Below are 56,123 nucleotides of genomic sequence, written 5' to 3' on the forward strand. Positions count from 1 at the left end.
GGTTTTCCGGCGTGACGATGCGCGGGTGGCTGCCCTGGAAGCCGGTGAGGGTTTCGCGCAGGGGCGTGTGGACCACCCGCGCCGAGTCGTAGGTGCCGGTGAGCAGGAGCACGGCGCACTCGTTGCAGAAATCGGAGAGGGTAGCAGCGGCCGGGGCCTGGCGCAGGTAGGCCTGCAGCCACTGCCGAATCAGGGGCAGCTGGGCGGCGGGCTGGTCCTGCAGGCCTGTTACCGACTGCTGGAACAGCTCCGTGGCCTGGCGCTCCTGCAGCTGCTTCTGGAACTGCTGGTACAGCTCGGCGGCTTCGGCGGCAATGATGAAGGTGCCCGTGTGGGTCAGCTCGTAGAAAAGGTAGTCGCCGGCTTCCGCTACCTGGCCTAGGGTGAAGAGGCCGGTTTGCTGGGCGAAGGTTTCCACGGCGGCTTGCAGCTCAGTTTTCAGCTCATCGAACTCCTGCGAATCGGGGAACACTTGCAGCAGCACCCCGATGCCCTGGAGCTGCCGCTCCCAGTGGGCGCGCTGGTCGGGGGCAGCAAAGCGCAGCCAGTAGAGGGCCGCAGCGGCGCGGGTGTCGGCGGGGTAGCGGAGTAGGTCGGCGGTCCGGGTGAGGCGCACCAGGGCCGTGAGCAGCAGGGTGGCGTCATGGTCGTGCACGCCTTTGAGGTAGCCTTCCTGGTAGCGCGCGGCCATAAACTGCTGCACGTAGGCCAGTAGCTCGGCGGCGCTGAGGTGGCCTAGCTCGGATATAGACAGCACGGCCGGGCGGCCCGCTTCCGCGTCGGCGGGCGTGGGGTGCTGGGCGGCCTGCAGAATGCGCCAAGCCAGAAACTCGGCCCGGTACACGTCCTGGTTTTCCGACACCACGGTTTGTTCCCACACTGGCCTAGCGGCCAGCAGGGCGGGGTCGGTTATCTTCTGGAAGAAGTTGGTGCCGGTGAGGTGGTAGTGCAGGGCGTCGTCGCGCAGCACCACGGTCAGCTCTAGCGGCTGGGTGTTCACGGTGAAGGCGTGGGGGCCGAACTTAAGGGTCTGGCCGCCGTCGGCGAACAGGTCGGCCCGGTCGCGGAGCTGGCGCACGGCGTCTTCGCGCAGGGTTTTGAGGCGGCTCTGCACATCGTCGGCCTTCACCGAGTCGCCGAGACCTAGCAATTCCTGGGCGGTCTGGCGCACTTTCTCCACCATCACGTCGGCAGCAAAGTACCCGTTGATATCCGCCACCGATTCCAGACGGGTGAGGCGGCTCTGCACCGCCTTCAGCAGCCGCTCGGCGCTTTGCAGCAAGGCCGTGGCGCGCTGGTTGCGGGCGGCTACCAGGGCCGTTTTCTTCGATTCGAAGGCTTCTACCACCTGCTCGCGGCGGGTGGTGAGCTGCTCGATAAACTGGTCGAAGTCGGGAAACTTGCCTTCCAGCTCCTCTAGTTGCACCATGAGCTTGGTCAGGTACTCGTCGCACTTGGCGGGCGTGTCGGCCAGGTCGAGGTAGTTGGTCAGGGCCTGTTCCAGCAGCTTGAGCTGGGCGGTAAACTCGGCCTGGGCCTCGGTGCCGGCCAGGGCCTGCCGCCGCCGCTTCAGGGCCGCCCGAATCTGGTTGAAGCGGGCGTACACCGTCGAGATGTTGTCGATGATGGCCGTAGTCTGGGTGGGGTCGGGGATGGGCAGGTTGCTCACTACCTCAATCAGCAGCTCCAACTCCTGGGCCACGGCGGTGGCTTCCTGCTCGCGCTGGTCGGCCTCGATGGTTTTCTGCACCTGCTCTACGCCGTCGGCAATGGCCTGCACGCGCTGAGAGTAGGGCGTGAGGGCATCGGGCTTGAGCAGGAAGTCCACGGTTTGGGTGGCTACTTCCTTGCTCAGCTCCTCTAGGCCAATGGCGCGCTGTTCCACGGCCGGCAGCTCCACGTAGCGCAGCTCCTTCAGGGAAATCACCTCGCCCCGCACCCCGCGCAATTCGCCCAGCAGCTGCACAAATTCCGTCACGGTGTCGGGCGCCGAGCGGCGGATGCGGCCCACCAGCTCGTCGGCCTTCTGAAAAACGGTTTGGGTTTGCTGGGCGGTGTTCTTGCGGATGCTCTGCACCTTCTCAAACTCCTCCACGGCGGCCGTAGCCGTCTGCCGGATTTCACCCAGGGGCTCAGCCAGGGCCTGGGCGGCGGGCTCGCGCAGCCAGTGGTAGGCGTCGGTCAGGGCGGTGGTCTGGCGAATCAGGTCGAGGTAGAGGCCGGCGTAGGAGTCGTCCTTGGTGGTCAGGGTCAGGACCTCCTGCACCTCGCTCATGGCCCGCACAATCTCCTTATTGCCCAGCTTGTAGAGGTAGGAATCGGAGGTGACGGGTAGCTCAAAATCCGGGGCGGTGTAGGGCGTCTGCCAGATCTGCACGGCGTGGTGCTTCTTGGGCTCGTCGTCGGCCCGGAAGTAGCACAGCTCCCCGTTCTCAAACAGAGCGTAGCCGTGGCACACAATGGGGTTATCCACGCGCTGGGCAATGCGGTTGTAGCTCAGCAGCAGGTAGGTGCCCTGGTCCTTGTTGTAGAACACGTACAGGAAATCCTCCCCGTTCGGCGACACCACCCGCTTCTCAAACAGCATCTCCCGCAGCCCATTGTCAAAGAGCTTGTTGTCGCCGGTTTGCAGGTAGAAGCCGTGCGGAAAAATCAGGCCCTGCCCGTCGGGCAGCAGCACGCAGGCATCGGCCAGGGCATCGAGGCGCTGGGCCGTTTTGAGCTTGAAGTTGAAGATGAAGTAGCGGTACTGCTGCTCCTGGTAGGGTCGGATCTTGAGCAGAATCAGGTTGCCCACCACCGCAAAGTAGATTTCCGAGTCGTCCAGGGTCTGGTCCTTGTCGTCCACCGGCTCGCTTAGAATACCCTGCCCGGTGCTGGTGTTGTCCTCGACTTTAATGGTCAAATCCCCACCAATCGTCTCCACGAACACCTTGTCCTCGATGCTGATGTGGGGGTGCTTGCCGCCGCGCTGCATGTCGCGGGTAGCGCGCTTCCACTGAAACTCGTGCTGGGGCGGGAAGGTGTACTCGTGGTCAGAGCGGTTGTCGAGGTAGGTGAGCGTGCCGCCCTGCAGGAGCCACTTAAACGTCTTCACATCCGAGGCGCTCTTGCCCACCCGAAACACCATGAACAGGTGCGCCCCCAGTACCGCAAACTTCACGAACTGGGTGTTCTTGTAGTAGCGGTACAGGTTGCGAAACTCCTCCAGAAACTGCGGGTTTTGCAGCAGCTCCAGCCCCAGCGGCCGGAAGTCGTGCTCCGCGTACTCGTACACCCCAAACACGTCGGCCAAATCTGGCTCCGCCTTCAGCCCCAGCACCACATTATACCCGAAGATGAACCGCTGCCCCACCGGCACCATGTCCCAAGGCACGCAGTTGTTTTCCGTAGTAATGCGGCCGGTGCCTAGCAGGCGCGTATCCACGGCACCAAACACCTGCTTGCGCTCCGCGTTCAGCTTGTCGAGGCGCTGGCGCAAGTCGGTGCTGCTCTTGAGCAGGCGGTTGCGCAGGATTTCGTAGGTGCCGGTTTCGAGTTGGGTAGTTTGTTCCATAAAAACAGCCCGAACATCAGCTAGAGCTAAGGCTAGAAACTAGTTCCCCTCCTCAGATGAGGAGGGGCTAGGGGTGGTTGATGGTGGTAGAACGGTAACTTGAAAAGCAGCTTCAATGGCCGCCAATACACTTTCTATATGTTGCGCTACTAGCTTATTCTCAAACCGCAACACTTTCAGGCTTAGACTACCCAGATAAGCGTCCCGCTCCATATCCTGCGCCTCGCCGCTAGCCGTGAAATGCCCGGCGCCATCTAGTTCCACCACCAGCTTTTCAGCCGGACAGTAGAAGTCCACGATGTACGGCCCGATGCCGTGCTGACGGCGGAACTTGCGGCCGGCTAGCTGGCTACGCTGGAGAGCTTTCCAGAGTAAGGCTTCGGCAGGAGTGAGGTTACTGCGAAGTGTCCGGCGGGTAGCTTTTTGATAGCCTAGGTTATGAATGTGGTTAGTATCGGGCATAGCTATAGAAGTCTAGAGCTAATTCCCCTCCTTAGATAAGGAGGGGCTAGGGGTGGTAGAAGCACTAGAGCTAGAAAGCTAGAACTAGTAGGATGTTCAGACGCGCTGGTCAACCACCCCCAACCCCTCCTCATCTGAGGAGGGGAGCTAGTCTCTAGTTTTAGTTTCTAGCAGGGGTAGTCACTCTTTACTTCAACTCCAGCATCTTGGCTGGCTTATCCCCAATACCCAGGGCCGTGGCGGTGCCAGCTAGTTGCGTGATGGTGGCACGCGTGGCGTCGTCACCGGCTTGGTTCATCATCTTTAGCAGTAGGGCCGAGACGCTGAGGTTCTTCATGTCCTCACTGCTCAGGCCGAACTGGTCGACGAAGCGGCGGAGGTTGGTTTTGAAGTCGCCACCGCCGTCCATGCTGAAGAAGGCGTCTTTCACAGTGCCGAGTACCTCGCTGTTGTGCACGGCGCGGTCAATCATCTTGCCCTTGGTGATGGAGCCGACGATTTGGTCGAAGAACATCGTTTCGCCGCCCACAATGTCGATTTTGGCGGCTTTGAGGGCCTCGCCGATAACGTCGGCCTGACTCGCGGCAATGTCTTTCTGGATGCTGATCTGGGCCAGCTCCACCGACTTCTCCTTGTCGAGGCGCAGCTTGAACTCCTCGTGGTCTTTGCCCACACCGTCGAGCTTCTTCATGGCGTCGGCCTTGGCTTCGATGCCCTTGGCTTCCACCGCAAATTTCTGCTCCGATACGGCAGCTTCGGCCAGACCTTTCTTCTGATCGGCGTCGGCTTTGGCCTGAATGATGTCGGCGTCGGCTAGGCCTTTCTCGCGGTTCACTTTGGCGGCTACCAGGCCCAGTTTCTCGTCGGCTTCGGCTTGGGCACCGGCTTTGGCCTGAATGGCCTGGGCCTCGGCGGCAGCAGTGAGTTGGAGCACGGTGGCCTGGGTTTCGCCTTCTTTCTGGCGGGCGGTGGCTTTGGCCTGCATCACCTGCGCTTCGGCCAGGCCTACCGCGGCGGCTTTGCTGGCTTCGGCTTCGGCCAGGGTCCGGATGGCCTGGGCCTTAAACTCGGCGGCAGCTTTCTCGGCCTCGGCATCAATCAGGGCTTGCTTGGCGCGGAACTCAGCACCTTGCTTTTCCATTTCGGCGGTGCCCACGAAGTTAATCGTAGCCGTGTCGTTTTGCTGCTGGGCAGCGGTTACGGCTACCAGCTTTTCACGGTCGGCCTGGGCCTGGGCGCGGGTGTCTTTGATTTTCTCTTCTTCCTGCACCGTGGCCTTCTCCACCGCAATTCGCTCCCGAATGATGGTCTGGATGTTCTTTTTCTCTTCCTCCAGCGCTTTTTCCTTCTCAATCTGGGCCAGGGCTACAATCCGCTCCCGCTCGTTGGCTTCCAGGGCCTGGGCTTGGGCCACGCGCTCAGTTTCCACGGCGTCGGTGCGCTGCTTGTTGCGCTCGGCCACCAGCACCTGCCGGTCGCGGTTTTGCTCAGCGATGCGCACTTCTTCCTCGGTGGTAATGCGGGCACGCTCTGACTTCAGGCGCTCTTCCTGCTGAACCTTCTCGGTTTCGGCCAGCTCGCGGGCCCGGATGCTGGCAATTTCCCGCTTCTGCTTTTCCTGGTTCTCGGTGAGCTGCTTGTCGAGCTGCAGAATGGTTTCCTGGGCCTCTACGTCCTGCTTCTTAATAGTTTTCTGCTGCTCGCGCTGAATCAGGTTGGCCTGAATTTTCTGCTCCGAGGTGAGGGCAATAATTTTCTTGATACCCTCGGCATCCAGAATGTTATCCTGGTTGAGGGCGGCCAGCGGGGTTTGCTCCAGGTAGTCGATGGCGCAGTCGTCGAGCACGTAGCCGTTGAGGTCGGTGCCGATGATGGTCAGGATTTGCTGCTTGAACTGCTCGCGGGAGTTGTAGAGCTCAATGAAGTCAAAGTGCTTACCAACGGTTTTGAGAGCTTCCGAGAACTTCGCGTCGAAGAGGTTTTCCAGGGCGGCGGGGTCGGAGGCGCGGTGGGCGCCGATGCTTTGGGCCACGTTGATTACGTCCTGCTCGGTTTTATTGACCCGCACGAAGAAATTCACCTTTACATCGGCCCGCAGGTTGTCTTTGCAGACCAGCCCCTCGGAGCCGGCGCGGGCAATGACGATGGTTTTCAGCTTGATATCCATCACCTCCAGCTTGTGCAGGATGGGCACCACAAAGATGCCGCTGAACGACACTTTAGTGTCGCCGAGGCCAGTGCGCACCAGGGCCTCGCCCTGCACGGCCTTCTGGTACATACGGGCCACGATGGCCAGAAAACCCAATACGAGGACAGCGACGATGACAATCACCGCCAGAGAAAGTTGTTCCAACATGGAAGTAGGGAGTAGGAGTTGGGAATAAATTCGGGGGTAGTGCGCCCGCTTGGGGCGCGGGTTAAGGCAGTAGGCGGGGGTAGGAAAGGTCGGTTGGCTCTGGCACCACAGAAAGCTTGCTCACGGAAATAGCCACTCGGCCAGCCAGGCAAATAAATCGGCCAGCAACCCATCCAGCAGCAGGCTGCCCAGCCAATGCCAGAAAGCTTTTAGAGCACTCAGCAGATTAATCATGATGAATAGCAGGATGATGTGGCCGGTGATAAATCGGGCTTGGCTACGCCAGAAGTAGGGGTGGAGAAGGGCCGGACGGAATTAGTAGTAGGAAGGCAGTGCGGAGCGAAGTCAGCAGCCTGTGACGGACATAGTTAGCAGGCAGATAGGGCAGCGGAAAAATAGATATGGGTTAAAAGTAATGAAAACCGAAGCTGGTCCGTAGGCTTGAAGCTACTGCTGGGCAGGGAGCGGATATAATAGATTGATTAAGAAGGAAATTCAGTCGAAAAAGCTGATAACGATGAGTGCCAGCTTGCCTACCAGCCGCAGGCCATTCACCAGCAGCTCCAATAGCTCTACTACCCCGAAGATGCTTTCCCAATCGGTGGGGTTCCTTTTGCGGCGCATATGCTAGGTAGGCTAGGGAAGATCGTAAGGCTCAATGAGGTAGCAGCGCCGTTGCTCGTCGTAGTCAATAATCAGGGCTGAGTCGCCTTTGCGTAGCTCTGTGGCCGGGGACGCGGCCCGCACATTGAGCATCAGCGGCGCTCCGCTAAGCAACGCTACGCTGGCCTGGCCCATCTGCTCACTGCTAACCGGCAAAAGCACGGTGCATACTTTTCCAACCGGCCGCACACCGGCATCATGGTCTTTTTCCATGCTGGCAAACAGGTGTACGAAAGGCGTAGTCAGGACTTTGGCCACCAGTAGGCTGGCTAGCAGCAGCGGCACCAGCAGGACTACCCCCATCAGCCAGGAAGAAGTGCCGAGGTAGTAGTTGAGAAGAATGCTACCTACCCACCAGGGCAAAACCACCAGGCTCAGGAACACCATCAGCGGTATGCGACCCAGGTTGAAAAACGCCAGCGCGTGGTTCAGCCAGCTCACGCCTACCCCATCGGAGGCAGGCAAGTGGCCGTGGTGATGCAGGTCGGCATCGTGGTTGATGTCCAGATCCAGCGACTTAAAATCCAGCACGCCCACCATCACCGTGACCCAATACAGCAGCACGAACACCAGCAGCGCCGTGGGGAGCAGGTTGGCTGGCAGCAGCGCTGCGTGCAGTAGTTCAGTCATGGGCGAAATATGCAAACCATTGAAGGATGAATGGTCACTTCCTAGAAAGAAGCCTCCTGGCAGGAATACAGCGCTGGTTACGGCTCCTGGCCCTGCTGCAACTGCCGCTGGAGGGCAGCGTTTTCGACCTTTAGCCGCTGCGCGTAGCGAGAGTACGCCACAATGCCTAAAATAAAACCAAAGTTTGCCACCGACCTGCTATTCGTTTGGTTTAGCAGGTGGCTCACTTGCAGTATCGCTCCGCCAATAATGAGCACAATGGCTAAGGCCCTTATAATCTTTTCTTCCGTATTCATAGAGTCACATCGTTGATAGCATTATGGACTAGTGCAATCAGAGCCCCAACTTAGCTTTCAGGGCCTGCAAATCGGTAGTGGCCTGGGCGCTACCACCTTTGCCGAGCGCCTTGTCGATTTCCTGGTCAATAGACTTGCTTTCCTGGGCAATCTGGCCGTACGATTCGGCCAGGGCTTCTTCGGTGGCAATCTTTTCCTTCATGCGCTCCAGCAGCGCCACCGTCCCCGACGAATCAAGCTGGGCCAGCTGCTGGTTGATGGTTTTGGTGGCAGTGCTCACCGTTACGCGGGCTTTTAGGGTGCGCAACTCATTATCCCACTGCGAAATGGTTTGCTTGAGCTGCTGTACGCTCTCATCGAGCTGCCGGGCCGAGGCCTCAAACTTCTCTTGCTCCTGGCCGGCGCGGGCGGCGTGGGCTTCGTGCTGGGCCTTTTTGGTGAGAGCTTCGGTGGCCAAGCGGTCGGCTTCGGCAGCTTCCAGTTCCTGGCGGCTGGCCTTCTGCAGCAAAAGCACGGCCTTGTTTTCGTAGTCGAGGGCGCGGGCTCGCTCCGTTTCGGCGTCGTTGCGGCTGCGGATGGCCAGGGCTTTCACCTCGGCCAGGGCGTGCAGGGCCTTGTCGAGGTCCTGACGCAGGTCACGCAGGCCCTGCTCGGTCATCTTGATGGGGTCTTCGAGCTGATTGACGGCGGAATGCGCTTCGGCCTGACCAATCTTGAAGAGGCGGTTGAAGAGGTTCATGGCGGTAGAAGGGGTAGGGCGAAGCTCCAGCTCCGCATCGTGTGGAACATCAGGGAGGCAGGCGGCCTACCCCGGCAAAGCGCCCGAAGCTGGAGCTTCCGGCCAGCAATCAGGCTTTGGAAAAGGCAATCAGCTCATCGCTAAATTCGCTCAGCAGCAGGCCCAGGGAGTTGATAACGGCTTCCAGCTCGGGGCGGTCCAGGTGTTCAAGCTGCAGCGTATCGCGGAAGATAACCTTGCGGCCCGATTCATCGAGCACAAAGGCGCCGTGGATAATGTCGCGGTTTTTCTGCAGCAACTGCTGGTAAACCTCGCCTGAAGGCTGGGGCAAATCCAGCAGGTGCTGCTCCAGAATCAGCAGCGGCTCACCGCAGCTCAGCACCAGATGCCGGATACCCAGCTCCAGCTTGTTCACCACCAGTACATTGGCAGCGGCTTCCTCGTGGCGGATGTCGAAGCCTAGCTCCAGCAGGAACGTCTTGACGGTAGTGAAGTAGCGGTTAACCATAGAGTCAATAGAAAGTGGAGTTGAAAACTACCTGATGTAAGCAAACGTGGCTACCTGTATCCGAGCTAGTGGTTGGACTGCTCAAAAAAATAGCCGTGGGTGAGCGGGAGGGTTGGTGGTAATATGGTAGCTTTACGATGCAATGGTACTGAAGTTTCAGTATATGCTCAAAGTTTGAGCGAAAATATTTTTGCTGCCATGTCGCACGTTGGAAAAAATATCCGCAAGATCAGAACAGTTAAGAAGCTGAGTCAGGCGGCTTTTGCGGAATTATTTGGCTTGGCTCGGCCAAGCGTCGGGGCTTACGAAGAGGGTAGGTCAGAGCCGAAAATGGAGACGCTAATTCAGATTGCTCAGCATTTTGGCTTATCCGTTGACCTGCTATTAACGAAAGAACTCACCGTAAATGACCTCTATGGTTTTGAGCGGTACCAGCAGCCAGAAGCTCCGGCCACGGAACTAGCGGTGGCCGATCAGACGCAGCGGCTGACGCCCTATGTGCCGGCAGCGCGCTTGCTGGAGTACGTGGTGCGCCACCACGACGCGGGGTTTATTGACGGACTTACGGCGCTATCCTTCCCTCATGAGCTGGGGGCCACTACGCGCGCCTTTGAGATGCAAGGTGCTGATATGCAGCCTACCCTGCGCCACCAAGACGTGCTGTTGACCTGCCGGGTGGATAAGGCTACGCTTCGGCTGCGGGCGGGCCGGCTGTATGCGTTTCTGCTGCAGAACCAGCTGCTGGTGCGCCGCCTCGTAGAGCACCGCGCCGATAACGTGCTGCGCCTGCGTGCCGACAATCCCGATTACCCGGTGCAGGACTTGCCCTTTACAGATGCTTTGGAGGTGTGGGAGGTTCAGGGCGCGTTCAGTACCTACCTGCGGCCCCCTGCGCTGGTAGAAGAACGAGTGACGCGCCTGGAGCGGCAGGTAGAGGAGCTGCTGGCGCGGCTGGGGTAGGGCAAGCGCCAATATTGGGTTGCTGTTATCTGCTTTACTAGCACGAAAGCCCTGCGTTACTGGCTGCCTGCGCTTTCAGGCAGGGCCGGAATAGCGGCTGAAGCTCAGGAAAATAGCCAGTCGCTTAGCCAAGCAAACAGATCGGCCAGTAGGCCATCCAGGAAGAGCGTGCCCAGCCAGTGCCAGAATTCCTTAAGATCGTTAAGCAAGCCAATCATAACGAGGAGTAGCAGGCAAAGAGAAAGGAGCGGAAGTAGAAGAGCTGCCGGAGTAAATATGAGGAATAAATGCTTGACTGTAAAAAGGATACCGCCTAAAAATTTACAATTCAAGCAGTTTGCGCGGCCGTATTGCCAGAAGCTGGAGCCTAAGAGCAGGTTGCCCGTGCAGGAAGGGGTAGGGTTCTGGAGCTGTAAGCACTATTCATGAGTTAGAACAGCAAGATTCTCTTGGGCTTATCACTTATAGCTACGCTGCCTCACTGGTCCATTCCGCCTCCAAGCGGTACTGCTGGGCGGGGTGCTCATGACCGATCAGCCAGTCTAGGGCCTCGGTTGAGGAGTTGAAGAACTGAATGTCGTAGTGCATAAAGTGCCGCCCGGCCTGCAGCAGGCTTTCTACTACCAAGTGATTATAGGCATCAATAGGAGGCATTACCAGAGCTGCCTGCTGTACGGCCGCACCCGAAACACGAGGTAGCCAGCTAGTCGCCAGCCAGCACTGATCAGCCAGACAGACATCAGGCAAACCGTGCAAGTCGATAATGACGTCCCGGACTACCCCCTGCTCAATCAGCAAGGCCGCCGCCTCCAGGCTTTCCCGAAACCGCGCCATACTGGGTTGGCGCGCATGCCACTGCAGGCGTAAAAACGATAAATCTGGGCAGAATTGCGTCCGAAAATCGGATAATGTCAATAACATAAAGAGCACTGAGGGCTGCTGGAAAAGCAGCCATGCAAAGGTGAAATAGGGATAGAGCGAGCAAGGAGGTACGAAAGATACACGTAAACAGATGAGCTTGTCCCTTTCAGAAAAGGAATACCCTGTTTTAGTAGGATAACGCGGCGGTCCGTCGGCCGAGCCAGCACGACGCGACCAGGTATAAGCCGCCGGAATGCAGCCGGAACCCCATATTTGCCTTTCATGACGATCCCCACTGCTTCTGCCACGCCATCGGCCCCGGCCCGCTACCCCTCGCCACCTCCTGCTATCCGGCTGCTGCGCCTGAAATTCCGGGTGCTGGCTGCGCTTTCCACTGAGCTGGCTTTTGGGGCCGCCTGGCGGCTGTTCACTTCACCGCGCCGCCTACCCCCTAAAGATTGGGAACCCGCCGCTCTGGCTGAGGCCCGCCGCTTTGGGGTAGCCACGGCCCGCGGCAACGTGGCCGCCTATGAGTGGAACCCCGCTGGCCGCCGCACCGTGCTGTTGGTGCACGGCTGGGAACACCGGGCCAGCTTCTGGGGGCAGCTGGCCCGTCGACTGGTAGCCGCCGGTTTCCGGGTGGTGGCTCTCGATGCGCCGGCCCACGGAGCCTCCGATGGTACGCGCGTAACGCTGCCGGCCTACGCCCGCGCCGTGCAGGCCGTGGCCGATGAACTAGGCGAAGTGTACGGGGTAGTGGCCCATTCCCTGGGTGGGGCTGCCACAGCCGGGGTGCCGGTGCGTTTCAATCAGCGCCAGGACGGTGTGTTGCCCCGGCTGGTTCTGCTGGCAGTGCCGGGCAGCACTACGGCCGTAGCCCAGCGCTTTGCCCAGCTATTGCACCTGCCCGCGGCCGTGGTGGCGCGTATGGCCCGCTACATTCGGGAGCAGCACGGCCGCGACGCCGAGAGCTTTAGCCTGATTCATACCGGCCGTGCTTTTCCCGCGGGCCGGGCCCTGCTCTTTCATGACCAGGATGATGCCAGCATACCCTTTGCCGAAGCCCAGGAAATAGCAGCCAACTGGCCGGGGCTGGAGTTTCGGGCTACCTCGGGTCTGGGTCACAACCGCATCATGCGCGACCCGGCGGTGCTGGAGCAGGTGGTGGCATTTCTGGAAGAGCAGCGCTGAAGCAAACCAGCATATATGGCCATCCGCCGGGCTTTCCCGTAGGCATAGGCAGGCCCACTGACAGCCCAGGGCTACCCCTTACTTCCTGACAAATGAGTAACCCCGAGTATGATGCGGTAGTGGTGGGCTCCGGCCCCAATGGGTTGGCGGCGGCCATTGAGTTGCAACAGGCAGGGCTGGCGGTGCTCTTGCTGGAAGGTAGCCGGCAACTGGGCGGCGGGTTGCGCACCACCGAGCTAACGCTGCCCGATTTTCGTCATGATGTCTGCTCTGCCATTCACCCGCTGGCTGCCGGCTCGCCCTTCTTTCAAACCCTGCCCCTGGCCCAATATGGCCTAGAGTATATTACGCCGGCTGTGGCCGCGGCTCACCCATTCGATGATGGCCGGGCCGCAGCGGTTCTCACCAGCCTGCCCGAAACTGCCCGCCGCCTCGGCCCCGATGAACGGGCGTACCGGCAGTTGCTGGAGCCCTTGGTGGCCGCCTGGTCCGGCCTGGCAAACGACGTGCTGGGGCCCTTGCAACTGCCGCACCACCCTCTGGACATGGCCCGGTTCGGCCTTTCGGCCCTGCAACCGGCTACCTGGCTGACCAAGCGCTTCCAGACCAAAGAAGCCCGCGGGCTGTTTGCCGGCATGGCTGCCCACGCCATTCAGCCGCTTTCCAACCTAACTACCTCCGCCATTGGGCTGGTGCTGCTTACGGCCGCCCATCGCCAAGGCTGGCCCCTCCCTAAAGGCGGCTCCCAGGCCATTGCCGAGGCGCTGGTAGCCCACTTCCGGGCCCTGGGCGGCACCGTGGAAACAGGTACCTACGTCCGCTCCTTAAGCCAGCTACCCGCCGCCAAAGCGGTGCTTTTGGATGTGACGCCGGCCCAGCTGCTACAGATTGCCGGCCACAGTCTCTCGGCTGTGTACCAATGGCAGCTCAGGCGCTACCGTTACGGCATGGGGGTGTTCAAGATAGATTGGGCATTGGACGGACCGATTCCATTCACGGCGGAAGAATGCCGACAGGCCGGTACCGTACACCTGGGCGGCACGCTGGAGGAAATTAATACCAGCGAAAACGCCGCTTCCCAGGGCGCGCACCCCGAGCGGCCCTTCGTGCTCCTGGCCCAGCAAAGCCTGTTTGATGCTACCCGTGCCCCGGCCGGTAAGCATACCGCCTGGGCCTACTGCCACGTCCCGAATGGTTCGACTGCAGATATGACAGATGCCATTGAGCGCCAGGTAGAGCGGTTTGCCCCCGGCTTTCGGGACCGAATTATCGGGCGGCATACGTTTAATACGCGGCAGCTCGAAGCCTATAACCCTAATTACGTGGGCGGCGACATCAACGGCGGGCTGCTGGATGTAACCCAGCTTTTCACCCGGCCAGCTTTGCGGGCCTCACCCTACCGCACTTCCAAAACCGGGCTTTACCTCTGCTCCTCAGCTACCCCGCCGGGCGGGGGTGTGCACGGCATGTGCGGCTACCACGCCGCCCGCCAAGCCCTGCACGACGTTTTTCATCTAAAGCCGAGTCCGCTTTACCAAGAGGGGTAGGGGCACTAAATGGTCTCGTGGCCCTCGGCGGCCAGCTCCCGCAACACCTGGCGCAGCCCCTCCGGCTCTTGCATTAATTGCCGGATATGGGTCAGGTACTCAGCTTCGGCGCGCAGGTGGCGCTTCAGCTGGCGGATTTCCTGCTCCCGCTTCTTGCCGGTGCTCCCGAAAAAGCCGTTCTCCCCGAATTTCAGGGCGTTGAGTTGTTGCTTGAGCTCTGTTTGCTGCTGGTGTAGGGCTTGGGTGTAGCGCGTGAGTACGTCATCGTCGGTGGCCTCGGTGGGGCCGGCTTCGGAGAGCAATTGCAGGAGCGTGTACAGGTCGTTGGTTTCGTAAGCCTCCGTGATGCGCTGCATCAGGGCCGTTTTCTGCTGCTGGGTGGCTGGGTCGCGGGCTAGGTCGGGGTGATGGATGCGGGCCAGCTGGCGGTAGAGGGTTTTGGTGTTGGAAAGCAGGCGCTGCTGCTGCGCACGGGCCTCCTGGGCGGCTGCTTCCTCGGCGCGCTCGGCCTTGGATTTGCGCCGGGCGCGGGCATGGGCCGCAGCCTGCTCGTGGGGGGGTAGATTATTGGGGTCAACAGCAGGGGTAGGCACCTCCGCGGTTGGCATATCCTCCTCTTCCTCCACGCGGCGCCGGGGGGCGTACTTGCGCAGCATGTCCTCGGCATCTTCCCCAAACCGGTCCTGCAGCGCCCGCGCATTGCCCAGAATCACCTCCTGAATCTGGCGGTGCTCCAGGCGGCTGAAATAATCAAGTAGCAGGGCTTCTTCCAGCGGCCCGAACAAGGCACGGCGAGCTTCCACCACCGTAGCTGCCGCGGGGCCTACCTGCTGCCAGTAGCGGCGACGGGCTTCGGCCTGCTCCTGGCGCAACTCCCGCAGGCGCTGGCGCAAGCCTTCTACTTGCTCCACGGCGGCCCGGAAGGCCTGCTGGGCCGGGGTACTCGGTGCTTGTGCCGGGGCCGGAACAGGTAGGGAATTAGCGGCGGGTAGGTCGGTGGCGGGGTTGTGCAGGTTCATGGGGCAAAGGTAGGATCAGAGATAGTAGAACGGAGTTAGCCTTGTTGTCCTTCTGGTTCTAACCACCAAACACCTCGTAGGCTACCCTAAACGTGTTGCAGTGGGCATCTACAATGTCGCGAAGCTGCTCGGAGTAGCCGCCGCCCATGCTCACGGCTACGGGCAGCTGGTGCTGCTGGCAGAGGCGGAGCACATATTCGTCGCGGCGCCGGCAGCCGGCTTGGGTGAGGGCCAGCTTGCCCAGCTTGTCAGTAGCCAATACATCTACCCCGGCCTGGAAGAAGATAAAGTCGGGACGGGTTTGAGCCAGTAGCGGGGGTAGGGTTTCCTCGAGAATCTGGAGGTAGGTGGCATCGTCGGTGCCCAGGTCCAGAGCTATGTCCAGGTCCGATTGCTCCTTGCGCAGGGGGTAGTTGGCGCCAGCGTGCATGGAGAAGGTAAACACGCGCGGCTCATGCTGGAAAATACTGGCCGTGCCGTCGCCTTGGTGCACATCCAGGTCTACTACCAGCACCTGCCGCGCCAACTTGTGGTGCAGCAGATGGGCGGCGGCAATGGCAATATCGTTGAGCACGCAGAATCCCTCGCCCCGGTCGCGGAAAGCGTGGTGGGTGCCCCCGGCCAGGCTCAGTCCAATGCCGTGTTCCAACGCCTTGCGCGCCGACTGCACCGTGCCAGCCGAGCTGCTCAGGGAGCGGCGCACCAGCTCCGGGCTCTGGGGCAGCCCCAGGCGCCGCACTTCGGCGGGCGTCAAGTGCAGGTCGCGGACGCGGTGCCAGTAATCTTCAGAATGCACCCGTAAAATGTCCTCTTCGGCGCAGAACCCCGGGTCGTAAAAATCCTCAGGCGGCGCAATGCCTTGCCACAGCAGCTGCTCCCGAATCAGGGCGTATTTGGCAATGGGGAAGCGGTGGCCGGCGGGCAGCTGAATGCTGTAACGGTCAGAAGTAGCAAGGCAGGGCATTCGGAAAGGAGCAGTAGCGGGGAGCTTTCTGTACGAAGAGAAGCCGGAAGAAGGCGAAGGGCCGATACAAGCCTGGTTAACCCGCCTCAACCTCTCCGTTACTCTGGCTTAAATCGAGCAGCCACCGCGGCGGCTCGGCTTCCAGCGCCAAGGCTGCCAAATTAAGCCAGGCTCCCGCGCGGTCCAGTACGGCCGAGTCGGAAGTCACGACGATATCTGTGGTTTCGGCCAGCACCGTATCGGGGTTCATCACTACCTCCACCGTCCAGGGCAACCCGAGTGCGGGGCCCAGCTCGCGCAGGCGCGCCGCCAGCCGCCCGCTGTTAGACACGGGCTGATCCAGCAGCCACCGCACGGGACCGGGCGCGAGGGGTAGCAGGACAGCAGCCGCCAGCCGAATGGCCCGGTCAGTTTCCTGCACGGCCCGGTAAGTACCGTGTATGCTCGATAGGTCGCGCAGGGCGCCATCGCGGCCGCGCAGCACCACGCCCCCGCTCAGGGCCGTTTCCAGGGTAATGAGCAGGTTAAAGCCATCAATAGACACCGGACGACCATCCAGGAGAACGGGTGGGAGTAGTACGGCTTGGCGCCGCTGGTGCTGCTCGTCGGTGCAGGCGGCCCGACCCACGGCCCAGCGCTGCCGCTCGGTCAGGGCGTACCGGTCGCCGACCAGCTTGAGGGTAGCACTCGGCGGGTAGCCGCGCGTCAGGAGCCAGGAAAGCTCCCCGACGGCCTGGCGCAGCACAGGTACCCAATTGGGGGCAAACAGTTGGGTATCGGCCGGGTGGGGGCCCCGGTGGCGCGTGTCGGCAGGTCGCATAGCAGGCGTTGTGGACGGACAGATGGATAGCAAAGAAAGAACGTCATGTCGAGCTTGCCGAGACATCTCGCTTGCTGATGTTGCCTTGCTAACCTGATGTCAGCACGCGAGATGTCCCGACCAGCTCGACATGACGGACTTAATAATATTAGTTAGGAATGCTACCCATGCACACGTTGGTAAGAACTGAGGGGTAGTAAAGGCAGGATTCGCGGTAAAGCACCGGATTTCTCCGGCAACGGGCCGCCCGTCAAATTCACCATTTCACACCTCACCACCTAGTGCATGTTGCGCTCCTCAATCAGCTTGAAAAAGGCTTCCGCGTACGACTCGCCGATGGGAATGATGGCCTCGCCCATGTAGATGCGGTTTTTGCGGATGGAGTCGATGTGGGCCAGGGCCACGATGTAGGAGCGGTGCACGCGCACGAAATCCTGGGGCGGCAGGCGGTCCTCGAAGGCTTTCAGGGAGTTGAGGGTGAGAATGGGCTTGGCGCCGGCGTAAATCTTGATGTAGTCTTTGAGGCCCTCCAGGTAATGGATGTCGCGTAGGTTCAGGCGCTGGGTGTGGTAGTCGGCCTTCACGAAGATGTAGTCGTCGTGCGGGGTAGGAGCCGGGGCTGGCGCGGGGGTAGGAGCCGGGGCAGCAGCCGGCTCAGGCTGCTGATGGGTGAGGCGGTCCTGGGCTTTCTGGGCCGCTTTCACGAACCGCTCGAAGGCAATGGGCTTCACCAGGTAGTCTACGGCGTTCAGGTTGAACCCTTCCAGGGCGAACTGCTCGTAGGCGGTGGTGAAAATTACGAGGGCCTGGGGCTGCATGCTGCGCACGAATTCCACCCCCGTAAGGTCGGGCATCTGAATATCCAGAAACAGCACATCCACGGTTTCGCGCTGCAGCACGGTCATGGCTTCGAGGGCGCTACGGCAGGTGCCCACCAGCTCCAGAAACGGCACGCGTTCCACGTAGCTGGTTAGCAGGCGCAGGGCCAGGGGTTCATCATCAACGAGCAGGCACCGGAGCATGGGAAAGGGTCAGGGTTAGTTCTACCAGAAATTCAGCGTCGGTTTCCTCTACGTGCAGTTGGTGGCGGCCGTCGGGGTAGAGGAGTTGTAGGCGCTGGCGCACGTTGGGCAGCCCGATGCCGGAGTTGGGGTCGGGGGTGCCGGTGCGGGGAAAGCGCGAGTTCTGCACCGTAAACAGCAGGCGGTCTTCGCGCACAATTATATTCACGGCAATGCGCGAGAAATTTCGGGCGCTGATACCGTGCTTGAAGGCATTTTCCACGAAGGGAATCAGCAGCATGGGCTCAATCAGGTGCCCATCCAAGGGGCCGTCCACTGTAAACCGAATGTCTACTTCCTCAGGGTCGAGGCGTAGGCGCTGCAGGTCGATGTAGGTGCGCAGGTACTCCGTTTCGCGGGCCAGCGGCACCCTAGCGGCGGCCGACTCATAGAGCATGTAGCGCATGAGCTGGGAAAGCTGCATAATGGCCTCCGGCGTATCATCGGACTTGAGCTGGGCCAGGGAGTAGATATTATTAAGCGTGTTAAAAAGAAAGTGCGGGCTTACCTGCGACTTCAGAAAGGCCAGCTCGGCGGTCAGCTGCTTGTTTTCCAGCTCCCGCCGGGCCCCGTCGGCGTCAAACCACTCGCTGGTGATGCGCATGCCGCTGCTGATAATCCAGACCAGAATACCCATCAGCCACATGCCGTGCGGGGGGCGGGAGTAGCGCATGGCGCCGGGCGGCGGCCCGTGGTGCAAGGGCTGAATAATGCCGGTAATGCGGAGCAGCAAGGGCATGTATAGAAGCGCCAGTAGTCCCAGGGCTACCAGGAAATAGAGCGTGAACTTCTTCCGGGCAAAAAGGCGCGGAATCAGCACGTAGTAATTCAGATAGAAGTAACCCGCCAGCTGCAAAGGCAGCATCAGGTGCCGGGGCTGGAACGGCGGTGGATTATCTGACAACAGCCGCGGAATGGCCGCTACCCCCACCCAGGCCGCCACGTGCACAATCACGCGCAGGATCCGCTGACGGGTGGTTTTGTCTTTGTTGAACATGCAGTAGGTGGGTAACTAAAAGCCGGTAAGAATACGAAGCCCAAGTAAAACAAGGCATGTTGAACGCAGGGAAGGGCCTCCGCACCGTGGCCCGAGCAGCATAAAGCACTCGTGCACGGGTGAGGAAGCCCTTCGCAGGTTCAATGGCCAGGCAGGGGTAGGGGCAAGCTAGCGGGTGCCGCCGCCCTGAGGGCCGGGGCGGCGCATGCGCTCCTGCTTTTTAGCCTGGTACTTCTGAAACTGCTCGGGCGTGAGCACACCTTGCAGCTTGGCGTCGGTGCTTTCCTCCAGGCTACGCATTTGTTGCATGCGGGCCTGGCGGTCGGTGGTTTCGCCGCTGGCGCGCAGGCTCTTCATCTGCTGCATCTGGTCCTGCTGAATGGCAGCTACTTTGGTTTGCTGGTCGGCCGTGAGGTTCAGCTCCTTGGTCATTTCAGCCAGCATGTTGCCGCGTCCGCCACGGCCACCACCCGGACCACCGCGGCCCTCGGCAGGGGTAGTAGCTTCGGCCGTGCCTTTGGCTTTCACCTTGTCTTTTTTGGCTTTGACTTTGGTTTTGGCGGGAGCCGTCTGGGCCAGTGCGGCAGGAGCGGTAGCGCCGGCCAACAGGCCGAGCAGGAGGGAAGCTGCCAGAAACTTTTTCATGGAGTAGTACAGAGAGAAAGAAGAAGTGGAATGCCGATCTGGTTTGGTAGATCAGTGCACAAACCTACCCTGCGGCCTTCCTGACCCACGAAAAACATCTACCAACTCCGCCGTTTCCTCGACGCTACCCCCACTGGGCTGCACAAAAGGGTGAACCAAGGCGGCCTACTCCCGCTCCCAGGGCTAACAGGGGGCTAGCTTACACAAGGCTAGGCGAGTATGATAATAGGCATATGCCTGCCATCCTGAGCTACATGATAAGCTGCTGGCTTTATCAGGCGCTGATGAAGTAAATTGTCAACCGGTAAAAACTACTGCGGTATGGCTATTTGCGTTACTGCTGTATATAAATTTGAATTTAAATCGTTCTAAATAATTATTAAAAACGCCGAATGGATAATCTAAAACGATATTTACATGTATGGTTAAAAATATTTTTAAAAATTTTTGAACTCATATTGTATAGTAGAAAATAACTTTTCTACCTTTGTCACGTTCAACAGCCCAAACGCTAACGACTTTACGCCTTCATCTGTCATGCGCCGCCACTTTAATCAGTATATGCCATCACTCAGCAAGCTGGATCGGGAGATTCAGCCGGGGTTCGGCGCGCCAGCAGACAGGTAAGGTTTCTATCTTAGGACCATCCTCCGCAAAACGCCCGAATCCTACCAGGTTCGGGCGTTTTTGTTTTCTCCGTTACTCTATTCCTACTTCCTGCCATGTTATTCTTCCTACCCTCATACTCCATTCCTACTACCGTTACGTGTCACGTACTGTCAGGGGTAGCACCTTGGCAAAAGGGTAGTAAACCGGAGTAACCGCACCAGCTAACAGCTTACGTTTTCGCGCAATCAGGCGCAGTGTAAGCCCGGTTTGGTTAATTAATTTTCCTTGTTATTACATACTATTCGCTGCTGTTTTGTAGCGTAAAGGAAAATTATTGCCTCTTATTTTTAGGGTTACTGCTTAATAATTCATTGCGTGAATTATGCTGGAAAAACTATGCGCTTTTCTGAGTAATAATTACGAGTTATTAATTCCGTCTACCATCTTTCATCCACTACTCACTACCTGATTTTTTCCCATCCGATGCGTTTCAACTTACCCTTCCGTCGGCCTACCCCGGCTCCGGTGCTCAACCACGAGGGCGCACCGGCCTATACCCTCACCCCTGCGCTGGAGCTGTACGCCGCCGTGGCTACCGCCGCCCTCAGCGACCAGTTCTACGAAACGGCCGATACCCGTCTGGTGCGCCTGCGCGAGCTGGTAGCCCGCAACGACCCCGAGTTTGTGGCCCGCCTGGCCGTGTACGCCCGCGAAAAGCTGCATCTGCGCTCTGTGCCGCTGGTGCTGGCCGTGGAGCTGGCCCGCCGGCACCAGGGCACCAACCTGGTTAGCCGCCTGGTAGCCCGCGTGGTACAGCGCCCCGATGAAATTACGGAGCTGCTGGCCTACTACGCCCAGGCCAACGGCCGCACCGGCCTCAAAACCCTCAACCGCCTCTCCAAGCAGGTGCAGAAAGGGCTGGCCCAGGCCTTCAACCGCTTTGATGGCTACCAGCTGGCCAAGTACGACCGGGCCGGTGCCGTGCGCCTCCGCGACGCGCTGTTCCTGGTGCACCCCCGCCCCGCCGACGAGGCCCGGCAGGCCCTGTTCAACCAGCTGGTGGCCGGCACCCTGCCTACGCCCTACACCTGGGAAACCGAGTTGTCGGCCCTGGGGCAGGGTGGCTTCGCGTCGGAGGCTGAAAAGGCGGCCGCGTTCCGCCAGAAATGGACGGAGCTGATTGGGAGCGGTAAGCTGGGCTACATGGCCTTGCTGCGCAACCTGCGCAATATTCTGCAGGCCGGCGTGCCCGCTGAGGTGGTAACGCAGGTGTGCGCTGCCCTCGCCGATGCCCGGGCGGTGGCCCGTAGCAAGCAGCTGCCTTTCCGCTTCCTGGCCGCATACCGCGAGGTGCTGGCCCTGGAAGAAGGCACGCTGAAGTCGGTGCTGGCGGCGGTGGGCTTGCGCCAGAGCCCGGTGCCGCAGGTGCTGGCCGCTCTGGAAGCCGCCATCGGCCACAGCGCCGCCAACCTGCGTGGGTTCGGCCCGGAAACCCGGGTAGTAGTGGCCTGCGACGTGTCGGGCTCCATGCAGCAGCCCATTTCCCCGCGCAGCAAAGTGCTGTACTACGATGTGGGTCTGGTGCTGGGAATGCTCCTGCAGAGCCGCTGCCAGAACGTAGTAACCGGCATGTTTGGCAGCACCTGGAAGCGGCTGACCCTGCCCCGCGGCCCGGTACTCGGCAATGTGCAGGAATTCTACAAGCGCGAAGGCGAGGTGGGCTACAGCACCAACGGCTACCTCGTTATTGAGGACTTGCGCCTGCGCCGGGAGGTAGTGGATAAGGTGATGTTGTTCACCGACTGCCAGCTCTGGAACGCGCACTTCAATGGCTCCAGCGTGGCGAAAGAGTGGGCAAAGTACCGGCACACCGTCGCTCCGCAGGCCCAGCTCTACCTCTTCGACTTGGCCGGCCACGGCACCACGCCCCTGCAGGTACACCCCGAGCACGGCGCCGCCCTGATTGCCGGCTGGTCGGATAAGATTTTCGACGTGCTGGCGGCCCTCGACAACGGCGGCTCCGCCCTCACCGAAATCGAGCAGATCGAGCTGTAATACATAGCGTGCCAATTCAATCCTATTTATAAGATCGTTTCCGCTGCATCACTAGCCCGTATTCCTACCCCCTTATAGCTACCCAAACTACGCGGCCCCGGGAGTGGCTTGCGGCAACCTAACAGCGGTGCCGCTCCCGGGTCACGTCCCGACAACCTGTACTTCAATGAACCGAGAAATACGACAACGCATAGCCCACAGCACCCTTGACGCTTTGCAGCGAGGTAGCTACGAAAACCCGGCCGGCCACTGTATTAACCTCCGGGAATACCAGCGCGCCGCCGAAACCGGCAGCCACCTTTACCGCCCGGAAGATGGAGCGGACCTGTTGCGCGAGTTTGACCAGCCCGCGGGCGAGCCGGCTGAGGTGCGGGTATATCAGGCTACTACCCTCGAAGCGGCCGCAGACCTGGTGAGCCAGTTCGAGAGGGTAGGTTGTCTGAACTTCGCTTCGGCTCGCAACCCTGGCGGCGGTTTTCTGGGTGGCAGCCAGGCCCAGGAAGAAAGTCTGGCGCGCTCCTCGGGTTTGTATCCGTGCCTGACGCAGTTTAAGGAAATGTACCACCACAACAGCCTTCCCGGCAGCACCGGCCTCTACAGCGACTACCTGGTGTACTCGCCCCAGGTGCCCGTGCTGCGCGGCGAAGCGGGGGAGTGGCTGCCCCAGCCCTTCCGGCTAGATGTGCTGACGGCCCCGGCCGTGAATGCCGGCGCCCTGCGGCGCAACTCCCCGGAGTTGCTACCCCAGCTGGAGCCCGTGATGCGCCACCGCCTGAGGCTGGTACTGGCCGCTGCCGCCCGCCACGGCGTGGAGGCGCTGGTACTCGGGGCCTGGGGCTGCGGGGTGTTTGGCAACGACCCGGCTCAGGTAGCCCGGCTGTTTGCCGAAGCTCTGGCCGAGCCGGCCATCCGGGGCCGTTTCCGTCGCCTCGACTTTGCCATCTTCGACCCTAAAGCGCCTCATGCGGTGCTGGCAGCCTTTCAGCAGGTACTTCATTCTCTGATAGCGAAGACCTAGTAGAAATACAAACACGGCAGTAACAGAGTAGCCAGGTGCTACTACCCCTTGTAAAGAGGCCTAAACCTAGCTGAAGCGTAGTTTTTTTACGCTTTTTATCATATCATAATCATCTGTTGTAACGTTCATACCCATGAAGCCTTCTTACCAAACTCCTCTTATAGTAACATAAATACTCACAGAAGCCACGGCTTCTACTGATTGGGGCGGCGGCTGACCACTTGATGGCTGCCGCCGGCCGGGGCGGCACACCGCCGGAGCACTGTGCTTCGGCGGCCCGCTCCAAACCGGCTGACCTCTGCCCGTTTGGGTGCCGTAGGCAGGCGTTACTTCGTCTTGGTTGAATACGCCGGTGCTCCCGGTGTAGGGTTCGATTCCCATCCCGCAGCTCCGGCTGTGGGGTACTCGCCGGCCGCTAGTTGCCCCAAACGCAGAGGTTCAGCCGAAAAATCACCCCGCCGGGTGTCGTAGCGCAGCGTTACTTCGGGTCGCCCGTTCGATTCGGGCCAGTCTAGCCCCATTTTTTACCTTGGACTGTAGCTCAGTTGGTTAGAGCAGAACGGCCTTCGGGTCGGTCATTTCGCTGCTCGTTTGTTGCCCCGGCAGGTTTTATTTTTCCGTGGGAGTGGGTGCCGTAACCAGGCCATACTTCGCGCTCTTAACGCCCAGGTCGCGGGTTCGAATCCCGCTGGTGGCTGCTGTGGCAGTTGCTGTAGCTCAGTCAGGTAGAGCAGGACAGAAGGCCCGGTGCTTGTTGCCCCACCCCCGCGGAAAACAAAAAGGTGAGTGTCGTAGGAAAGCGCTACTTCGTCGGTTGGCCTGCTGTGGCCCGCGGGTTCGAATCCCGTCTTGCCCCCTAGCGTGGGCAAGTGGCTGAGTGGTCAAAAGCGCCCAGTTTACAGAACGCTTTCCGCTGGTTACCTCACCTCTAATATCATCTGTTCGGGTGCCGTAGGGCGGCCATACTTCGCATTTGCTTTGCCCGGGTCGTGGGTTCGAGTCCCACCAGCTGCTACCCTCGGGTAGGAGCTGTAGCTCAGCTAGGTAGAGCAGGATATAGGGGCCGCCCGCCTGTTGCCCCGAACAGATTTTATGGACTACTCCCGAGCGGCCGGCCGGTGTCGTAGGGCAGGCATACTTCGTTAACTGTTCATTAACCCCAGGGCCTGTCCGCCTTATTACCCTGCCGGTTGCTCTATTATTCCGCTTTCGGATGCCGTAGGGCCGCGTTGCTTCGGCCTGACTGCGGGTGCACACCCACCCCTCAGGATACGCTGCCCGCCCGTTGCTCCGTCGCCGGAAATTTCCTTTAAGTACATTCTTACTCGTATGGCCTCACAACTACGCGGCAACGACCTCCGGCAGCTTGGCTTCCCGGAGGGCCGTGCCATCGGTCTCGCGCTGGCACAACTGCAGCGCAAGCACCTCAAAAAACTCTCCCAAACCGACCAGCTCACGCTCCTGAAAAGTCTGCTGGCGGACCCCACTACCTACCTCACCCACCTCGACTGGAGCCACACGGCGGCCGCGTTGCTACCCCCGCCCAGCCGGCACATTGCCCTCACCGAGCGCAAGGAATACGCCGTGTTCGGGGCCGAGTACATCGAGCAGGGCGCCATCCATCAGATGGAAACGGCCATGAAGCTGCCCGTCACGGTGGCCGGCGCCCTCATGCCCGACGCCCACCACGGCTACGGCTTGCCCATTGGCGGGGTGCTGGCTACGGACAACGCTGTAATTCCCTACGCCGTGGGCGTAGATATTGGCTGCCGCATGGCGCTGTCGGTGTTTGCCCTGCCCCCGAAGTTTCTGGACCAGCGGGTGCAGGAGCTGCGCAAGCTGCTGCTCGACAACACCAAGTTCGGTAACCGCGACGTGTTCCGCCACGGCCAGAAGCTGGGCCACGCCGTCCTCGACCGCCCCGAGTTCCAGGACATCCCCTTCCTGCGCAACAAGCTGGACACGGCCGCCGCGCAAATCGGCTCCTCCGGGGGCGGCAACCACTTTGTGGAGTGGGGCGTGGTCGACATCACCGACCCCAGCAACGAACTGGGGGTGCCCGTGGGCCAGTACCTGGGGCTGCTTTCGCACTCCGGTTCCCGGGCGCTGGGCGCCAGCATTGCCAACCACTACACTAAGCTGGCCCAGGATACCTGCCAACTGCCTGCCGAAGCCCGTCACCTCGCCTGGCTGGGCCTCGACACCGAAGCCGGGCAGGAATACTGGGCGGCCATGAACCTGGCTGGTGACTACGCCTCGGCTTGCCACCACCAGATTCACCAGCGCCTAGCCAAAGCCCTTGGCGAGCGGCCCCTGGCCAAAGTGGAAAACCACCACAACTTCGCCTGGAAAGAGCGCCTCATCGACGGCCAGGAGGTGGTCGTCCACCGGAAAGGGGCCACCCCGGCCGGCAAAGGCGTACTTGGCATCATTCCTGGCTCCATGACGGCTCCTGGCTTCATTGTGCGGGGTAGGGGCGAAGCGGCTTCGTTGGCCTCGGCATCCCACGGCGCGGGCCGGCAGATGTCGCGCACCCGGGCCAAGCAGGAGTTGGGCGAAGCTGACGTGCGCCGCTACCTCCAGCAGCACGGCGTAGAGCTGTTGGGCGGCGGTGTGGATGAGGCTCCGCAGGCCTACAAAGACATCCACCAGGTAATGCAAAGCCAAACCGACCTCGTGGACGTGCTAGGCTCCTTCACGCCGCGCATTGTGCGCATGGAAGGTGGTGTTTAAGGCAACTTGCCGCATAAAAAAAGCCCCGCGCGGATGCTTTATCCGTGCGGGGCTTTTTGTTAATCTAGCCGTCAGCTGAAAGGCGCCTGGCTGCTAGGGCCGGTGGCGCCGATGACGATACACTGCGGACGTAGAAGAAGCACCGAACCCGTATGCAGGGGTAGGCAGAGTAGGGAGTAAATCAGCTAACAGAAACAGGGCTACCGCAGTAGCTGCTAGATTGGCAGGGGTGGCACATGTGTTCATGCGGGAAGAAGTAAAACATACGCAACACTGAAAATGGCCTGCTGCCGGTGTGTGGGTGCAAGGCTCAGTACGATAGGGCAAGGTGAATGACACCAGCTAACTAAGAGAGCCAGGAAGTGTCAAACTCTCTTATTATACGGAAACAAAGGTAGAAATGGATTCACACCGCATTAAAAGCAGATGCTAAAATGGGCTATATACACGATGAATCATGATCTACAGCCCATGAACGCCCCAAATAGCAGATTAATGATCGTAACATTTTTTGTGTTAGCAAATATGACTAAAACAAGTACGTACATTGGTTTGGCTGGTCGTGCTTCGTGCCGTTTAAAAATCCTGGATTGAATTGACAGCCATCCTTTTACTGCATTACCCTACTAGGTTACCTGTAACCCAGAAACAAATCCACTTTAGGTTGTTGGGCCATACTTGGGCGTTCCGACTAGCGGAGGATCACTTCGGGTTGCTACCCCTCGTTTTAACAGTAGTAGCTGTTGCCAGCAATCGGCCTATTTCAGCGGCCTCGGCTACCATGGCGGCCTGCCGAGCCTTTAGCAGCGCCTGAGTGGTGCTACCATTGCGCACTAGCTCTGCACGGGCTTCCTCGGCAAACTCCGCAAGCCAGGCTGGAGGCGTGGCACCCGCAGGTGCTACCACCGCCGTGAGCGTAGGCAGGGCAGCAAGTCGGCGGCGGGCCCAGGTGGCCCGGCCAGGCATCCGGCTTAGCTCCAGTTCCATTTGCTGCGCCCGATGCTGACAGGCCAGTTGTTGTTCCTGTAAAGCCGCTATATTCAGGGCCTCCGGGGCGGGCTCGGGAGGAGTAGCCTGCTGGGCCAGGGTGAGGGCGGCTTGTGGTAAGGAAGCCCTTAAAGGCAGCCGCCGCACCCCACGTTCCACCTGCGACACCATGGCTTTGCCTAGTCCCAGGCACTTGCCCAATCCTGCCTGGCTTAGGCCAAACCAGGCCCGCAACTGCGGCAATAAAGTAATCGGTTCGTTTGCCATTGCTTGTAGCGACGTATGCTTTACACTTTGGTAAAACGTTAATGTTGAAAAGCAGTTGTCAGAAATATTGCTTTACTAATTTAGTAGTAACTATAATTTGTAAAGCAGCTGCTTCTATCCTCCTCAAGGTTAGATTAATTAAACCAGGGGGTAGGGGGCGTAATTAGGAATAGCTTGCTAGCTTTCAGGCGGCAGACAATAGCTCAGACCTTACTATCCACTCTGCCGCTCTGCTTCCGATCTATTTTCTACCCCGTATGACTACTCCCGCTATTAAGCGTGTGGCCTCAGCTCGTTGGCAAGGCCGTGGCACCGATGGTGTCGGCCAGCTTACCACTGGCAGTACAGTGTTGCATGATGCTCGTTACAGCTACCTCACGCGCTTTGAGGAAGGTATTGGCACAAACCCCGAAGAGCTGATTGCGGCGGCTCATGCTGGCTGCTTTGCCATGAAACTAGCTTTTAACCTGCAGACTGCCGGTTTTGCGGCTGAGTATATCACGGCGCATTGCCAGGTGATGCTTCAGGACGGGTGTATTTGTGCTTCCCACCTAACGGTGCATGCCGCGGTGCCTGGCCTGGCTGAGGCTCGCTTCCAGGAACTGGTAGCCGACGCACAGCAAAACTGCCCGGTGTCGCAGGTGTTGCACGCCGACATCCGCTGCACCGCCCAACTGGATTAGAAGCAGACGTTGCAGCTTTTATTGGTTAGGCGATTAAGTAGTCGCGTCCGTGTCAGCGGGTAGCTCTAGTCGCACCGCATCGCCTACCCGGATAGTGCCCCCTTGTACTATATGGGCTGTGAGGCCTCCGTGCCCGCGCATAGCATTGTAGCCACCAGGCCCTAACTCTTCCTCCATGCGGGAGCAAGGATGACACTCGCCCGTAATCGCCAGAATAACCTCCTCGCCGATGCGAATGCGCCGGTTTTTCAGGGCCAGTAGGTTTAGCCCGCTCACCACCAGGTTGCGGCGCAGACGTCCTGGATCTACGGGCGCCGACAGGCCCAGATAGCCCGCTACAGCGGCCAGATGCTCGTGCTGCAGTAGCGTTACCTGACGCTTGCCCCCAGGTTTGGGACGGGCATGATCACCCATCAGATGAGCATCAGTTTTTACAGTGGCTTCCGCTACAGCCTCCATTGCTTGGCGTCGGGCGGGGCGCAGTCCTATCCACTCAAGGCGGCCTACCTGGGGCAAGGTGCCCAGCAGCTGGGCAATCGTTGATTTATCGTCGCCAAAAAAGGGGAAGGGCATAGCGCAAAGAATAAGGGAAGGAGAGCAGACAGCCTAGCAGAGCCTATCATGAGATTGGCAACCCGTTTCAGGCGGCTGTTTTCAGATGCTAAATATAGCACCTGCACTAACCTGCTGCGGGCTTATGCGTATGGTAACACGGCGGTGCGCCTCGCATTGCCCCTTTCTACGCAATTCTTTTTCCTGCAACTATCATGGCCAAAACCACCGCCAAAACCGCACCGGCTGCTACCGCTGCCCCGAAAGCTTCGGCCGCTAAAAAGGCTGCCGCTAAAGATAACTCTGCTGCTAACGGCTCAGCCAACGGACAGGCCGGCCCCAGCGTACAGCCCATCCTGAATCAGCAATTCAATGCGCCCGCCCCGCTACAGAAGTACGGTACGGTGTCGCAACGCCTCCCCATTGGCCTCGACTCTTCTACCCGCCAGGAAAGCGTGGAGATGCTCAACCAGATGCTGGCTGATACCTGCACCATCCGCGACATGTATAAGAAGCACCACTGGCAGGTAGTAGGCCCTACCTTCTACCAACTGCACCTGCTTTATGATAAACACTACGAGGAGCAGGACGCCCTGATTGACATGATTGCCGAACGCATTCAGATTTTGGGCGGGGTAGCCGTAGCCATGGCCGCTGACATTGCTGAGGTAACCAGCATCCCACGTCCGCCGCGCGACCGGGAAGAAGCGCCCGTGCAGGTGTCGCGCCTGCTGGAAGCACACCAGATCATCCTCAAAAATTGCCACGATTTTGCCAAGCGTGCCGATGACTCCGGTGATGATGGCACCAACGACCTGATCGTGAGCAATGTGATGCGCACCAACGAAATGCAAGTGTGGTTTGTATCGGAGCACGTGGTGGATACCCCGCTGGCCCGCGCCGAGTAAGCCCACTTCTTCGGACTTAAAAAAAGGCTCCCAATAGGGAGCCTTTTTTGTTGACTAGGGGTAGAAAGCTGCAGTATAGATGGGTTTGCTAAGAAATTCTGTAATATTTTTTTCGCCTGACAATGAGGGCGAAACCTTGCGAAACCGATTGAAAAGCGCAGTGTAAGCGAAAAAACAGTCTGCTGGATTTGGTCCCTTCCGCTTGAGGCTCTACTTTTGTCCTCGATTCGCCGCCTCAGTGAATCCAAAGGCTTCGGCTTTTGCTTTGTAAAAAGAGTGCTTGCCGTTATCTGCGCACGTGGTGAAACTGGTAGACACGCCATCTTGAGGGGGTGGTGCCTTCGGGTGTGGGAGTTCGAATCTCCCCGCGCGCACTCTTAAAAATCCCGCTTCAGTTTCTTGAGGCGGGATTTTTGTTTTCCGGAGTATTGGAGCTCACCAGATCTGGAACACAGTGGTGGCACTATAAGAATGCTTTGCCGCGCTGGCCAGAGCAGTTCGCTTGAGTTGTGGGGGTAGCTAATTAACCTCAATAAAAGGTATGCTTCGAGGCACTCTGCGCGGTGTTCTTACGGCGCACTTGTTTATCTTCTCAATGGGCGTGCATCGGTCAGGGTTGCTTATTCCGCCCGCTCAAAAGGATTAGCCGGCACCACCAACAGCACGTTTTCGCGCTCTACTACTACCTGCCCGGCAATAGCGCCCTTGGGCTTGCGCACAAACTTCTTGGGCGTGTACGTGACGGGGCAGAGTGAGTCATTTTTACGGCGCGAGTACCAGGCGGCCAGCTGGGCTGCCCGCTCCAGCACTGGGGCTGGCACCGTCTGGCCCGGCCGCTGCCGGATGACGACATGGGAGCCGGTTACGTCCTTGGCGTGCAGCCACAGGTCGTCTTTGTGGGCGTAGCGCTGCGTCAGTAAATCGTTGTTCTGAGCGTTGCGGCCCACCAGAATGGTAAAGCCGCTGTCCTCAAACACCTTGAAGGGCAGCTCCTGGGCGGCTTTGGCCACCGTGGCAGGATCGAGGCCGTGCTGCTTGCGCCACTGGCGGAGGGCTCGGAGGTCGCCGGGGGGTAGGGCGGCCAGTTCCTCCAGGCGCTCCAGGCACCACATCGCCTCCGTTTCGCGGCGCTCGGCGCGGGCGCTCAGCTCCCGGGTTTCCAGCTGCTGGTTTTTAGCCTTGCGGTAAAGGTTCTGGGCAGTGCGCTGGGGCGTTTCGGCGGGCTTGAGCTTGATGACGCGCGGCTGGTTATCTTGGTAGAAATCGACCACCTCTACCTGCTTGGCGCCAGCCGGAATCTGGCTGAGGTGAGCCATAATCAGGTCGGCGGTTTGGCGGTAGCCCACGGTGTTTTCCAGGGCGTGCAGGCGGCGCTGGGCGTGCTGGGCGCTGGTGGCGGCTTCGTCGGCGCGCTTTTCCAACTGCTGGCGCACCTGGCGCAGCTCGGCTTCATAGGCGCGGCGGTTGAGCAGCAGTGGCACAAAGCGCCGTAGCGCCCCAATGGGGTCGGTAGCGGGCAACGTCAGCTCTACTTCACCTACGGGCAGCAAACTCAGGCGTGTGCGCCCATGCAGCCGGATGACGTAGAAAGCGGCTGGCTGCTCCAGTTCCTGCACTACTTCGCGCACTAATTGCCATTTAGCTTCTAGCGGAGCCGGGTCGTAGCCGCGGGTGCGCAGATAGGCCACCGCTACGTCGTTGAGGCTGGGGTAGGCTTTCAGCGGGTTACCCAGAGGGTTTGTGGCCTCGGCAGGGGTAGGAGAACCGGGGGGTAGGGGCCGCAGCTCCGCATCGGCGGTGTAGCGCTGGTGGAACAGCTCGGCGGGCGACTCGGGGGTAGGCCGGAAGATGGCGTTAGGCCGGGTGCTGTAGAGCTTCAGCAGCAAGGTAGCGCCGCTTTGAAATGTAAACTGCAGCACCCGGTCGTTGGTCCAGGCAGAAACTGCCGTTACCTGCTGGCCCAGCAACTCCGGCAACAGATCCACGGAGTTCTGCCGGGCCCGGTGAAACGACTCGGGTAGGCTGATGAGCGGGCCAGCCGCGGCCAGCAGTACCCGCAGCCAGAATTCTTCCTGCCCGTTGGTCAAGCCTAGTACCAACTCATCCTTTTCCTGCGAAAAGCACGCTACCACCGTGTAGTCGGCCAATTGTTGGGTAAGAGCCGGGGCTAGCTGGCGCAGGAAATAGTAGTTGGTGTGCATGTATATTGGTTGCTTACGGAGCTAACATTAACTAATAGAGGGAGAGTAGTTCTTTAAGAAGAAGTCGAGTAGCATCAACCTTTTTTCGATACAAGAGCGCAAAGAAAACCAAGCCGAATAAACCAAAAACGGGTAGTATGATGGCCGCATGTACCTGACCTGTTTTATTTGTATGTAGCAGGGCAAGTATCAACCAAACCGCAAAAAAAGTCAGCATGCTCAGCCACGCCAGCAGCTTCGAAGAGCCTGGTGTATACTGGAGTACAACATAGCTCTTACTCATATCGGGTAGCCTGGCCACAAATACACTTCCGCGTATTTCTAGGGTAGGAGAGCCTTTCTCGTGAACAGAAGCCGGACTTAATCTAAAATTGCCAGCAGCCACTTCTCCGTAAAACAATCCATTGGGCTGCTCAGGAAACAGCTCCCAACTGGTGGCCCGAGGTACAGAAGCAAGGCTCCTGCGCAGCCGACTGGCAATTTCAACAGGCGTTAAGGAAGAATGCAGATGCTCAACCATACGGCAACAGAGCATGGGCTTGAGGCCTTACACCGTCACGCGCAGCCCATCATACGCCAACTTGATGAAGCTGGGTAGCTCGGCCTCTATTTCGCGGTGGCGGCCTAGTTGATGGCTGATGTGGGTGAGGTAGGCGCGGGTAGGGGCCAGGTCTTCCAGAATATCAATGGCTTCCTGTAGGGTGAAGTGCGAAATGTGTTGCTCGTGGCGCAGGGCGTTAAGCACAATCACCTCGGAGCCGCGCATGCGCTCCAGGGCCTCGGGGCTGAGGTAGTTGGCATCCGTCACGTAGGTGAAGTTTCCGACTCGAAAACCCAGTACCGGTAGCTTGTAGTGCAGCGCCCGTATAGGCTGAAACTCCACGCCTTCCACCCAGAAACTGTCGGTGTCGCTGAGAATAGGGTGTATCTGCACCTGCGGAATGCCGGGGTACTTGTGCTCGGCAAAGATGTATTCGTACTCGCGCCGGAGCTGGTCGAGCACACGCGGCTCAGCGTACAGGGGCATGTCCTGCTGCTGGCGGAAATTGTAGGCTCGGATGTCGTCGAGGCCGCCGGTGTGGTCCTTGTGCTCGTGAGTGAACACCAGCGCATCGAGGTGGTTGATGTGCTCCCGTAATGCCTGCTGCCGGAAATCAGGACCCGAGTCGATGATGATGCTCTTGCCCTGCACCTGCAGGTGCACCGACACGCGTAGGCGTTTGTCGCGGTAGTCCACCGACCGGCATACCACGCAGGAGCAACCAATAACGGGCACGCCCTGCGACGTGCCCGTACCAAGGAAGGTAATTTCCATAGGGGGGTAGGGGCTTGGGATTCGTAGCCCAAGCCCCCATCAGTTAACCAATGTACTGCTTCACCACACGCACCAGAGCGTCAAAGTCGAGGGGTTTGGGCAGGTAGTCGGTTACGCCAGCCTCCCGGAACTGCTCCATGGAGTAGTTGTTGGCGTTGCCGGTAATGGCAATAACCGGAATCTTGGCGATGCGCGGGTCGGAGTGGCGGCGGATTTCGCGGGTGCATTCCATCCCATCCTTCACGGGGATGTTGATGTCCATCAGCACGCAGTCGATGGGCTGGCTCTCTACCTGCTTGATGACTTCGCCGCCATTTTTGGCCGATACGATACGATATTTCTGGAGTTCCAGAATTTTTTTAGTCAGGTTCAGGATAACGGAGCTGTCCTCAGCAATCAGAATCGTCTTAGAGTCGGCCATGAGGGAGTAAGGTTGGGGTAGTTCAGTGAGAGGGTTGTAAGTTCGTTTTCAGGGAGTTCGCACAAAAAATTCGGGCGAATGGCCGTTTACAAGGCTTGCGTTAGAGAAGGGTACGCAGCCTTGAATTGTGCAAAGTAATCAAGCAGACGTTGAAATTCCGCCGGTGTTGTTTCCGTACGGCCGTTTTTCAACTCATGTTCTAACGCTTTGGCACATTCTGCCATTTCCTGAATCCCCAACGTGAAGCCTGTGCCCTTTAATTGGTGCAAATGTGGTAAAATCTGCTCGTACTGTCCATCGGCAACCAATGCAGCAGCCTCCTGCAGCACCTGCTCGGCTTCCTGCTCGAAATCCTGGTAGAGCCCGGCCGCGAATTCGCCGCCGCCCAGTTGCCGGAGCTGTTCCACAATCTCAAGGTCAATAGGCGGGTTGGTAGCCGGAGCTACTTCCTCAATTGTGCCAGCAATGTTAGCTTCGGCCTCAGCGGCGGCCGTGGCCCGGCCCGTTGTCCAGCGCCGCAGAATGGCGTAGAGGTCCTGGCTTTTCACCGGCTTCGAGACGTAGTCGTCCATACCCTGCTGCACAAACCGCTCGGCATCCTCCTTCATGGAGTAGGCCGTCATGGCCACAATGGGTGGGCAGTCCTTGCCCAGGCGCTGCCGGATTTCCTGCATGGCCGTCACGCCATCCATTTCCGGCATCTGAATGTCCATGAAAATCAGGTCGTACTTGGCGCGGGGTGCCGTTGCCCGACTAATAGCCTCAAACCCATCGGAAGCTACCACAATGTCGCAGCCCAGCTTGTCGAGCAGGCGAGTAGCTACTTTCTGGTTAATAGGGTTGTCATCGACGAGCAGCACCCGCGGGGCCGACTCGAAGCGCACCACTTCTTGGGGCCGCTCGCGGGCCGTGAGGCGCTCCTGCACAATTTCCTCTTCGTTGCGGGCAATCTGACAGCGAATGGTAAACCAGAATGTGGAGCCGTCGCCGACGTTGGAGTACACCCCAATTTCACCTCCCAGCAGCCCAGCTAGCTGTTTGCTGATAGCCAGACCCAGCCCCGTACCACCAAAGGCTTTGGTGGGGGTAGTGTCAAGCTGGGTAAAATTGGTGAAGAGCAGCTTTTCGTTTTCCTCCGAAATACCAATGCCCGAGTCCTGCACTGCAAAGCGTAGCGTATGCTCTTCGCCATCCGTGACGGTAGAGGACACGATGATGCTCACGGTACCCGCCGACGTGAACTTGATAGCATTGGAGGTCAGGTTGCTAAGGATCTGGAGCAGGCGCGTTTCATCGGTAATAATGAAGCGCGGCGTGTGCGGGGTAATGTGGTAAGTGAAGGTAAGATGCTTCTGGTTGGCTCGGTTGGCAAACAGCGAGTGAATCTTATCCAGGGTGTAGTGCAGATCAATGCCCGATTCGCTGAGCTGCAGCTTACCGGCCTGAATCTTCGACAGGTCCAGAATATCGTTCAGGATAGCCAGCAGCGCATCCGAAGACTTGCGCAGGGTATCCACGTACTCTTCCTGTTCTTCGGAGGCCACGGTCTGGTGCAGCAGGTCAATCATGCCGATGATGCCATTCATGGGCGTGCGCAGCTCGTGGCTCATGTTAGCCAGGAACAGGGTTTTGGCTTCCAAGGCCTGCTCGGCGGCTTCCTTGGCTTGGCGCAGATCGTCCTGCATCTGCTTCAGCTCCGTGATGTCGCGGGCAATGCCTTCGGTACCGCCACCGACTCCATCGGATACCTTGCGGGCATTCACCAGCATACTCACAGCATGGCCGGCTTTATGGCGCATGGCAATTTCGAAGTTGCGGGCTATCCCGTTCTGTTGCACGCTTTCCAGCAAGGATATGCGCTGCTGCGGGTACGTGTAGTACTCCCCAATGTAGTGCCCAAGGGCTTCTTCCGGGGTATAGCCCAGAATGTCGCGCACGGAGGGGCTGAGCAGCGTGAGCATGCCGTTGCCATCGGTGCGGTAGTATACATCCTGGAACGACTCAAAAATAGCCCGGAACTTCTCCTCCTGCGCTGCTAGCTCCAGCTGAGAGCGTTTCTTGTCGGTGATGTCGTGAGCAATGCCGGAAATTTCCTCGAAAGAGCCGTCGTCGAGGTAAATGGGGTTGAGGTAGATTTCGCGCCAGGTGTCCTGGCCGCGCGCGTCGCGTAGGCGCACCTCAAAGCGCTGCGGATGGCCCTGGAAGGCCTTGCGGTAGTTTTCAATGAAAGCGCGGCGGGCGTCTTCTTCCATCAGCGCCACGTCGGCCTGCCACAGGTTCACGTTCAGGGCCGGGTACACGCCGTTGCGGCGTAGGAAATAGGCGGCGTAGTTGCGGTTAAAGGACGACAGGCGCGAATGCGTATCCACCGACCACATCAGGTGAGAGCCGCTCTCGAAGATGGCGTTCAGGCGGGCGTTCTGCTTCTGAATTTGTACCTCGTTGCGCTTGCGCTCAATGGCTAGCGCTACCTGGTTGGAAATGAAGTGCAGAATCTCAATATCGGCGGCTGTATAAGCATCCGCCTTCTGGTAGTCCTGCACGGCAATCACCCCAATAATCCGCTCCCCAATGCTCAGGGGGGAGCAGAGCATTACTTCCGGCATCAGCCCGTAAGCCGTGATAGTGCCGCTCTGGATCAGCTCCTGCAGCTCCTGACGCAGCAGGTACTGGGGCCGCCCCGTCCGGATAATGTACTCCGACACGCCCGAGGAGAAGGGCCGGGCCATCATACTCTGGTCGCCCTGCGCATTTTGATCCACGAAGTAGGCAAACTGCAGCTGGGTGCGGGCCTCATCGCAGAGGGCAATGTAGAAGTTGTTGGTCTCGATGATCTTGCTTAGCTCCCGGTGAATGGCGCCGTAGAGCGAGTGCAGATCTTTAGAGCTGATGGCCAGGTTGGCAATGCTGTAGTACACCTTCTGCAGACGCTCGGCCTTGATGCGGTCAGTAATGTCGTGCAGAATGGCGCGGGTGCTCACGGGCTCTCCATCCTGCCAGGAGCAGCTGATGGAACCAATGAGGTGTACTGGCTTGCCCGATTTGGTCAGGAAAACAGTTTCCAGCTTGTTGACTTTCTCCCCCTTGTAGAGGTTACGCAGCTGGTACAGCAGCTTGGCCTTGTAGTAAGGGTGCACCACATCCGACAGGGTCAGCTGGGGTAAGTCGTTGTCTTCATAGCCTAGCTTCTCCTTCCAGGCCTTGTTCACGAACAAGAACCGGTTGTCGATGCTCAGGTTCTGAATCAGGTCGTGGGCATTGTCGAAGAAGTCCTGGAGGCGGTTGCGGTTGTCGGTGAGGGCCCGCACGGCTACTTGCTTGTCGGTGATGTCGCGGCCCACAAACAAAACGCCCGTAATTTCACCCTGTGCATCCCGCTCGAACTCGGAGTGCCAGAAGAACGTGCGGCCCTGCCCTGAAATGGTGAGCAGGGAGCGTTCAAAGAAATCCTGCAGCTGCTGGGCCTCAATAGCCCGCTGAAAGGCATACCGGCGCGGCTCCTGCTCGGCCGCCGGGGCAAACAGCGCAAAGTAGTCTTTGCCGTAGAGGGTAGGGGCGGGGCGGCCAGTAACCTCACAGAAATATTCGTTTACGTCCTGAATCCGGGCTTCGCGGTCTAGCAGCAGGTAGCACATTCCTGCCCGGCTGAGCACGTCGCGGAATTGTCCGCGCGAGAAATCCGGCAGGTGATTGTTCGACGGTTCGGCCCTGCGGGCGGTTGGTTGGGTCGCCGCGTCTACGTAGGGCGCAATATCACGCAACGTGAGCAATACCAGATAGGTCTCGCCCAGGCTCAGGCGACTTAACGAAGCCCAAGCTTCCAGGCTTACTCCATCGGAGCGGTGGCCGCTCCAGCGCAAGGAAGTTCGCTCTCCGGTTTGCAGGCAGGCCGTGATTAGCTCCTGAAGCTGCGTCTCCGTGATAAGCTGGTTGGCTGGAGCAGGTTCTGGAACAACGGCAAAAGCCATGGGACCCGTACCCAGCAGCACGGGCCGGGTAGTGCTCAGGTACTGCACAGCGCGCTGATTACAGTCGAGCAGGATAGCTGAGGAATCATATAGCAACAGGCTGTCGAAAGACTCTTCGAACAAAGCCCGATACACGTCGGCCGACAGTCCGGAACCCTGAGATGGAGCGGCTGCCGATTTACTCTGAAGTGTATTCATGGAAGAAGTAGGATGCGCGGGAGCAGACCCGGTACGAAGCCGGGCACCGATGAAGTTGTTAAATTTGCGACAATTCCTGAAACTACCGCCGCTCCTTCCTCAGGAACTTGCCTTTCCCGTGCCGCCACGCCTGGTTTTTACCGTTACTACAGATCTAAATTACGATCAACGGATGCAGCGCATCTGTGGTTCCCTGGCTAAGGCCGGCTATGAGGTGCTGCTGGTAGGACGGCAGTGGCCAGCTTCGGCACCGCTTACTCCGCAGCCCTACCAGCAGCACCGCCTGCGCTGCCACTTCACGCGGGGCAAGTTTTTTTACCTGGAGTACAACCTGCGCCTGCTGGGCTACCTGCTAAGGCAGCGTGCCGCCGCCTGGTGCGCCATCGACCTGGATACAGCCCTGCCGGTGTGGCTGCGGGCGCGGCTGGGCGGCCAGCCATTCGTGTACGATGCTCATGAGCTGTTTACGGAGGTGCCGGAGGTAGTAAACCGGCCGCTGGTGCAGGGGCTGTGGCGCCGGGTGGAGCGGTTTATAGTGCCCCGTGCTACCCTGGCCTACACCGTTGGCCCCGCCCTGGCGCAGCTACTGGAGCAGCGTTACGGCCACCCTTTCGCAGTAATCCGCAACATTAGCCGTCTCGCAGCCGACGCCCTACCCCCCGCTCCGGCCACAACCCCTGAAGGCGGGTTTATTCTCTACCAGGGCGTGCTGAACGTGGGCCGTGGGCTAGAGCAGTTGCTGGAGGCTATGCCCCAGGTGAATGGCCGGCTGGTGCTATGCGGCGAAGGCGACCTGTCGGTGGAGCTGCGGGCGCGGGCTGAGGCGCTGGGGCTGGTGCAAACCGGCAAGGTTGAATTCAAAGGGTACGTGCTGCCGGCCGCGTTGCGGGAGCTGACCCGGCAGGCCACGGTAGGGGTGATGCTGCTGGAAAACCAGGGGCTCAGCTACTATTATTCTCTGGCCAACAAGTTTTTCGATTATCTGCACGCAGGCATTCCGCAGGTGGTCATTGACTTTCCGGAGTACCGTACCTTGAATGAACAGTACGGGGTAGCCGACCTAGTGCCCGACCTGCAGCCTGCTACCCTAGCTGCGGCCCTCAACCGCCTGCTACCCGGCGGCGACGCAGCCCATTATCACCGCCTCGCGGAAAACTGCCGCCGCGCCCGTCCGGAGCTTAGCTGGCAACACGAAGAAACCCGGCTGCTGGCTTTGTACCAAGGGGTTGTAAGACCGTGAGGGGGTAGGAGCGCAACAGCCGTTAAGCCGCATCTGCGGCGGCCCCGCCCGCGCGAGGTCCGGACGCCCGTATCTTTGTCGGCCCATCTTTTTCCTACCCCCTCATGCTTGCTGAACTAGTATCTGCTTCCGATAAACCTACGCTCCTGGTAATTACGGGGCCAACAGCCGTGGGCAAAACGGACTTGTGCGTTCAGCTGGCCCAGCAGCTGAATACCGAAATCGTGTCGGCCGATTCGCGGCAGTTTTTCCGGGAGCTGAACATTGGCACGGCCAAGCCTACCCCCGAGGAAATGCAGGGGGTACCACATCACTTTATCAACTCGCACAGCATTACAGAGGAATACAACGCCGGACGCTTCGAGGAAGATGCCCTAACGCTGCTCTCCGAGCTATTTCAGCGGCATCGGGTCATCATCCTGACGGGCGGCTCAGGGCTCTACCTCCAGGCCGTTACGGAAGGCCTCGATGAGCTGCCGGCAGTTCCGCCCGAAATGCGTCAGCAACTGCGTACCGAGCTGGAGGCCCATGGCTTGGATCCGCTGGTAGCCGAGCTGGAGCGCCTCGACCCAGTAACGCACGCCCGCATTGACCGCCAAAACCCCCAGCGCGTGCTACGGGCGCTGGAAATCAGTCGGGCTACCGGACAGCCGTTCAGCTCTTTTCACGGTGGAAAGGCGGCCGAACGGCCCTTCCGAACGGTAAAAATTGCCCTTACCCGCGAGCGGGAGGAGCTATACCAGCGCATCGACCAGCGCATGGACCACATGCTGGCCGCCGGCCTGGAAGAGGAAGCCCGCCGCCTCTACCCCCACCGGCACCACAATGCCCTCCAGACGGTAGGCTACCAAGAGCTGTTCGATTATTTTGACGGGCTTTATGACTACGCCGAAGCCGTGCGCTTGCTCAAGCGCAATTCCCGCCGCTACGCCAAGCGCCAGCTCACCTGGCTCCGCCGCGACCCAGAATACCAGTGGTTTCACCCAGCCGAAGTGAAGTGGTGAGGTACGGGGTATTAGCACCTTTGTCAGTAGAACAACAATACCAAAAAGCCCCGCTTCCAGACGAGGGAGGCGGGGCTTAAGTTAACTAGGCAACTGCCTATAGGCTATTTGCTTGGCTAAAAGCGGCGGCCTATTTTTAGTTGGAGGGTAGCTAGGGAGTTACCAAAGGTGTCATTCTGAAACGAAGCCTTGCCGCCGGCCAGCCAGTTGCGAGATGCGTCGAGCGCTACATCGAGGTTAAGAGAAAACATATAGCCCGCGTGCAAACCCTTTTCGTGGTCGAGGGTAAGTGTTTTGGCGCCCGTAGTGAAATCGAGGTGCGTTGCCGGAGCGCCGTAGCGGTTAGAGTGACCCACGTAGCCGCCGCCACCTAGCGCAAACAACACCTGCTTGTCGTTGCCGAAGGGGTAGATGTACACTTCCTGCTCCAGATTTACGGCTTGGTACGACATGGCATAGGGCACTGTCACGCCGGTACCCGCTGCTGCATCTGGGTTATACACGGTGTTGAACGATTCGCGGCTGCCCCCAATAACGGCGAGCCGGGTGCCCGTACCCAAGTGCCGGCCCAGCAGCGGTGCGTACTCTAGATGAGCTTTCAGGGCCATGTAATCACCGGTGCCCACGCCCGCCGACCCAACTCCCAAGTGCCAACTGGCGCGAGTAGCGGGGGCTTCAGTTGGAGACTGCGCCAGAACGGGGAAGGCAAGGGGAGCCAGCAGCGCGGAAAAAAGGATTCTTTGATACAAATTCTTCATAATAAAGCTGAAAGGATGGACTAACAGAAGCAAAGAAAGCTTACGAAGGGCTATTACAGCAAAAGAGGCGCCAATTACCGCTCGGGTAAGTTGGCGCCTCTTTTGTTGAGCTTGAGTAAAAGCTACACACTCAAGATTTCAACCATGCGCATAAAGCTCTGGTTGATCATCTTTTTCTTGTGGATGGTATCCACGAAGGGCGTGTACACCAGCTTGCGGTCCACAATACCGGCCATAACGTTGCGCATGCCATTCATGAGACCTTCCACGGCGGCAATGCCGATTTGGGAGGCCAGCATGCGGTCGGAGGCGGAAGGAGCGCCGCCCCGCTGAATGTGACCGATGATGGTCACGCGGGTGTCTAGCTCCGGAATGGCCGTTTTCACCTGTTGGGCCACCGCGTGCACATTGCCTTCTTCCTCGCCCTCGGCTACTACCACCAGGAAAGAGGTTTTGGAGCGCTGCCAGCTGGTTTTCAGGCTATCAATAACGGCCTCCGTCGACATCTGCGTTTCCGGTACCATCACAATTTCGGCCCCGCCGCCAATGGCGCACGGAATGGCAATGTAGCCCGAGTCGCGGCCCATTACTTCTACGAAAAAGCACCGGTCGTGCGAGTCGGCCGTGTCGCGGATTTTGTCGATGGCTTCCAGGGCGGTGTTTACAGCCGTATCGTAGCCAATGGTGTAATCGGTGCCGTAGAGGTCGTTATCGATAGTGCCGGGCACCCCTACCGTTGGGATGCCGAACTCCTGCTCGAAAATCATGGCCCCGGTGAAGGTGCCGTTGCCGCCAATGGCCACTAGCCCGTCAATACCGTGGTTCACCAATTGGTCGAAAGCCTGCTGGCGGCCTTCCTTGGTTACAAACTTCTGGCTGCGGGCCGATTTAAGAATGGTGCCGCCTTTCTGAATAGTATTCGCGACGGAAGCTGAATCCAGCTTCACAAACTCGCCTTTAATCATGCCGCTGTAGCCGCGCATGATGCCATATACTTCGATGCCGTGGTAAACGGCTGTGCGCACTACTGCGCGGATAGCCGCGTTCATGCCGGGCGCGTCGCCCCCACTGGTGAAAACTGCAATGCGTTTCATCATATTCTCTCTTCCGTACTCAAACAAAAGCCCGACGGGGTCGGGCCGGGCAAAGGTGGTAAATCCCGCGGGAAACTACAGCCTATGCTTCCGTAAAAGATAAAATACCCTCGGCCGACAGCTGTTTTTTCACGGGCTGCGTATCCGGCTATTGCGTACTGTGTGGCAGTTGGCTAACTTCCTGAACCAATGCCGCTCCCGGCCTCTTGCCCGACCTGCCTTTCTTACACTACCTAATGCCCGCCCGTATGTTTGGTTTTTTTGAAAATGAGCAGACCCGAAAAGTCAAAAGCCATATCATGAACCTAGTGGCCCTGGCCAAAGCTGATGGGCATCTGGACGAGCGGGAAATGAACTTCATTGTGGCCGTGGGCCGCAAAAACGGGATGCGCTCCGATGAGGTCCGCACCCTGGTGGGCAACACTAGCAGCATTCATCCGGTACTACCCGACAATGACTCGGAGCGCTTCGACCAGATATTTGATCTGGTAGATATGATGCTGGCCGATGGGGTAGTGGATGACACCGAAATGGCCTTTTGCGTAGATATGGCCGAAAAGCTGGGCTTCCGCAAAGAGGTAGTAACCGTGCTGGTCCGCCGCATTTCTCAGGGAGTAAAAGACGGATTCCCGCGCGAGCAAATCAAAGAAGACGCTGAGGCAGTTCTGAGGGGGTAGGCAAGCGGCAAGAACCGCTTTGCTGATTTACAACTTTAGCTAACTACCGCTTGAATGGCGCGTAGCAGAGCTGCGCAGGCGTCATCAATCTGGGCGTCAGTGATGGTCAGGGGTGGGGCGATGCGCAGGGAGTTGTCGCAGAACAAAAACCAGTCGGTAAGAATGCGCTCCTGCCAGAGGGCGTGGTCGATGATGGGCTTAAGTACCTCGAACGACTCGAACTCCACGGCCATTAGCAGGCCTTGGTTCCGTACTTCCCGAATGGCTGGGTGCACCAGCTGCCGACGGAAGCGGGCCGCTTTTTCGGCTACGCCGGCCAGCAGGTTTTCTTCCTGAATAGTCCGCAGTGTAGCCAATGATGCCGCACACGACACCGGGTGTCCCCCAAACGTAGTGCAGTGCCCCAGAATCGGGCGGGTTTTGAAGCCCGACATAATTTCCTGGGAGGAGATGAACGCTCCAATGGGCATGCCGCCACCCATGCCTTTGGCCGTGAGCAGAATATCGGGCTCGATGCCGAACTGCTCGAAGGCCCAGAACGTGCCCGTGCGCCCAAAACCGCACTGAATTTCATCGAGGATAAGCAGGGCACCAACCTCGGTGCAGCGCTGGCGCAGAGCGGGCAGGTAACCAGGGGCGGGCACCCGCACGCCGGCCTCGCCCTGCACCGTTTCAATGACTACAGCGGCCGTGTGCTCATCTATCAGCTGCAGATCCTCGAAGTTGTTGTGGCGGAAGTGGCGCACCCCGGGCAGCAAAGGGCGGAAGGAATTCTTAAAGCCCTCGGAGCCGGTAATGCTGAGGGCACCGTGCGTGGAGCCGTGGTAGGCGTTGTAGCTGGAAAGCAGGCCCGTGCGGCCGGTGTGGCGCTTGGCCAGCTTCAGGGCCCCTTCTACGGCCTCGGTGCCGGAATTGGTGAAGTACACATTGTCGAGGTGGGCGGGCAAGGTTTGGTGTAGGGCCTCCGCGAGCTGGGCCGGCGGGGCCTGCACTACCTCGCCGTACACCATCAGGTGCAGGTATTTATCGAGCTGATCCTGAATGGCCTGGAGTACCCGCGGGTGGCGGTGACCCACGTTGCTGACGCCAATGCCGGAAATCAAATCGAGGTAGCGCTGGCCGTCGGCGTCGTACATGTACACGCCTTCGGCGCGCTCAATTTCCAGCAGCAGCGGAAAGTCGGAGGTTTGGGCCTGGTGGCGCAGGAAAAGCTGGCGGGGAGTAAGCATACTAGCAGTAACAACTTCGGGGCTGCAAAGGTACAGTGGAAGCCGAGGTTTGTGGGCCCAGACGGGGTAGGAAAGACGGATGCTGTTCCAGCATTGGACTGGTGGGCCATAAAAAAGCGGCTGCCAGGGCAGCCGCTTTTCGCGCGCAGGAAAGGAAGGAAGAAGATTAATCGTTGTTGCGGGGAGACCTGGGACGGCCGCCGCGCCGGTCGGCCACGCGCTTGATGACCTCGCGGGTGAAGTCGCGCTCTGCCGCGTAGAGCTGACCTACCTGCCGGATGCTCAAGACCTTTTCAAACTTATCGAGGTACTCCTTTTCCAGCTTCACTTCCTGCTGGCGCAGGTCCATGGCCTGGTTCAGGTTCTCCCGAATCTGCTGGTCGGAAAGCGCATCGGGCCTGGTAGTGCGCAGCTGGCGCGTGCGGCGGTTCAGGTCGCGGCGCTTGGTAGTGAAGTCGTTGTACATGGGCCAGAACTTCTGGGCCTGATCCTGGGTCAAGGAAATCTTCTCGGTGATGTAGGCAATTTTGGCGTTTTCCAGCTGGCTCAGCCGGTTGGTCTGCGCGAAAGAGGCCGTGTGTGTGGCCATGAGCACCAGCACTACCAGAAAACAACGAAGCAGGTATTTCATGGAAGAAAAAGCGAGGGAAAATAAAAGTAAACGTTAGAGGAAAGTGTCCTCCGTAGGCTGGGCATCGAGGGCATCCTGCACTTCCTCGGGGGAAGCATGCAGGTAGCCTTCGGTGGGAAATTCTGGGGTAGCGGCGGGCAGCTCCGCTAGGTCAGTAAGCGTCACGCGCTGCTCACTGGCCAGCAGGTACTGCACCATTTCTTCCCGCGAAACCTGCGCCAGCGCCTCATTGGCGGAAGCAGCAGGGGTAGGGGCCGGGCTCAGAAGAAAGGAAGCGGCAAACCCGCCCAGTACTACCACCGAAGCCACAGCAGTGCGCAGGGGCCCCGACAGGGCTGCCAACCAGTGCCAGGTCGTTTGGCCCGAAGCCTCGGGCTGCACCCGCTGCATCAGGCGCGTAGGGAGCTGCTCGAAGTAGCGGTCCGGGGGCGCGGAAAGCGGCGGGTGCGGCCGGCGCCGGTGATCATCCAGACGAAAAGGGGTGTTCATATCGGTTAGAGGCCCGGAAGGCCGAGAGGTTTAATGAATCACTGATTGACGCGGATTATCCTTATTTCGCTGATTGCCTTTCTGTTGGTTTCTTCTTCATTAGTAGCAGATGGCAGAACATAGAAATCAACGGAATCAACGCCGTCAGTGTCAATCAGTGATTAATGTACTGCTCAATTTTCTTGACGGCGTGGTGGTAGGAGGCTTTCAGCGCCCCTACGCTCGTGCCGGTTACCTCGGCCATCTGCTCGTAGGGCATATCATCGTAGTAGCGCAGGTTGAAAACCAGGCGCTGTTTGTCGGGCAGGCGCAAAATGGCTTTCTGCAGCTTCAACTCCACCTCGTCGCCGGCCAGGCTGTCGTCGGCCTCCAGCTTGGCTGCCAGCTCGGCTCCCACATCATTTAGGGGTAGGAAAAACTTGCGGCGCTTGCTTTGCAGCCAGCTCAGGCACTCGTTGGTAGCAATGCGGTAAATCCAGGTGTAAAGGGAGGCATCCTGGCGGAAGTTCTCCAAGTGGTTCCACACCTTCACGAACACATCCTGGGTCAGGTCGTCGGCGTCATCGTGGTCCACTACCATTTTGCGCACGTGCCAGTACACCTTCTGCTGATACTTGCGCACCAGCTGGTTGAAGGCCACGTTGCGGGTGGCGGGGTCACGAAACTTGACGAGTATCTCCTGGTCTTCCAAGGGGCGCAGGCAGGGCGGGTTAGGGCAGGTTTAGCAGCTTAGAGGGGGTAGGGGCCGAAAGGTTTAACGGAGCCAGCGGAAAGCTATATGCAGCCGCGCCGCCCGCGCTACTTCGTACTGAACGACACGCCCACCGTCACGTTGGTGTTGTCGGTGGGCTTGCCTTCCAGAATGCGGTTCTCGAAGGTGTAGGTGTAAGTGCCGGTAATAGCAAAGCGCGGGGTGAAGCGCAACGCCAAGCTCGACTGTTGCGTGACGCGGTAATCCTCGAAGTTCTGCAGGTTGGGCTGGTAGAAGGTAATAGAGTTCAGGCTGAAAACCCGGTAGGTGTAAGCCACCTTGAGGCGGGTTGAGTTGCGGGCCACCGTGCGACTGGAGCCATCCTGAAAGTAGGTAGCTTCCCGAATGATCAGGTTACTCACGGCTACCTCCCGGTTCAGCGAATCAGTATAAATAGCCCAGCCGGGGCCAGCGCCAATCTGGTAGCGGTTATCGATGCCGCGCAGGTTGCTCCGCTCGTAGCCCCCAATGCCGTAAAAGCGGAAGCGGCCCTTCCAGTAGTAGGGAGTAGAGTTCAGCAGAAATTCGCGTTCCTTGAGCAGGCCTTCCTGCTTGCCAAACGTGAAGCTACCAGTAACCGGCGCCCCAAAGTGTAGTCCGCGTAGAAACGTAACGGAGTGCGAAGTGGAAAATAATGTGCGGTTAACCCCGCCCGATGTGTATTGCCCCGCCAGCTGCCCCGTGTAGCGAATAATGGTAGTATCGGCCTGCTGAGCGGAAGAGAGGCGGGCAAATAGCAGGAGGAGGGGTAGGAAAAAGTAAGAGAAGCGCATGCCGACGGCGGAGAGAAATCCCCAAAGTGTCTGCAAGTATAAGCCCGTAGCCGGAGGTAGGAGAAAAGGAAAGATCAGATTGGAATATATAGAAATGCTATTTTTAGCCCTCCACTCGTCCTTTCCTCTATGAGCAGCATGATTCAGTTCGTCGCCAACCACGACGATTTATCGACCGACAAAGGCTTCCAGTTCAAATTCTACTGCGACAAATGCCGCAACGGACACATGTCGCGGTTTCACCCCAACGCTATTGGTATTGCCGGCGAGCTGATGCGGGCGGCAGGCAGCCTGTTCGGGGGCAGTTTCTCCAGCGCCGGTAGTGCCGCCTACCACGTGCAGCGCGCCATTGGCGGTAAGGCCCACGATGCCGCTCTGGAAAAAGCCGTGCAGGAGGGCAAAACTTACTTCAAGCAGTGCACCCGCTGCGGCCACTGGGTGTGCCCCGACGTGTGTTGGAACCACAAAGCCAGCCTCTGCGAAAGCTGCGCCCCCGACGAGCACGAGGAACTGGCCGCCCAGCAGCGCCAGGCTGCCAGTGAGCAAATCCGCACCAAAACGCGGGAGCAGGACTACACCAAAGGCCTGGATTTCCTTAATACAGGTGGCCTTGTGCAGTGCCAAAGCTGCCAAGCTAAACTAGCCCCAGGCCAGAAGTTCTGCCCCACCTGCGGCACGCCCAACGTGGCAGCCCAAACCAAAGACAAATTCTGCGGCGACTGTGGTGCCAGCGTGAAGCCCGAGCAGCGGTTCTGCGCCGAGTGTGGCAGCAAGCAGGGGTAGCCTCAACTCCCTACCCCCGAACAAGAGCCGAAACCCAATCGCCGAAAAATCGTGGTGCTGGCTTACCAGCGGACCGCGCCGCCGTATGCGAAACAACTGCCCGCATACGGCAGCCGACGCCTATGGAACTGGAAGTGGAATTCAGCGGCTTGCCTTTAAGCGAAGTGGCGTACTACCTCCGGTTGGGCCTGCAACTAGAGGTAGTAACGCTGGCGGATGTCAGCGACTGGGTGGACGCGGTATTGCTCCGCGAAGAAGCGCCCGATGGCTTTTTCGTGGAGCTGTACCGGTTGTTGCGCCTGCGCCAGCCAGATGTTTCGGCCTACCTGGCCGCGGCTTTCCCACCGGCCCGCTTCTCCGTGCGGCCTGCCCTGGCGTGGCTGCAGCAACGCTTGGCGGGCGGCAGCTGGCCGCTAGGCCGCATCAACCGGGCCCTGTACCGCCTCCGGACGCTGGTAGAATCAGAGGTAGAGGTTGGTTGGATTTACGGCCTGGCTGCCGATTATGAGCGCGCCGCCTCTGGCCCCGCCGAGGCGCTGCAGGAAGTGTACCGCGAAACCGAAGCCTTCCTGGCCTGCTACCACGACTATACCTTTGCCAACCGCGCCGAGTGGCTGTACCTGGATGCCGTGCTGCCCCAGCGCTGGGCCGGTTTGCGGTAGCAGTCAGGCTACAAGGGCAGCACCTGAACACCACGCGTTTTTAAGCTGAAAAGCCCCTGTTGCACGTTGGCAACAGGGGCTTTTCATGAACCGTCAGTTGGAAACTACTTGCGGCGGGCCATTACTTTCTCCACGGCGGCCACAATGGCCTGCTCGTTGAGGCCGTACTTTTCCATCAGCTGGTCGGGCGTGCCCGATTCCCCGAAGGAATCATTCACGGCTACCATTTCCAGGGGTAGGGGCTCCTCGCGGATGAGCAGCTGGGCGATGGAGTCGCCGAGGCCGCCGTTCATCTGGTGCTCCTCGGCCGTTACCACGCAGCGCGTCTTGCGGGCCGATTCCAGAATCAGCTGAGCATCCAGGGGCTTGATGGTGTGGATGTTGATGATTTCGGCGTTGATGCCTTTCTCGGCCAGCAGCTTGCCCGCCAGGATGGCCTTCCACACCAGGTGACCCGTAGCGAAGATGCTCACGTCGGTACCCTCGTTCAGCACGATGCCTTTGCCTACCTCAAATTTCTGGTCGGCGGGGGTGAAGTTGGGCACTACCGGGCGGCCGAAGCGCAGGTACACCGGGCCCTCGTAGTCGGCAATGGCGATGGTAGCGGCCTTGGTCTGGTTATAGTCGCAGGGGTTGATGACCGTCATGTGGGGTAGCATCTTCATCATCCCGATGTCCTCCAGAATCTGGTGAGTCGCGCCGTCTTCGCCCAACGTCAGGCCCGCGTGCGAAGCGCAGATCTTCACGTTCTTACCCGAGTAGGCAATGCTCTGCCGAATCTGGTCGTACACGCGGCCCGTGCTAAAGTTGGCGAAGGTGCCGGTGAAGGGAATCTTGCCCCCGATGGTGAGGCCGGCGGCCAGACCCATCATGTTGGCCTCGGCAATGCCTACCTGGAAGAAACGCTCGGGATTGTCCTTGATGAAGGCATCCATTTTGAGCGAGCCAATGAGGTCGGCGCAGAGGGCTACCACGTTGGGATTGGTTTTGCCCAGCTCTTGCAGGCCCGCGCCAAAGCCGCTGCGGGTGTCCTTCGATTCGGTGTAGGGAAAGTCTTTCATATGTGGAGTTGTAGGGTTCTTCGGTAGTTTACAGTCTTTGTGTTGTGTTCATGTTGTCATCCTGAGCAGCGCGAAGGACCTCTATAGAAGGTAACCTCATTAGGCAGAGGTAGAGGTCCTTTGTCGCTGGCTTGATACGCCACATGCTCAGGATGACAGATAGTTAGCAGGCTTTAGCGGCACTTCGGCCCGCTCCCGCCACTGTAATCCTTCAGGTAGCTCAGCAGCGCTGAATTCCAGGTGAATTACGCGGCGCGGGCGGTTGCTGGTGCTACGGTTAGAGGCGTGGAGCGTCAAGGGCTGCATCAGCATCAGGCCACCGGCTGGTACGGGGCAGGTAACGGCCTGGGGCGTATAGATTGGGTGCTGCTCATTCGGGATGACGCCGTGCCGGTGGGAGCTAGGTACTACCCGCAAGGCCCCATTGGTTTCGTTGCAATCATCGAGGTGGAGGCGCAGGGTGAAAATGCCTTCCAGAATCTGGCGGGGCGGCAGTACCGTCACCTCGCCGCTTTTACTGCTCCAGGGGCCGTAGCCGGGTAAGTCCAGCCGCCGGTCCACGCTAATCATCACATCCTGGTGCCAGGCCACCAGCCAATTGGAACCGGCGGGCTTGTCGAAGTAAATAGCCTTGGTCAGATGGGGAGTAGCATCCGGAAACAGCGCCCCTAGCACTTCCCGCAGCCGAGGCGTCAGGAGTTGCTCCCGCAGCTGCGGAATTTCGCCCAGCAGATTGCGAATGGCAAACACGTCCTGGCTGCGCCGGAAATTAGCGGAATTAGCTTCCACACCCTCAATGGTTTGGAGCAGAGATGCTACCTCTGCCGGAGAAAAGACGCCCGGCAAGGTAGCGTGGCCTTGCTCGCGCAGGGTGTAAACGGCATCCTCTAAGCCATCCTGCGGAGTTTCACGAAGCGCTTCTGTTGCTACGCCAGGAAGTAGGCCAGCGCCAGCAGGCGAAGTGCTGCCACTGCTCTCTGCCTGACCAACCTGGGTAGGATGTTCCACTGAGGCTATATTTCTCATCGTCCGAAAATGCTAACCGAGCTGGTCTGGCCGGGCCGGATGGTGAAGTTGCGGACATCGGTGAACTTGCTGCCAGTAGCGGTTTTGGTGCGGAACACCAGGCGGTAAGCCCCCGGCTGCATCGGCAGGTTGATTTTGCTGCTACCCCCGTCGGGCAGGTTGTGCACCCACGTCTGCGACTCGTCGTTATTGAGCCGGTAGATGCTGCCGTAGCCCTTCAGGTCCGATACGATGTTCAGGATGCCGGGCGCTTCGTAGGTCACGGCCGTTTCCTGGCCCTGCTTCACCGAGATACGCCGGATCTGGCGGGGTAGGGTCAGCAGTTCCACCTCGTAATTGCCGGCCAGCAGCTTCTGCCGACTTCCGAAGGGTAGGGCCACCACCGTAGCCGGGTTGCCCTGGGCCCGCACCACCGCCTGCACCGTACCGTAGGGGTTGGGTGAGAGGCCGGGGTTCTGGAGCCAGAGTGTGCCTTGGGGCGTTTTGTAGGTGAGGACATTGGCCTTGCCGGGCCGAATGGGCAGGTTCTGCTGGCGCACCGGCGGCACCGTGTTAATGACCAAATCGTAGCTCTGCAGGGCATCGATGTCGAGCACGTCGGGTTTGCCCTGAGCGTCGCGGAAATGCACGTAGTTGTACTCCGGCTGCTCCGTGACGTTGTTGAGAAAGGTCATGTTCACGTTCGATTCCACCGGCCGACCCGCCTCGTCGGTCAGGTTGACGGCCACCGTGGTTTTGGCCAGAGTCTGGGCTACTACATCGTTGAGGATGGTGCGAAAGGTCTTCACATCGGCCGCGTTGTAGTATTGCCCCAGGCATTCCAGCTGCTTGCCAAACTCCCGCTCGGCCCCAATGCCAATTACGAATGGCTTGAGGAACACATGCTTGCGCTGCAGCGCTACGGCCGTGGCACACGGGTCGCCCTTGCACGATTCCAGCCCGTCGGTAATCAGAATGAGCACGTTGCGGGCCGTGCGGTCCGCCGGAAAGTCCTGGGCCGACTGCAGCAAGGAGTACGTGATGGGCGTGTTGCCCTTGGGTTCGATGGTTTTCAGCCGCGCCTTGATGGCCCCCGCGTTTTTGGGCGCGAAGGCCACTTCTAGCTTCGAGTCCTCGCAGTTATTCTCCTTGTTCTCGTGCTGGTGCCCGTAGGCGCGCAATGCCAGCTCCAGGTTGGGGTAGGCATTGAGCGAGTCTACCATCTTCGAGAGCAGGTTTTTGGCCACGTCCCAGCGTTGCTGCCCTTCCCACGGCGCCCGCATCGAGCCCGACGCATCGAGCACGAACAGGATGCGGGTAGTTTTCGGCTTCTCAGGAGCTACGTTTTGGGCACGGCTCCGCCAGGGAGCCAGCAGGCTCAGCAGCAAGCACGTAACCAAAACCAAGTAGCGCATGTAGGGCGGCGGAAAAAGAACTGTCATGCCTGATCTGGCGTCGGCGGAGCCGAAGCATCTCTACCTCTGGCTAATTCTTGCGTGAGGATGAAGCGGTAGAGATACTTCGACTCCGGCTCCGCCTTCGCTCAGCATGACAGACACATAGGATATTAGTAGTCGCCGGCTTTTTCTACGCTCAGCTGCTGCAGGGCTTTTTCCAGTTGCTCGTCGTTCGGGGCCACGCCGTGCCACTTGTGCGAGCCCATCATGAAGTCAACGCCGTAGCCCATCTGGGTATCCATCAACACCATAATCGGCTGGCCCTGGCCGCTGAGCTGCACGGCTTCTTCGATGGTGGGGAGGAGCTTTTCGAGGTCGTTGCCGTCGGTTTCGAGCACGCGCCAGTTGAAGGCTTCGAACTTGGCGCGCAGGTCGCCGAGGCCACCGATTTTTTCGGTGGGTCCGTCAATCTGCTGGCCGTTGCGGTCCACGAAGGCAATCAGGTTATCTACTTTGTGGTGGGGGGCATACATAGCGGCCTCCCAAATCTGGCCTTCTTCCAGCTCCCCGTCACCCATCAGCACGAACACCTTCCGGTCGTCGTTGTTGAGCTTCTTGGCCTGGGCAGCCCCGATGGCTACGCTCAACCCCTGACCCAAAGACCCCGAAGCTACCCGTACGCCGGGCAGGTGCTCGTGGGTAGCGGGGTGGCCCTGCAAACGCGAGTTCAGCTTGCGGAAGGTAGCCAGCTCACCCACGGGGAAATAGCCCGAGCGGGCCAGCACTGAGTAAAATACCGGCGAAATATGGCCGTTGGAAAGGAAAAACAGGTCTTGCCCAATGCCGTTCATGTCGAAGGGCTCGGGGGTGTGCTTCATTACTTTGAAGTACAGCGCCACCAGCAGATCGGTGCAGCCGAGCGAACCGCCGGGGTGACCCGAGTTAACGGCGTGTACCATGCGCACGATGTCGCGGCGAACCTGGGCGGCAATCTGCTTCAAATCATCCACCGAGCGGGTGGGGGTAGGCGTGTGCGTTTCGGAGGAAGCGGCAAATGAGGAATCCTGAGCCATGTGCTGAGTTAGGGTTTGATGGGGAAACAAAGGTAGAAAGTTGGGCCGGAGGGGAAAGAAGGTAAATGGTGACAAGTGACAGGTAACAGGACTGGCGGCAAACCTAGGTGGCAAAGCTGCCGTGCCTGCCCGACAGTACCTACCTCTTCACCTGTCACTTGTCACCATTTACCCATCACCTCACCTCAACCTCACAAAAAAGCCCCGCCGAAACAGGCGAGGCTTCTGGTATTCTATAGCAGCTGAGCTGCGTGGTTCTTGGTATCGACTTTGGTAATGACCTTCTCAACGCGGCCCTGCTCGTCAATCAGGAAGGTGTAGCGCATGGTGCCCATGTACTTACGGCCGTACATCGATTTTTCCTGCCACACGCCGTAGGCTTCCACTATTTTCTTGTCCTCGTCCACCAGCAGGGGAAAGGGCAGTTCGTATTTGGTGGCGAACTTCTGGTGCGACTTCTCCGAATCGATGCTCACGCCCAGCACCTGAATGCCGGCCCCGAGCAGGCTCTGGTAGTTGTCGCGGAGGTTGCAGGCCTGGACGGTGCAGCCCGAGGTGTCGTCTTTGGGGTAGAAGTAGAGGGCCACTTTGCGACCCGCGTAGTCTTGGAGGCGGTGTGTAGCGCCGGTTTGGTCCTGGGCTTCAAAGGCCGGAGCCTGGTCGCCCACTTGAGGTAGTGCCATGGCGCGAAGATAAGAGCGAAGTGGTGAAACGGTGAAATTGTGAACAAGCGGCTGAGTGAAGCGGCTGCTATGGCAGGGCTGGCAGCTACCCGTCCTTCACGAAACCCTACCCCCTACCATATAACCAACCCTTGACGGGTAGTAGCGCCAAGGGTTGGTTACATGGTAGACTCAAAGCAGAGGAAGGTTTCAGTACTCTAACCACAACAATCCGTCAAACTAGCTTATTCGCTAATAGGCTGGGGCGTGAATAGCAGGTTTTCAACGGGAAACCCCAACTCGCGGGCGTGGGCCACCAGCCGGTCGCGGATGCTGCGCTCCAGGTGCGGGGTGCGGCTCAGAATCCAGAGGTTTTTGCGGCCGGGCTCACCCACCAGGGCGTAACGGTAGTCGGAAAGGTCAAGGTCCAGAATCCAGTAGTCGCCCTCGAAGGGCCAGAAGAACTGCACTTTCAGCTTGCTGTTGGTGCTGTCTACAGCGCGGGCCGTGGCAGTTGCTTTCTCCACAGGGCCGTTAATACCTTCCTTGTGACAAGTATTCACTACCCGCACGTTACCGTTGGGCTGCAGCTTATACTCGGCCGTAACGTGCTGGCAGCCTTTCTCGAAACGAGCCGGTAGGCGGGCCACTTCATACCACAGACCCATGTACTTATGCAGGTCGACGTGGGCAGCGGTGGGCAACGATTCGTGCTGTTTCCGGCGCGTGTAAGCATAGGCCGCCGCGCCAGCCGCTACGGTAGCGGCAATGGCTGAAAACAAAACCGGCCGCCGGCGTTTCACAAGGTTTGCCATAGAAAAGGGGGTAGGGGAAAGCTGGTTATACGCATGGTTGAGCCGGCGAGATATGCCCAAGATGTGACAGACCAGCCCATCATGCTTCGCCTCCAGTGTTGCATAACGGGCTGGTAAAATGACGTTCCATAAAAACAGGCAAGACAATTCAGCGTCTCTGCACGAAGTCCTGGAAAATATGAGAGAGGTATCGGCTACGCTGGAAAGAACACGCAGGGAGATACCTCAAGGTCAACCGTAATGGCCGATTTGGCGGGTCAGCCGTATAGAATCAGGTTACTCTTTCCTTCCGATTATGCTGCACCTAGAACAACTGTCGCTCAATATTCCGGAAACGTCCAAGCCCCGCGTGGTTATTATTGGCGGAGGCTTCGCCGGTGTGAACCTGACCAAATACCTGCCCGACGACCAATTTCAGGTTGTCATGCTCAGCAAGCAACATTATCATGGTTTCTGGCCCTTGCTGTACCAAGTGGCTACGGCCGGGCTGGAGCCCGAGTCTATTGCCGAGCCCATTCGCAAGCTGTTCGATGACCGCAAGGACTTCCATTTCCGCTACGTGCGGGTAACCAACATCAACCCCGCTACCAAAACGGTTACGACCCTGATCGGCGACGTACAGTACGATTACTTGGTGATAGGCACGGGCACCAAGTCCAATTACTTCGGCAACGAGCAGATCAAGCAGAACTCCTTTGGCCTGAAAAACCTGACCGATGCCGTGAACCTGCGCAGCCAACTGCTGCAAAGCTTCGAGCAGGCCAACATCACCAAGGACCCCGAGCTGCGCCAGAGCCTGCTGAACGTGGTAATTGCGGGGGCCGGCCCCACGGGCGTAGAGCTGGCGGGCTCACTGGCCGAAATGCGCCAGCACGTACTCCCACGCGACTACCCCGGCCTCGATTTCCGGCTGATGAACATCTACCTCGTTGATGGCCTCGACCGGGTGCTGCCGCCCATGTCGCCGGAATCGAGCAAGAACACGCACCAGTACCTGGAGGAGTTAGGCGTTAATATCAAGCTCAACAAGCTGGTTTCCAGCTACGATGGCGAAACCGTGACTTTCAAGGACGGGGAGCAGATTAAAACCCAGACCCTGGTGTGGGCCGCCGGGGTAGCCGGCGCCACCATCGACGGCCTACCCCCCGAAACGGTGGAGAGGGGCCGCTACCTCGTCAACCACTTCAACCAGATTCAGGGCTTCGAGGATATTTTCGCCATCGGTGATATTGCCGTGATGAAATCCGAGAAGTGGCCCAAGGGGCACCCGCAGGTAGCGCAACCGGCGCTGCAGCAGGGGCGGCTGCTTGGCAAAAACCTGGTGCGCCAACTGCGCGGTCAGGCCTGGGAAGCTTTCAACTACTTCGATAAAGGCTCCCTGGCTATTGTGGGCCGTGCCCGCGCCGTAGCTGATTTACCCGGTAACAAGAGCCTGAAGGGCTTTTTTGCCTGGGTGGCCTGGCTGTTCGTACACATTTACTACCTCATTGGCTTCCGTAGCAAGCTGATTGTGATGACGAACTGGCTCTATCGTCTCTTCACTTACCAGCGTGGTACCCGCATTATCATTCAGCCCTACGTACACGCCGAGGACAAAGCCGGGCAGGAGTACATCCGGCAACATGTGAGTGAGTGAGGCCTCTAGCTGCACACAAAAAGAGCGGCTTTCCTAGTCCAGGAAAGCCGCTCTTTTTGTGTGACTCAAGGAAGGTGAATCTAAATAGAACGTCATGTCGAGCTTGTCGAGACATGACGTTCTATCTGCTTCTCTATTCTCAGCTTTGGTTGCCGCATCCCCAGATGCTACAGCGTCACATGAATTACCTTTTCATTGCCGGCCTGGTCGGTGAGGCGCAGGGTAGCGGGGCCGCGCAAGGCTGGACCCAGTTTATCGTCGCGCTCCGAGAAGAGGGTAGCGTTTTTGTGCTCAAAGCGCAGCAGGCGGAATTGCCCGTTCACTTCTAGCTGGTAGCTGGCAATGCCCGAAAGGTCGTCGCCGATTTTGAACACGACCCCGCCCGGCCCCTTGCTAATCAGGCGGGCCGAGGGCGGAATGGTATCGGTGAGAATACGGAACTGGCCGAACGTTTTGATGGGAGCCGTGATAGTGTTGCCCTGCCACTTGCCGCCCACGTAGGCGCGCCCCCCCTTAGGCGTAATGCTGTAAATAGCCGAGCGGCGCTGATCCGCTACAGGCGTTTCGGGCTTGAGAGTGAGAGCCAGAGTACTGTAAAGCGGTGTGCGGAGCTGCTGCACCGTCCAGAGGCCCTGTTTGTAGCTGGTTTGCACGTACAGCGTATCAAACAGCGTTTTGGTGTTGAAGCCCAGATTCAGGTTAGCCGTGGAAAAGCCAAACTCCCGACCCGAGGGAACCAGTGCCTGGCGGTCGAAGCGCTTGGTTACGCTCCCGAACTGCAAGGAGTCGGGGCGGCCGGCGCGCAGGTCGTAGAGGTACACGTTCTGGCTTTGCTCGGTGTAGCTGGGCTTGAGCGTGAGGCGGCGGTTGCCGCGGTAAAGCGTGAGGTTGCCGCCCACCGATGCCGTGTCCGGATCAGCAGCGGTAGCTACCAGCAGGTTGCGGCTGATATCGTAGCGCAGGTTCTGGGTCTTTACGGCCGCTGAGCGGGTTTTGCGGTAGGCGGGCTCCGTACCGCGCAACACGAAGCGCAACGGTGTCATGTTGCCGTAGGAGTCGCTCATCCGGATTTCCACGCTGTAGAGCTGGCCCGGCTCTACGCGCAGTTTTCCTTTGCTGGGGCCGGTTTTGTAGATACTCAGCTCGTTGCCATCATCCACAAAAAGCTTTTCCAGCTGCCGGCCCTGGGTAGC

Annotated in this window: 50 protein-coding genes and 2 tRNA genes (2 of these 52 only partly in view); 16 read left to right on the plus strand and 36 right to left on the minus strand. The window is 59.1% G+C overall.

Translation table 11 applies throughout. The annotated features are described in order from the left end of the window. The 8 genes from DNI29_RS10810 to DNI29_RS10840 form a co-directional block, all read right to left on the minus strand. Positions 1 to 3,556, minus strand: the 5' portion of a protein-coding gene (locus DNI29_RS10810; RefSeq protein WP_110978116.1) for a DNA repair ATPase. 1,382 nt of this gene lie to the left of the window's left edge; only the first 3,556 of its 4,938 coding nucleotides appear in the window; its start codon is at positions 3,554 to 3,556; its stop codon lies off the left edge, out of view. 39 nt (positions 3,557 to 3,595) lie between these two features. Further along, positions 3,596 to 4,018: an endonuclease domain-containing protein gene (locus DNI29_RS10815; protein WP_110978117.1), complete on the minus strand. Its 423-nt coding sequence runs from the start codon at positions 4,016 to 4,018 to the stop codon at positions 3,596 to 3,598. Positions 4,019 to 4,205: 187 nt separating this feature from the next. Next, complete coding sequence (locus DNI29_RS10820; protein WP_238388063.1) at positions 4,206 to 6,374, minus strand: flotillin family protein; 2,169 nt, start codon at positions 6,372 to 6,374, stop codon at positions 4,206 to 4,208. A 495-nt stretch (positions 6,375 to 6,869) separates the two neighbouring features. Continuing rightward, positions 6,870 to 6,998 (minus strand): hypothetical protein, encoded by a 129-nt coding sequence (locus tag DNI29_RS25110; protein WP_262510215.1) that lies wholly within the window; start codon positions 6,996 to 6,998, stop codon positions 6,870 to 6,872. A 12-nt stretch (positions 6,999 to 7,010) separates the two neighbouring features. Next, positions 7,011 to 7,667, minus strand: coding sequence for an OB-fold-containig protein (locus DNI29_RS10825; protein WP_110978118.1), 657 nt, complete (start codon positions 7,665 to 7,667; stop codon positions 7,011 to 7,013). Between the two features lie 77 nt (positions 7,668 to 7,744). Then, positions 7,745 to 7,963: a hypothetical protein gene (locus DNI29_RS10830; protein ID WP_110978119.1), complete on the minus strand. Its 219-nt coding sequence runs from the start codon at positions 7,961 to 7,963 to the stop codon at positions 7,745 to 7,747. Between the two features lie 37 nt (positions 7,964 to 8,000). Next, entirely contained in the window at positions 8,001 to 8,702 is a 702-nt protein-coding gene (locus DNI29_RS10835) for a PspA/IM30 family protein (RefSeq protein ID WP_110978120.1), read from the minus strand. A gap of 109 nt (positions 8,703 to 8,811) precedes the next feature. Then, positions 8,812 to 9,210: a CesT family type III secretion system chaperone gene (locus DNI29_RS10840; protein WP_110978121.1), complete on the minus strand. Its 399-nt coding sequence runs from the start codon at positions 9,208 to 9,210 to the stop codon at positions 8,812 to 8,814. Between the two features lie 198 nt (positions 9,211 to 9,408). On the opposite strand from DNI29_RS10840, the gene DNI29_RS10845 reads away from it, so the two are divergent. Continuing rightward, positions 9,409 to 10,170: an XRE family transcriptional regulator gene (locus tag DNI29_RS10845; RefSeq protein WP_162303580.1), complete on the plus strand. Its 762-nt coding sequence runs from the start codon at positions 9,409 to 9,411 to the stop codon at positions 10,168 to 10,170. Between the two features lie 468 nt (positions 10,171 to 10,638). Here the strand turns inward: DNI29_RS10845 and DNI29_RS10850 are convergent, their stop codons facing one another. Then, positions 10,639 to 11,004: a hypothetical protein gene (locus DNI29_RS10850; RefSeq protein ID WP_110978123.1), complete on the minus strand. Its 366-nt coding sequence runs from the start codon at positions 11,002 to 11,004 to the stop codon at positions 10,639 to 10,641. A 309-nt stretch (positions 11,005 to 11,313) separates the two neighbouring features. On the opposite strand from DNI29_RS10850, the gene DNI29_RS10855 reads away from it, so the two are divergent. Beyond that, positions 11,314 to 12,222, plus strand: coding sequence for an alpha/beta fold hydrolase (locus tag DNI29_RS10855; RefSeq protein ID WP_110978124.1), 909 nt, complete (start codon positions 11,314 to 11,316; stop codon positions 12,220 to 12,222). Between the two features lie 92 nt (positions 12,223 to 12,314). Further along, complete coding sequence (locus DNI29_RS10860) at positions 12,315 to 13,769, plus strand: phytoene desaturase family protein (RefSeq protein ID WP_110978125.1); 1,455 nt, start codon at positions 12,315 to 12,317, stop codon at positions 13,767 to 13,769. A gap of 5 nt (positions 13,770 to 13,774) precedes the next feature. Here DNI29_RS10860 and DNI29_RS10865 read toward each other — a convergent pair whose 3' ends face one another. The 6 genes from DNI29_RS10865 to DNI29_RS10890 form a co-directional block, all read right to left on the minus strand. After that, entirely contained in the window at positions 13,775 to 14,788 is a 1,014-nt protein-coding gene (locus DNI29_RS10865; protein ID WP_110978126.1) for a J domain-containing protein, read from the minus strand. A gap of 58 nt (positions 14,789 to 14,846) precedes the next feature. Continuing rightward, the gene (locus DNI29_RS10870; RefSeq protein WP_110978127.1) at positions 14,847 to 15,752 is read right to left on the minus strand and encodes a histone deacetylase family protein; all 906 of its coding nucleotides are present in this window, start codon (positions 15,750 to 15,752) and stop codon (positions 14,847 to 14,849) included. A gap of 76 nt (positions 15,753 to 15,828) precedes the next feature. Continuing rightward, positions 15,829 to 16,572 carry a DUF434 domain-containing protein gene (locus DNI29_RS10875; protein ID WP_162303581.1) on the minus strand — a complete coding sequence of 248 codons (744 nt, stop codon included), beginning with the start codon at positions 16,570 to 16,572 and terminating at the stop codon, positions 15,829 to 15,831. Positions 16,573 to 16,850: 278 nt separating this feature from the next. Beyond that, the gene (locus DNI29_RS10880) at positions 16,851 to 17,594 is read right to left on the minus strand and encodes a LytR/AlgR family response regulator transcription factor (protein WP_110978129.1); all 744 of its coding nucleotides are present in this window, start codon (positions 17,592 to 17,594) and stop codon (positions 16,851 to 16,853) included. Further along, on the minus strand, positions 17,572 to 18,630 hold the full coding sequence (locus DNI29_RS10885; RefSeq protein WP_110978130.1) for a sensor histidine kinase: 1,059 nt from the start codon (positions 18,628 to 18,630) through the stop codon (positions 17,572 to 17,574). Before DNI29_RS10885 ends, DNI29_RS10880 begins: the two co-directional genes overlap by 23 nt. Before the next feature lie 168 nt (positions 18,631 to 18,798). Continuing rightward, complete coding sequence (locus DNI29_RS10890) at positions 18,799 to 19,275, minus strand: DUF4890 domain-containing protein (RefSeq protein ID WP_110978131.1); 477 nt, start codon at positions 19,273 to 19,275, stop codon at positions 18,799 to 18,801. 1,092 nt (positions 19,276 to 20,367) lie between these two features. Between DNI29_RS10890 and DNI29_RS10895 the strand changes: the two genes are divergently transcribed. From DNI29_RS10895 to DNI29_RS10905, 4 genes are all read left to right on the plus strand, one after another. After that, positions 20,368 to 21,939 (plus strand): TROVE domain-containing protein, encoded by a 1,572-nt coding sequence (locus DNI29_RS10895; protein ID WP_110978132.1) that lies wholly within the window; start codon positions 20,368 to 20,370, stop codon positions 21,937 to 21,939. Positions 21,940 to 22,105: 166 nt separating this feature from the next. Then, complete coding sequence (locus DNI29_RS10900; RefSeq protein WP_110978133.1) at positions 22,106 to 22,957, plus strand: TIGR02452 family protein; 852 nt, start codon at positions 22,106 to 22,108, stop codon at positions 22,955 to 22,957. An 865-nt stretch (positions 22,958 to 23,822) separates the two neighbouring features. Beyond that, positions 23,823 to 23,971, plus strand: a tRNA-OTHER gene (locus DNI29_RS24470). 315 nt (positions 23,972 to 24,286) lie between these two features. Beyond that, positions 24,287 to 25,690 carry an RtcB family protein gene (locus DNI29_RS10905; RefSeq protein ID WP_110978134.1) on the plus strand — a complete coding sequence of 468 codons (1,404 nt, stop codon included), beginning with the start codon at positions 24,287 to 24,289 and terminating at the stop codon, positions 25,688 to 25,690. 702 nt (positions 25,691 to 26,392) lie between these two features. Here DNI29_RS10905 and DNI29_RS10910 read toward each other — a convergent pair. Continuing rightward, entirely contained in the window at positions 26,393 to 26,944 is a 552-nt protein-coding gene (locus DNI29_RS10910; protein ID WP_110978135.1) for a helix-turn-helix domain-containing protein, read from the minus strand. A gap of 257 nt (positions 26,945 to 27,201) precedes the next feature. Between DNI29_RS10910 and DNI29_RS10915 the strand changes: the two genes are divergently transcribed. After that, complete coding sequence (locus tag DNI29_RS10915) at positions 27,202 to 27,627, plus strand: OsmC family peroxiredoxin (protein ID WP_110978136.1); 426 nt, start codon at positions 27,202 to 27,204, stop codon at positions 27,625 to 27,627. Between the two features lie 33 nt (positions 27,628 to 27,660). Here DNI29_RS10915 and DNI29_RS10920 read toward each other — a convergent pair whose 3' ends face one another. Continuing rightward, complete coding sequence (locus DNI29_RS10920) at positions 27,661 to 28,200, minus strand: MOSC domain-containing protein (RefSeq protein WP_110978137.1); 540 nt, start codon at positions 28,198 to 28,200, stop codon at positions 27,661 to 27,663. Between the two features lie 194 nt (positions 28,201 to 28,394). Between DNI29_RS10920 and DNI29_RS10925 the strand changes: the two genes are divergently transcribed. Then, entirely contained in the window at positions 28,395 to 29,087 is a 693-nt protein-coding gene (locus tag DNI29_RS10925) for a Dps family protein (RefSeq protein WP_110978138.1), read from the plus strand. A 292-nt stretch (positions 29,088 to 29,379) separates the two neighbouring features. Then, positions 29,380 to 29,461, plus strand: a tRNA-Leu gene (locus DNI29_RS10930). A gap of 246 nt (positions 29,462 to 29,707) precedes the next feature. On the opposite strand, the gene DNI29_RS10935 is transcribed toward DNI29_RS10930, so the two are convergent. The 5 genes from DNI29_RS10935 to DNI29_RS10955 all read right to left on the minus strand — a co-directional run bounded on the left by DNI29_RS10935 (position 29,708) and on the right by DNI29_RS10955 (position 37,190). After that, positions 29,708 to 31,288 (minus strand): NFACT RNA binding domain-containing protein, encoded by a 1,581-nt coding sequence (locus DNI29_RS10935; protein WP_110978139.1) that lies wholly within the window; start codon positions 31,286 to 31,288, stop codon positions 29,708 to 29,710. A gap of 31 nt (positions 31,289 to 31,319) precedes the next feature. After that, the gene (locus DNI29_RS24135) at positions 31,320 to 31,808 is read right to left on the minus strand and encodes a hypothetical protein (protein WP_123823213.1); all 489 of its coding nucleotides are present in this window, start codon (positions 31,806 to 31,808) and stop codon (positions 31,320 to 31,322) included. A 27-nt stretch (positions 31,809 to 31,835) separates the two neighbouring features. Continuing rightward, entirely contained in the window at positions 31,836 to 32,603 is a 768-nt protein-coding gene (locus DNI29_RS10945) for an MBL fold metallo-hydrolase (RefSeq protein ID WP_110978141.1), read from the minus strand. Positions 32,604 to 32,646: 43 nt separating this feature from the next. Further along, positions 32,647 to 33,024 (minus strand): response regulator, encoded by a 378-nt coding sequence (locus DNI29_RS10950; protein ID WP_110978142.1) that lies wholly within the window; start codon positions 33,022 to 33,024, stop codon positions 32,647 to 32,649. Between the two features lie 86 nt (positions 33,025 to 33,110). Then, a complete protein-coding gene (locus DNI29_RS10955) occupies positions 33,111 to 37,190 on the minus strand; it encodes a PAS domain S-box protein (RefSeq protein ID WP_110978143.1) in 4,080 nt (1,359 codons plus the stop codon). 172 nt (positions 37,191 to 37,362) lie between these two features. Here DNI29_RS10955 and DNI29_RS10960 point away from each other — a divergent pair, with 172 nt between their 5' ends. Together DNI29_RS10960 and miaA are read left to right on the plus strand one after the other, a co-directional pair. Continuing rightward, positions 37,363 to 38,430 (plus strand): glycosyltransferase, encoded by a 1,068-nt coding sequence (locus DNI29_RS10960; RefSeq protein WP_162303582.1) that lies wholly within the window; start codon positions 37,363 to 37,365, stop codon positions 38,428 to 38,430. A gap of 104 nt (positions 38,431 to 38,534) precedes the next feature. Beyond that, entirely contained in the window at positions 38,535 to 39,434 is a 900-nt protein-coding gene (gene miaA / locus DNI29_RS10965; RefSeq protein WP_110978145.1) for a tRNA (adenosine(37)-N6)-dimethylallyltransferase MiaA, read from the plus strand. 116 nt (positions 39,435 to 39,550) lie between these two features. Here miaA and DNI29_RS10970 read toward each other — a convergent pair whose 3' ends face one another. Then, a complete protein-coding gene (locus tag DNI29_RS10970) occupies positions 39,551 to 40,192 on the minus strand; it encodes a hypothetical protein (protein ID WP_110978146.1) in 642 nt (213 codons plus the stop codon). A gap of 122 nt (positions 40,193 to 40,314) precedes the next feature. Then, a complete protein-coding gene (gene pfkA / locus DNI29_RS10975; protein WP_110978267.1) occupies positions 40,315 to 41,286 on the minus strand; it encodes a 6-phosphofructokinase in 972 nt (323 codons plus the stop codon). Positions 41,287 to 41,534: 248 nt separating this feature from the next. Between pfkA and DNI29_RS10980 the strand changes: the two genes are divergently transcribed. Beyond that, positions 41,535 to 41,963, plus strand: coding sequence for a tellurite resistance TerB family protein (locus tag DNI29_RS10980; RefSeq protein WP_110978268.1), 429 nt, complete (start codon positions 41,535 to 41,537; stop codon positions 41,961 to 41,963). A gap of 35 nt (positions 41,964 to 41,998) precedes the next feature. On the opposite strand, the gene DNI29_RS10985 is transcribed toward DNI29_RS10980, so the two are convergent. From DNI29_RS10985 to DNI29_RS11005, 5 genes are all read right to left on the minus strand, one after another. After that, a complete protein-coding gene (locus tag DNI29_RS10985; protein WP_110978147.1) occupies positions 41,999 to 43,192 on the minus strand; it encodes an aspartate aminotransferase family protein in 1,194 nt (397 codons plus the stop codon). Between the two features lie 166 nt (positions 43,193 to 43,358). Next, on the minus strand, positions 43,359 to 43,823 hold the full coding sequence (locus DNI29_RS10990) for a Spy/CpxP family protein refolding chaperone (RefSeq protein ID WP_110978148.1): 465 nt from the start codon (positions 43,821 to 43,823) through the stop codon (positions 43,359 to 43,361). Positions 43,824 to 43,856: 33 nt separating this feature from the next. After that, complete coding sequence (locus DNI29_RS10995) at positions 43,857 to 44,312, minus strand: hypothetical protein (protein ID WP_110978149.1); 456 nt, start codon at positions 44,310 to 44,312, stop codon at positions 43,857 to 43,859. 154 nt (positions 44,313 to 44,466) lie between these two features. Beyond that, positions 44,467 to 45,003 carry an RNA polymerase sigma factor gene (locus DNI29_RS11000; RefSeq protein ID WP_110978150.1) on the minus strand — a complete coding sequence of 179 codons (537 nt, stop codon included), beginning with the start codon at positions 45,001 to 45,003 and terminating at the stop codon, positions 44,467 to 44,469. 107 nt (positions 45,004 to 45,110) lie between these two features. After that, the gene (locus DNI29_RS11005) at positions 45,111 to 45,836 is read right to left on the minus strand and encodes a DUF481 domain-containing protein (protein WP_110978151.1); all 726 of its coding nucleotides are present in this window, start codon (positions 45,834 to 45,836) and stop codon (positions 45,111 to 45,113) included. A gap of 129 nt (positions 45,837 to 45,965) precedes the next feature. On the opposite strand from DNI29_RS11005, the gene DNI29_RS11010 reads away from it, so the two are divergent. Then, positions 45,966 to 46,619: a zinc ribbon domain-containing protein gene (locus DNI29_RS11010; RefSeq protein ID WP_110978152.1), complete on the plus strand. Its 654-nt coding sequence runs from the start codon at positions 45,966 to 45,968 to the stop codon at positions 46,617 to 46,619. Between the two features lie 122 nt (positions 46,620 to 46,741). Continuing rightward, positions 46,742 to 47,281: a hypothetical protein gene (locus tag DNI29_RS11015; protein ID WP_110978153.1), complete on the plus strand. Its 540-nt coding sequence runs from the start codon at positions 46,742 to 46,744 to the stop codon at positions 47,279 to 47,281. 104 nt (positions 47,282 to 47,385) lie between these two features. On the opposite strand, the gene DNI29_RS11020 is transcribed toward DNI29_RS11015, so the two are convergent. The 6 genes from DNI29_RS11020 to DNI29_RS11045 all read right to left on the minus strand — a co-directional run bounded on the left by DNI29_RS11020 (position 47,386) and on the right by DNI29_RS11045 (position 53,294). Beyond that, a complete protein-coding gene (locus tag DNI29_RS11020) occupies positions 47,386 to 48,342 on the minus strand; it encodes a transketolase family protein (RefSeq protein ID WP_110978154.1) in 957 nt (318 codons plus the stop codon). Between the two features lie 147 nt (positions 48,343 to 48,489). After that, a complete protein-coding gene (locus DNI29_RS11025; protein WP_110978155.1) occupies positions 48,490 to 49,368 on the minus strand; it encodes a phytanoyl-CoA dioxygenase family protein in 879 nt (292 codons plus the stop codon). Beyond that, positions 49,365 to 50,762: a vWA domain-containing protein gene (locus tag DNI29_RS11030; RefSeq protein ID WP_110978156.1), complete on the minus strand. Its 1,398-nt coding sequence runs from the start codon at positions 50,760 to 50,762 to the stop codon at positions 49,365 to 49,367. Before DNI29_RS11030 ends, DNI29_RS11025 begins: the two co-directional genes overlap by 4 nt. A 152-nt stretch (positions 50,763 to 50,914) precedes the next feature. Further along, positions 50,915 to 51,817: a transketolase gene (locus DNI29_RS11035; protein ID WP_110978157.1), complete on the minus strand. Its 903-nt coding sequence runs from the start codon at positions 51,815 to 51,817 to the stop codon at positions 50,915 to 50,917. Between the two features lie 233 nt (positions 51,818 to 52,050). Next, entirely contained in the window at positions 52,051 to 52,500 is a 450-nt protein-coding gene (gene bcp, locus DNI29_RS11040) for a thioredoxin-dependent thiol peroxidase (RefSeq protein ID WP_110978158.1), read from the minus strand. Between the two features lie 224 nt (positions 52,501 to 52,724). Next, a complete protein-coding gene (locus DNI29_RS11045) occupies positions 52,725 to 53,294 on the minus strand; it encodes a lipocalin family protein (protein ID WP_110978159.1) in 570 nt (189 codons plus the stop codon). Between the two features lie 295 nt (positions 53,295 to 53,589). Between DNI29_RS11045 and DNI29_RS11050 the strand changes: the two genes are divergently transcribed. After that, on the plus strand, positions 53,590 to 54,930 hold the full coding sequence (locus DNI29_RS11050; protein ID WP_110978160.1) for an NAD(P)/FAD-dependent oxidoreductase: 1,341 nt from the start codon (positions 53,590 to 53,592) through the stop codon (positions 54,928 to 54,930). 167 nt (positions 54,931 to 55,097) lie between these two features. On the opposite strand, the gene DNI29_RS11055 is transcribed toward DNI29_RS11050, so the two are convergent. Next, positions 55,098 to 56,123, minus strand: partial view of a M23 family metallopeptidase gene (locus tag DNI29_RS11055; RefSeq protein ID WP_110978161.1) — the 3' portion only. Its footprint extends 984 nt past the window's final position; the window shows 1,026 of its 2,010 coding nt (coding positions 985-2,010); the start codon falls outside the window, past its right edge; its stop codon occupies positions 55,098 to 55,100.

Source organism: Hymenobacter sediminis, from assembly GCF_003231285.1.
Lineage (GTDB): Bacteria > Bacteroidota > Bacteroidia > Cytophagales > Hymenobacteraceae > Hymenobacter > Hymenobacter sediminis.

Excerpts from the sequence above, each read along its gene's own strand:
- DNI29_RS10850 (WP_110978123.1), bottom strand. The coding sequence starts at position 11,004 with ATGGCGCGGTTTCGGGAAAGCCTGGAGGCGGCGGCCTTGCTGATTGAG.
- DNI29_RS10890 (WP_110978131.1), bottom strand. The coding sequence starts at position 19,275 with ATGAAAAAGTTTCTGGCAGCTTCCCTCCTGCTCGGCCTGTTGGCCGGC.
- DNI29_RS10820 (WP_238388063.1), bottom strand. The coding sequence starts at position 6,374 with ATGTTGGAACAACTTTCTCTGGCGGTGATTGTCATCGTCGCTGTCCTC.
- DNI29_RS10885 (WP_110978130.1), bottom strand. The coding sequence starts at position 18,630 with ATGTTCAACAAAGACAAAACCACCCGTCAGCGGATCCTGCGCGTGATT.
- DNI29_RS10920 (WP_110978137.1), bottom strand. The coding sequence starts at position 28,200 with ATGCCCTTCCCCTTTTTTGGCGACGATAAATCAACGATTGCCCAGCTG.
- DNI29_RS10935 (WP_110978139.1), bottom strand. The coding sequence starts at position 31,288 with ATGCACACCAACTACTATTTCCTGCGCCAGCTAGCCCCGGCTCTTACC.
- DNI29_RS10875 (WP_162303581.1), bottom strand. The coding sequence starts at position 16,572 with ATGCGACCTGCCGACACGCGCCACCGGGGCCCCCACCCGGCCGATACC.
- DNI29_RS10840 (WP_110978121.1), bottom strand. The coding sequence starts at position 9,210 with ATGGTTAACCGCTACTTCACTACCGTCAAGACGTTCCTGCTGGAGCTA.
- DNI29_RS10880 (WP_110978129.1), bottom strand. The coding sequence starts at position 17,594 with ATGCTCCGGTGCCTGCTCGTTGATGATGAACCCCTGGCCCTGCGCCTG.
- DNI29_RS10830 (WP_110978119.1), bottom strand. The coding sequence starts at position 7,963 with ATGAATACGGAAGAAAAGATTATAAGGGCCTTAGCCATTGTGCTCATT.
- DNI29_RS10905 (WP_110978134.1), top strand. The coding sequence starts at position 24,287 with ATGGCCTCACAACTACGCGGCAACGACCTCCGGCAGCTTGGCTTCCCG.
- DNI29_RS11025 (WP_110978155.1), bottom strand. The coding sequence starts at position 49,368 with ATGAGAAATATAGCCTCAGTGGAACATCCTACCCAGGTTGGTCAGGCA.
- DNI29_RS10950 (WP_110978142.1), bottom strand. The coding sequence starts at position 33,024 with ATGGCCGACTCTAAGACGATTCTGATTGCTGAGGACAGCTCCGTTATC.
- DNI29_RS11010 (WP_110978152.1), top strand. The coding sequence starts at position 45,966 with ATGAGCAGCATGATTCAGTTCGTCGCCAACCACGACGATTTATCGACC.
- DNI29_RS10960 (WP_162303582.1), top strand. The coding sequence starts at position 37,363 with ATGCAGCGCATCTGTGGTTCCCTGGCTAAGGCCGGCTATGAGGTGCTG.
- miaA (WP_110978145.1), top strand. The coding sequence starts at position 38,535 with ATGCTTGCTGAACTAGTATCTGCTTCCGATAAACCTACGCTCCTGGTA.
- DNI29_RS11045 (WP_110978159.1), bottom strand. The coding sequence starts at position 53,294 with ATGGCAAACCTTGTGAAACGCCGGCGGCCGGTTTTGTTTTCAGCCATT.
- DNI29_RS10835 (WP_110978120.1), bottom strand. The coding sequence starts at position 8,702 with ATGAACCTCTTCAACCGCCTCTTCAAGATTGGTCAGGCCGAAGCGCAT.
- DNI29_RS11015 (WP_110978153.1), top strand. The coding sequence starts at position 46,742 with ATGGAACTGGAAGTGGAATTCAGCGGCTTGCCTTTAAGCGAAGTGGCG.
- bcp (WP_110978158.1), bottom strand. The coding sequence starts at position 52,500 with ATGGCACTACCTCAAGTGGGCGACCAGGCTCCGGCCTTTGAAGCCCAG.
- DNI29_RS24135 (WP_123823213.1), bottom strand. The coding sequence starts at position 31,808 with ATGGTTGAGCATCTGCATTCTTCCTTAACGCCTGTTGAAATTGCCAGT.
- DNI29_RS10995 (WP_110978149.1), bottom strand. The coding sequence starts at position 44,312 with ATGAACACCCCTTTTCGTCTGGATGATCACCGGCGCCGGCCGCACCCG.
- DNI29_RS11020 (WP_110978154.1), bottom strand. The coding sequence starts at position 48,342 with ATGAAAGACTTTCCCTACACCGAATCGAAGGACACCCGCAGCGGCTTT.
- DNI29_RS10900 (WP_110978133.1), top strand. The coding sequence starts at position 22,106 with ATGAACCGAGAAATACGACAACGCATAGCCCACAGCACCCTTGACGCT.
- DNI29_RS10895 (WP_110978132.1), top strand. The coding sequence starts at position 20,368 with ATGCGTTTCAACTTACCCTTCCGTCGGCCTACCCCGGCTCCGGTGCTC.
- DNI29_RS10865 (WP_110978126.1), bottom strand. The coding sequence starts at position 14,788 with ATGAACCTGCACAACCCCGCCACCGACCTACCCGCCGCTAATTCCCTA.
- DNI29_RS11050 (WP_110978160.1), top strand. The coding sequence starts at position 53,590 with ATGCTGCACCTAGAACAACTGTCGCTCAATATTCCGGAAACGTCCAAG.
- DNI29_RS11005 (WP_110978151.1), bottom strand. The coding sequence starts at position 45,836 with ATGCGCTTCTCTTACTTTTTCCTACCCCTCCTCCTGCTATTTGCCCGC.
- DNI29_RS10855 (WP_110978124.1), top strand. The coding sequence starts at position 11,314 with ATGACGATCCCCACTGCTTCTGCCACGCCATCGGCCCCGGCCCGCTAC.
- DNI29_RS10860 (WP_110978125.1), top strand. The coding sequence starts at position 12,315 with ATGAGTAACCCCGAGTATGATGCGGTAGTGGTGGGCTCCGGCCCCAAT.
- DNI29_RS10985 (WP_110978147.1), bottom strand. The coding sequence starts at position 43,192 with ATGCTTACTCCCCGCCAGCTTTTCCTGCGCCACCAGGCCCAAACCTCC.
- pfkA (WP_110978267.1), bottom strand. The coding sequence starts at position 41,286 with ATGAAACGCATTGCAGTTTTCACCAGTGGGGGCGACGCGCCCGGCATG.
- DNI29_RS10955 (WP_110978143.1), bottom strand. The coding sequence starts at position 37,190 with ATGAATACACTTCAGAGTAAATCGGCAGCCGCTCCATCTCAGGGTTCC.
- DNI29_RS11035 (WP_110978157.1), bottom strand. The coding sequence starts at position 51,817 with ATGGCTCAGGATTCCTCATTTGCCGCTTCCTCCGAAACGCACACGCCT.
- DNI29_RS10910 (WP_110978135.1), bottom strand. The coding sequence starts at position 26,944 with ATGGCAAACGAACCGATTACTTTATTGCCGCAGTTGCGGGCCTGGTTT.
- DNI29_RS10980 (WP_110978268.1), top strand. The coding sequence starts at position 41,535 with ATGTTTGGTTTTTTTGAAAATGAGCAGACCCGAAAAGTCAAAAGCCAT.
- DNI29_RS10825 (WP_110978118.1), bottom strand. The coding sequence starts at position 7,667 with ATGACTGAACTACTGCACGCAGCGCTGCTGCCAGCCAACCTGCTCCCC.
- DNI29_RS10915 (WP_110978136.1), top strand. The coding sequence starts at position 27,202 with ATGACTACTCCCGCTATTAAGCGTGTGGCCTCAGCTCGTTGGCAAGGC.
- DNI29_RS10990 (WP_110978148.1), bottom strand. The coding sequence starts at position 43,823 with ATGAAATACCTGCTTCGTTGTTTTCTGGTAGTGCTGGTGCTCATGGCC.
- DNI29_RS10970 (WP_110978146.1), bottom strand. The coding sequence starts at position 40,192 with ATGAAGAATTTGTATCAAAGAATCCTTTTTTCCGCGCTGCTGGCTCCC.
- DNI29_RS10945 (WP_110978141.1), bottom strand. The coding sequence starts at position 32,603 with ATGGAAATTACCTTCCTTGGTACGGGCACGTCGCAGGGCGTGCCCGTT.
- DNI29_RS10845 (WP_162303580.1), top strand. The coding sequence starts at position 9,409 with ATGTCGCACGTTGGAAAAAATATCCGCAAGATCAGAACAGTTAAGAAG.
- DNI29_RS10870 (WP_110978127.1), bottom strand. The coding sequence starts at position 15,752 with ATGCCCTGCCTTGCTACTTCTGACCGTTACAGCATTCAGCTGCCCGCC.
- DNI29_RS25110 (WP_262510215.1), bottom strand. The coding sequence starts at position 6,998 with ATGCGCCGCAAAAGGAACCCCACCGATTGGGAAAGCATCTTCGGGGTA.
- DNI29_RS10925 (WP_110978138.1), top strand. The coding sequence starts at position 28,395 with ATGGCCAAAACCACCGCCAAAACCGCACCGGCTGCTACCGCTGCCCCG.
- DNI29_RS11030 (WP_110978156.1), bottom strand. The coding sequence starts at position 50,762 with ATGCGCTACTTGGTTTTGGTTACGTGCTTGCTGCTGAGCCTGCTGGCT.
- DNI29_RS10815 (WP_110978117.1), bottom strand. The coding sequence starts at position 4,018 with ATGCCCGATACTAACCACATTCATAACCTAGGCTATCAAAAAGCTACC.